Origin of the sequence: Gilliamella sp. ESL0254 (assembly GCF_013344985.1) — a bacterium.
Classification (GTDB): domain Bacteria; phylum Pseudomonadota; class Gammaproteobacteria; order Enterobacterales; family Orbaceae; genus Gilliamella; species Gilliamella bombicola.
Window position 1 is genome coordinate 519,043 of record NZ_JAAEDU010000001.1, and the last position, 55,991, is coordinate 575,033.

Annotated in this window: 72 protein-coding genes (2 of these 72 only partly in view); 55 read left to right on the forward strand and 17 right to left on the reverse strand. The window is 36.5% G+C overall.

The features are described 5' to 3' along the window. From GYX25_RS02300 to GYX25_RS02345, 10 genes are all read right to left on the reverse strand, one after another. Positions 1-171: the 5' portion of a hypothetical protein gene (locus GYX25_RS02300; protein ID WP_174786580.1), read on the reverse strand. Its footprint begins 75 nt before the window's first position; 171 of the gene's 246 nt are visible here — the first part of the coding sequence; the start codon lies at positions 169-171; its stop codon lies beyond the left edge, outside the window. Positions 172-232: 61 nt separating this feature from the next. Next, on the reverse strand, positions 233-628 hold the full coding sequence (locus tag GYX25_RS02305) for a hypothetical protein (RefSeq protein ID WP_174786581.1): 396 nt from the start codon (positions 626-628) through the stop codon (positions 233-235). Beyond that, positions 615-899: a hypothetical protein gene (locus tag GYX25_RS02310; RefSeq protein ID WP_174786582.1), complete on the reverse strand. Its 285-nt coding sequence runs from the start codon at positions 897-899 to the stop codon at positions 615-617. The genes GYX25_RS02305 and GYX25_RS02310 overlap by 14 nt, the downstream gene beginning before the upstream one ends. Beyond that, positions 899-1,102, reverse strand: coding sequence for a hypothetical protein (locus tag GYX25_RS02315; RefSeq protein WP_065590903.1), 204 nt, complete (start codon positions 1,100-1,102; stop codon positions 899-901). The genes GYX25_RS02310 and GYX25_RS02315 overlap by 1 nt, the downstream gene beginning before the upstream one ends. After that, positions 1,095-1,325, reverse strand: a complete 231-nt coding sequence (locus GYX25_RS02320) for a hypothetical protein (protein WP_174786583.1) — start codon at positions 1,323-1,325, stop codon at positions 1,095-1,097. Before GYX25_RS02320 ends, GYX25_RS02315 begins: the two co-directional genes overlap by 8 nt. A 3-nt stretch (positions 1,326-1,328) precedes the next feature. Then, positions 1,329-2,075: a KilA-N domain-containing protein gene (locus GYX25_RS02325; RefSeq protein WP_174786584.1), complete on the reverse strand. Its 747-nt coding sequence runs from the start codon at positions 2,073-2,075 to the stop codon at positions 1,329-1,331. Further along, positions 2,072-2,395: a hypothetical protein gene (locus GYX25_RS02330; RefSeq protein WP_174786585.1), complete on the reverse strand. Its 324-nt coding sequence runs from the start codon at positions 2,393-2,395 to the stop codon at positions 2,072-2,074. The genes GYX25_RS02325 and GYX25_RS02330 overlap by 4 nt, the downstream gene beginning before the upstream one ends. A gap of 2 nt (positions 2,396-2,397) precedes the next feature. Next, complete coding sequence (locus GYX25_RS02335) at positions 2,398-2,625, reverse strand: hypothetical protein (RefSeq protein ID WP_174786586.1); 228 nt, start codon at positions 2,623-2,625, stop codon at positions 2,398-2,400. A 9-nt stretch (positions 2,626-2,634) separates the two neighbouring features. Further along, positions 2,635-2,841, reverse strand: a complete 207-nt coding sequence (locus GYX25_RS02340; protein ID WP_174786587.1) for a hypothetical protein — start codon at positions 2,839-2,841, stop codon at positions 2,635-2,637. Between the two features lie 290 nt (positions 2,842-3,131). Then, complete coding sequence (locus GYX25_RS02345) at positions 3,132-3,833, reverse strand: XRE family transcriptional regulator (protein ID WP_202983804.1); 702 nt, start codon at positions 3,831-3,833, stop codon at positions 3,132-3,134. A 148-nt stretch (positions 3,834-3,981) separates the two neighbouring features. On the opposite strand from GYX25_RS02345, the gene GYX25_RS02350 reads away from it, so the two are divergent. The 9 genes from GYX25_RS02350 (at position 3,982) to GYX25_RS02385 (ending at position 9,381) form a co-directional block, all read left to right on the forward strand. Then, positions 3,982-4,203 carry a helix-turn-helix domain-containing protein gene (locus tag GYX25_RS02350; protein ID WP_091123774.1) on the forward strand — a complete coding sequence of 74 codons (222 nt, stop codon included), beginning with the start codon at positions 3,982-3,984 and terminating at the stop codon, positions 4,201-4,203. A gap of 4 nt (positions 4,204-4,207) precedes the next feature. Beyond that, positions 4,208-4,483: a hypothetical protein gene (locus GYX25_RS02355; protein WP_174786588.1), complete on the forward strand. Its 276-nt coding sequence runs from the start codon at positions 4,208-4,210 to the stop codon at positions 4,481-4,483. A 174-nt stretch (positions 4,484-4,657) separates the two neighbouring features. Beyond that, positions 4,658-5,005 carry a hypothetical protein gene (locus GYX25_RS02360; RefSeq protein WP_174786589.1) on the forward strand — a complete coding sequence of 116 codons (348 nt, stop codon included), beginning with the start codon at positions 4,658-4,660 and terminating at the stop codon, positions 5,003-5,005. A gap of 2 nt (positions 5,006-5,007) precedes the next feature. Beyond that, positions 5,008-6,573: a DEAD/DEAH box helicase gene (locus GYX25_RS02365; RefSeq protein ID WP_174786590.1), complete on the forward strand. Its 1,566-nt coding sequence runs from the start codon at positions 5,008-5,010 to the stop codon at positions 6,571-6,573. Continuing rightward, on the forward strand, positions 6,570-7,544 hold the full coding sequence (locus tag GYX25_RS02370) for a DUF7146 domain-containing protein (RefSeq protein ID WP_174786591.1): 975 nt from the start codon (positions 6,570-6,572) through the stop codon (positions 7,542-7,544). Before GYX25_RS02365 ends, GYX25_RS02370 begins: the two co-directional genes overlap by 4 nt. A gap of 2 nt (positions 7,545-7,546) precedes the next feature. After that, positions 7,547-7,672 carry a hypothetical protein gene (locus GYX25_RS11235; protein ID WP_255457015.1) on the forward strand — a complete coding sequence of 42 codons (126 nt, stop codon included), beginning with the start codon at positions 7,547-7,549 and terminating at the stop codon, positions 7,670-7,672. Then, complete coding sequence (locus GYX25_RS02375) at positions 7,669-7,905, forward strand: hypothetical protein (RefSeq protein ID WP_174786592.1); 237 nt, start codon at positions 7,669-7,671, stop codon at positions 7,903-7,905. Before GYX25_RS11235 ends, GYX25_RS02375 begins: the two co-directional genes overlap by 4 nt. Next, positions 7,898-8,320: a DUF3310 domain-containing protein gene (locus GYX25_RS02380; protein ID WP_174786593.1), complete on the forward strand. Its 423-nt coding sequence runs from the start codon at positions 7,898-7,900 to the stop codon at positions 8,318-8,320. The genes GYX25_RS02375 and GYX25_RS02380 overlap by 8 nt, the downstream gene beginning before the upstream one ends. A gap of 8 nt (positions 8,321-8,328) precedes the next feature. Next, entirely contained in the window at positions 8,329-9,381 is a 1,053-nt protein-coding gene (locus GYX25_RS02385) for a DUF1133 family protein (protein WP_174786594.1), read from the forward strand. A 121-nt stretch (positions 9,382-9,502) separates the two neighbouring features. Here the strand turns inward: GYX25_RS02385 and GYX25_RS02390 are convergent, their stop codons facing one another. Beyond that, a complete protein-coding gene (locus GYX25_RS02390) occupies positions 9,503-9,691 on the reverse strand; it encodes a ribbon-helix-helix protein, CopG family (protein WP_174786595.1) in 189 nt (62 codons plus the stop codon). A gap of 436 nt (positions 9,692-10,127) precedes the next feature. Here GYX25_RS02390 and GYX25_RS11345 point away from each other — a divergent pair, with 436 nt between their 5' ends. From GYX25_RS11345 to GYX25_RS02410, 5 genes are all read left to right on the forward strand, one after another. Further along, positions 10,128-10,352: a phage holin family protein gene (locus tag GYX25_RS11345; protein WP_080702289.1), complete on the forward strand. Its 225-nt coding sequence runs from the start codon at positions 10,128-10,130 to the stop codon at positions 10,350-10,352. Continuing rightward, a complete protein-coding gene (locus GYX25_RS02400; protein WP_174786596.1) occupies positions 10,312-10,845 on the forward strand; it encodes a lysozyme in 534 nt (177 codons plus the stop codon). Before GYX25_RS11345 ends, GYX25_RS02400 begins: the two co-directional genes overlap by 41 nt. A gap of 67 nt (positions 10,846-10,912) precedes the next feature. Then, on the forward strand, positions 10,913-11,242 hold the full coding sequence (locus GYX25_RS02405) for a hypothetical protein (RefSeq protein ID WP_174786597.1): 330 nt from the start codon (positions 10,913-10,915) through the stop codon (positions 11,240-11,242). Further along, positions 11,190-11,417 (forward strand): Rz1-like lysis system protein LysC, encoded by a 228-nt coding sequence (lysC, locus tag GYX25_RS11350; protein WP_446718908.1) that lies wholly within the window; start codon positions 11,190-11,192, stop codon positions 11,415-11,417. Before GYX25_RS02405 ends, lysC begins: the two co-directional genes overlap by 53 nt. A gap of 1 nt (position 11,418) precedes the next feature. Beyond that, positions 11,419-11,811 (forward strand): hypothetical protein, encoded by a 393-nt coding sequence (locus GYX25_RS02410; protein WP_174786598.1) that lies wholly within the window; start codon positions 11,419-11,421, stop codon positions 11,809-11,811. A gap of 71 nt (positions 11,812-11,882) precedes the next feature. Here the strand turns inward: GYX25_RS02410 and GYX25_RS02415 are convergent, their stop codons facing one another. Then, the gene (locus GYX25_RS02415) at positions 11,883-12,131 is read right to left on the reverse strand and encodes a hypothetical protein (protein ID WP_174786599.1); all 249 of its coding nucleotides are present in this window, start codon (positions 12,129-12,131) and stop codon (positions 11,883-11,885) included. Positions 12,132-12,332: 201 nt separating this feature from the next. On the opposite strand from GYX25_RS02415, the gene GYX25_RS02420 reads away from it, so the two are divergent. The 18 genes from GYX25_RS02420 to GYX25_RS02505 all read left to right on the forward strand — a co-directional run bounded on the left by GYX25_RS02420 (position 12,333) and on the right by GYX25_RS02505 (position 27,435). Continuing rightward, a complete protein-coding gene (locus tag GYX25_RS02420) occupies positions 12,333-12,671 on the forward strand; it encodes an HNH endonuclease signature motif containing protein (protein WP_174786600.1) in 339 nt (112 codons plus the stop codon). 141 nt (positions 12,672-12,812) lie between these two features. After that, positions 12,813-13,277 (forward strand): phage terminase small subunit P27 family, encoded by a 465-nt coding sequence (locus GYX25_RS02425; protein ID WP_085248042.1) that lies wholly within the window; start codon positions 12,813-12,815, stop codon positions 13,275-13,277. Continuing rightward, positions 13,234-14,973 carry a terminase large subunit gene (locus GYX25_RS02430; protein ID WP_174786601.1) on the forward strand — a complete coding sequence of 580 codons (1,740 nt, stop codon included), beginning with the start codon at positions 13,234-13,236 and terminating at the stop codon, positions 14,971-14,973. Before GYX25_RS02425 ends, GYX25_RS02430 begins: the two co-directional genes overlap by 44 nt. After that, positions 14,973-16,187, forward strand: a complete 1,215-nt coding sequence (locus tag GYX25_RS02435) for a phage portal protein (protein ID WP_174786602.1) — start codon at positions 14,973-14,975, stop codon at positions 16,185-16,187. Before GYX25_RS02430 ends, GYX25_RS02435 begins: the two co-directional genes overlap by 1 nt. Next, the gene (locus tag GYX25_RS02440; RefSeq protein ID WP_174786603.1) at positions 16,165-16,818 is read left to right on the forward strand and encodes an HK97 family phage prohead protease; all 654 of its coding nucleotides are present in this window, start codon (positions 16,165-16,167) and stop codon (positions 16,816-16,818) included. Before GYX25_RS02435 ends, GYX25_RS02440 begins: the two co-directional genes overlap by 23 nt. A gap of 13 nt (positions 16,819-16,831) precedes the next feature. Further along, positions 16,832-18,055 carry a phage major capsid protein gene (locus tag GYX25_RS02445; protein WP_174786604.1) on the forward strand — a complete coding sequence of 408 codons (1,224 nt, stop codon included), beginning with the start codon at positions 16,832-16,834 and terminating at the stop codon, positions 18,053-18,055. A gap of 46 nt (positions 18,056-18,101) precedes the next feature. Next, positions 18,102-18,434, forward strand: a complete 333-nt coding sequence (locus tag GYX25_RS02450) for a head-tail connector protein (RefSeq protein ID WP_065590930.1) — start codon at positions 18,102-18,104, stop codon at positions 18,432-18,434. Beyond that, entirely contained in the window at positions 18,431-18,769 is a 339-nt protein-coding gene (locus GYX25_RS02455) for a phage head completion protein (RefSeq protein WP_174786605.1), read from the forward strand. The genes GYX25_RS02450 and GYX25_RS02455 overlap by 4 nt, the downstream gene beginning before the upstream one ends. Continuing rightward, a complete protein-coding gene (locus GYX25_RS02460) occupies positions 18,762-19,262 on the forward strand; it encodes a hypothetical protein (RefSeq protein ID WP_174786606.1) in 501 nt (166 codons plus the stop codon). The genes GYX25_RS02455 and GYX25_RS02460 overlap by 8 nt, the downstream gene beginning before the upstream one ends. Next, on the forward strand, positions 19,259-19,903 hold the full coding sequence (locus GYX25_RS02465) for a phage tail terminator protein (protein ID WP_174786607.1): 645 nt from the start codon (positions 19,259-19,261) through the stop codon (positions 19,901-19,903). The genes GYX25_RS02460 and GYX25_RS02465 overlap by 4 nt, the downstream gene beginning before the upstream one ends. Next, a complete protein-coding gene (locus GYX25_RS02470) occupies positions 19,893-20,078 on the forward strand; it encodes a DUF2635 domain-containing protein (protein ID WP_174786608.1) in 186 nt (61 codons plus the stop codon). Before GYX25_RS02465 ends, GYX25_RS02470 begins: the two co-directional genes overlap by 11 nt. Then, complete coding sequence (locus GYX25_RS02475) at positions 20,068-21,567, forward strand: phage tail sheath subtilisin-like domain-containing protein (RefSeq protein WP_174786609.1); 1,500 nt, start codon at positions 20,068-20,070, stop codon at positions 21,565-21,567. The genes GYX25_RS02470 and GYX25_RS02475 overlap by 11 nt, the downstream gene beginning before the upstream one ends. Further along, a complete protein-coding gene (locus GYX25_RS02480) occupies positions 21,567-21,929 on the forward strand; it encodes a phage tail tube protein (protein ID WP_174786610.1) in 363 nt (120 codons plus the stop codon). Before GYX25_RS02475 ends, GYX25_RS02480 begins: the two co-directional genes overlap by 1 nt. Further along, positions 21,929-22,228 carry a phage tail assembly protein gene (locus GYX25_RS02485; RefSeq protein ID WP_174786611.1) on the forward strand — a complete coding sequence of 100 codons (300 nt, stop codon included), beginning with the start codon at positions 21,929-21,931 and terminating at the stop codon, positions 22,226-22,228. The genes GYX25_RS02480 and GYX25_RS02485 overlap by 1 nt, the downstream gene beginning before the upstream one ends. 149 nt (positions 22,229-22,377) lie before the next feature. Next, on the forward strand, positions 22,378-24,435 hold the full coding sequence (locus GYX25_RS02490) for a phage tail tape measure protein (protein WP_174786612.1): 2,058 nt from the start codon (positions 22,378-22,380) through the stop codon (positions 24,433-24,435). An 8-nt stretch (positions 24,436-24,443) separates the two neighbouring features. After that, entirely contained in the window at positions 24,444-25,802 is a 1,359-nt protein-coding gene (locus GYX25_RS02495) for a DNA circularization protein (protein WP_238785951.1), read from the forward strand. Continuing rightward, on the forward strand, positions 25,799-26,872 hold the full coding sequence (locus GYX25_RS02500; RefSeq protein WP_174786614.1) for a phage baseplate assembly protein: 1,074 nt from the start codon (positions 25,799-25,801) through the stop codon (positions 26,870-26,872). Before GYX25_RS02495 ends, GYX25_RS02500 begins: the two co-directional genes overlap by 4 nt. Continuing rightward, complete coding sequence (locus GYX25_RS02505; protein WP_174786615.1) at positions 26,872-27,435, forward strand: phage baseplate assembly protein V; 564 nt, start codon at positions 26,872-26,874, stop codon at positions 27,433-27,435. The genes GYX25_RS02500 and GYX25_RS02505 overlap by 1 nt, the downstream gene beginning before the upstream one ends. Here GYX25_RS02505 and GYX25_RS02510 read toward each other — a convergent pair. Then, entirely contained in the window at positions 27,432-27,926 is a 495-nt protein-coding gene (locus GYX25_RS02510) for a hypothetical protein (protein ID WP_174786616.1), read from the reverse strand. The two genes, GYX25_RS02505 and GYX25_RS02510, sit on opposite strands and share 4 nt — an antisense overlap. A 63-nt stretch (positions 27,927-27,989) precedes the next feature. Between GYX25_RS02510 and GYX25_RS02515 the strand changes: the two genes are divergently transcribed. From GYX25_RS02515 to GYX25_RS02535, 5 genes are read left to right on the forward strand one after another with little or no spacing between them, the layout of a single operon-like run. Further along, positions 27,990-28,370 (forward strand): phage GP46 family protein, encoded by a 381-nt coding sequence (locus tag GYX25_RS02515; protein WP_202983805.1) that lies wholly within the window; start codon positions 27,990-27,992, stop codon positions 28,368-28,370. Then, positions 28,363-29,430 (forward strand): baseplate J/gp47 family protein, encoded by a 1,068-nt coding sequence (locus tag GYX25_RS02520; protein WP_202983806.1) that lies wholly within the window; start codon positions 28,363-28,365, stop codon positions 29,428-29,430. The genes GYX25_RS02515 and GYX25_RS02520 overlap by 8 nt, the downstream gene beginning before the upstream one ends. Continuing rightward, positions 29,421-30,011: a YmfQ family protein gene (locus tag GYX25_RS02525; RefSeq protein WP_174786619.1), complete on the forward strand. Its 591-nt coding sequence runs from the start codon at positions 29,421-29,423 to the stop codon at positions 30,009-30,011. The genes GYX25_RS02520 and GYX25_RS02525 overlap by 10 nt, the downstream gene beginning before the upstream one ends. Next, positions 30,004-30,897: a phage tail protein gene (locus GYX25_RS02530; protein ID WP_174786620.1), complete on the forward strand. Its 894-nt coding sequence runs from the start codon at positions 30,004-30,006 to the stop codon at positions 30,895-30,897. The genes GYX25_RS02525 and GYX25_RS02530 overlap by 8 nt, the downstream gene beginning before the upstream one ends. A gap of 2 nt (positions 30,898-30,899) precedes the next feature. Beyond that, positions 30,900-31,340, forward strand: coding sequence for a tail fiber assembly protein (locus GYX25_RS02535; protein ID WP_174786621.1), 441 nt, complete (start codon positions 30,900-30,902; stop codon positions 31,338-31,340). A gap of 11 nt (positions 31,341-31,351) precedes the next feature. Here GYX25_RS02535 and GYX25_RS02540 read toward each other — a convergent pair whose 3' ends face one another. Beyond that, entirely contained in the window at positions 31,352-31,966 is a 615-nt protein-coding gene (locus GYX25_RS02540) for a CatB-related O-acetyltransferase (RefSeq protein WP_174786622.1), read from the reverse strand. A 431-nt stretch (positions 31,967-32,397) separates the two neighbouring features. Between GYX25_RS02540 and GYX25_RS02545 the strand changes: the two genes are divergently transcribed. From GYX25_RS02545 to GYX25_RS02600, 12 genes are all read left to right on the forward strand, one after another. After that, positions 32,398-32,907 (forward strand): hypothetical protein, encoded by a 510-nt coding sequence (locus GYX25_RS02545; RefSeq protein ID WP_174786623.1) that lies wholly within the window; start codon positions 32,398-32,400, stop codon positions 32,905-32,907. 668 nt (positions 32,908-33,575) lie between these two features. Further along, a complete protein-coding gene (locus GYX25_RS02550; protein ID WP_085248100.1) occupies positions 33,576-33,818 on the forward strand; it encodes a FeoA family protein in 243 nt (80 codons plus the stop codon). After that, entirely contained in the window at positions 33,815-36,139 is a 2,325-nt protein-coding gene (feoB, locus tag GYX25_RS02555) for a Fe(2+) transporter permease subunit FeoB (protein ID WP_174786624.1), read from the forward strand. The genes GYX25_RS02550 and feoB overlap by 4 nt, the downstream gene beginning before the upstream one ends. A gap of 77 nt (positions 36,140-36,216) precedes the next feature. Then, complete coding sequence (locus GYX25_RS02560; protein ID WP_160403885.1) at positions 36,217-36,453, forward strand: FeoC-like transcriptional regulator; 237 nt, start codon at positions 36,217-36,219, stop codon at positions 36,451-36,453. Between the two features lie 340 nt (positions 36,454-36,793). Continuing rightward, positions 36,794-37,744, forward strand: a complete 951-nt coding sequence (tal, locus tag GYX25_RS02565; protein WP_160432374.1) for a transaldolase — start codon at positions 36,794-36,796, stop codon at positions 37,742-37,744. A 139-nt stretch (positions 37,745-37,883) separates the two neighbouring features. Then, the gene (gene tkt, locus GYX25_RS02570; RefSeq protein ID WP_174786625.1) at positions 37,884-39,890 is read left to right on the forward strand and encodes a transketolase; all 2,007 of its coding nucleotides are present in this window, start codon (positions 37,884-37,886) and stop codon (positions 39,888-39,890) included. A gap of 297 nt (positions 39,891-40,187) precedes the next feature. Next, positions 40,188-41,135 (forward strand): sugar-binding transcriptional regulator, encoded by a 948-nt coding sequence (locus GYX25_RS02575; protein ID WP_174786626.1) that lies wholly within the window; start codon positions 40,188-40,190, stop codon positions 41,133-41,135. Positions 41,136-41,362: 227 nt separating this feature from the next. Next, positions 41,363-42,610, forward strand: coding sequence for an NAD(P)H-dependent oxidoreductase (locus tag GYX25_RS02580; protein WP_174786627.1), 1,248 nt, complete (start codon positions 41,363-41,365; stop codon positions 42,608-42,610). Positions 42,611-42,702: 92 nt separating this feature from the next. Continuing rightward, on the forward strand, positions 42,703-43,089 hold the full coding sequence (locus tag GYX25_RS02585) for a transcriptional regulator GutM (protein ID WP_174786628.1): 387 nt from the start codon (positions 42,703-42,705) through the stop codon (positions 43,087-43,089). Positions 43,090-43,148: 59 nt separating this feature from the next. Next, complete coding sequence (gene srlA / locus GYX25_RS02590; RefSeq protein WP_174786629.1) at positions 43,149-43,670, forward strand: PTS glucitol/sorbitol transporter subunit IIC; 522 nt, start codon at positions 43,149-43,151, stop codon at positions 43,668-43,670. Between the two features lie 10 nt (positions 43,671-43,680). Next, positions 43,681-44,709, forward strand: a complete 1,029-nt coding sequence (srlE, locus tag GYX25_RS02595) for a PTS glucitol/sorbitol transporter subunit IIB (RefSeq protein WP_174786630.1) — start codon at positions 43,681-43,683, stop codon at positions 44,707-44,709. 19 nt (positions 44,710-44,728) lie between these two features. Further along, positions 44,729-45,091 carry a PTS glucitol/sorbitol transporter subunit IIA gene (locus GYX25_RS02600; RefSeq protein ID WP_174786631.1) on the forward strand — a complete coding sequence of 121 codons (363 nt, stop codon included), beginning with the start codon at positions 44,729-44,731 and terminating at the stop codon, positions 45,089-45,091. A gap of 216 nt (positions 45,092-45,307) precedes the next feature. Here GYX25_RS02600 and GYX25_RS02605 read toward each other — a convergent pair whose 3' ends face one another. The 3 genes from GYX25_RS02605 to GYX25_RS02615 all read right to left on the reverse strand — a co-directional run bounded on the left by GYX25_RS02605 (position 45,308) and on the right by GYX25_RS02615 (position 49,283). Next, positions 45,308-46,696: an MATE family efflux transporter gene (locus GYX25_RS02605; protein WP_174786632.1), complete on the reverse strand. Its 1,389-nt coding sequence runs from the start codon at positions 46,694-46,696 to the stop codon at positions 45,308-45,310. Positions 46,697-46,704: 8 nt separating this feature from the next. Beyond that, a complete protein-coding gene (gene rimO / locus GYX25_RS02610; protein WP_174787025.1) occupies positions 46,705-48,021 on the reverse strand; it encodes a 30S ribosomal protein S12 methylthiotransferase RimO in 1,317 nt (438 codons plus the stop codon). 335 nt (positions 48,022-48,356) lie between these two features. Continuing rightward, positions 48,357-49,283: a siderophore ABC transporter substrate-binding protein gene (locus GYX25_RS02615; RefSeq protein ID WP_174786633.1), complete on the reverse strand. Its 927-nt coding sequence runs from the start codon at positions 49,281-49,283 to the stop codon at positions 48,357-48,359. Between the two features lie 170 nt (positions 49,284-49,453). On the opposite strand from GYX25_RS02615, the gene GYX25_RS02620 reads away from it, so the two are divergent. The 6 genes from GYX25_RS02620 to GYX25_RS02645 form a co-directional block, all read left to right on the forward strand. After that, positions 49,454-51,433 carry a TonB-dependent receptor domain-containing protein gene (locus GYX25_RS02620; RefSeq protein WP_091346679.1) on the forward strand — a complete coding sequence of 660 codons (1,980 nt, stop codon included), beginning with the start codon at positions 49,454-49,456 and terminating at the stop codon, positions 51,431-51,433. Positions 51,434-52,006: 573 nt separating this feature from the next. After that, entirely contained in the window at positions 52,007-53,452 is a 1,446-nt protein-coding gene (locus tag GYX25_RS02625; protein ID WP_174786634.1) for a hypothetical protein, read from the forward strand. 653 nt (positions 53,453-54,105) lie between these two features. Beyond that, positions 54,106-54,798 carry an endonuclease gene (locus tag GYX25_RS02630; protein WP_174786635.1) on the forward strand — a complete coding sequence of 231 codons (693 nt, stop codon included), beginning with the start codon at positions 54,106-54,108 and terminating at the stop codon, positions 54,796-54,798. After that, complete coding sequence (locus GYX25_RS02635) at positions 54,795-55,070, forward strand: hypothetical protein (protein ID WP_174786636.1); 276 nt, start codon at positions 54,795-54,797, stop codon at positions 55,068-55,070. The genes GYX25_RS02630 and GYX25_RS02635 overlap by 4 nt, the downstream gene beginning before the upstream one ends. A gap of 339 nt (positions 55,071-55,409) precedes the next feature. After that, on the forward strand, positions 55,410-55,664 hold the full coding sequence (locus GYX25_RS02640; protein ID WP_174786637.1) for a hypothetical protein: 255 nt from the start codon (positions 55,410-55,412) through the stop codon (positions 55,662-55,664). Positions 55,665-55,666: 2 nt separating this feature from the next. After that, a protein-coding gene (locus GYX25_RS02645) for a hypothetical protein (protein ID WP_174786638.1) crosses the window boundary here: on the forward strand, positions 55,667-55,991 show its 5' portion. The gene runs 8 nt beyond the window's last position; 325 of the gene's 333 nt are visible here — the first part of the coding sequence; its start codon is at positions 55,667-55,669; its stop codon lies beyond the right edge, outside the window.

A 55,991-nucleotide genomic window follows, 5' to 3' on the forward strand; every position in this document is an offset into this window, starting at 1 on the left:
TTTATATTTTGCTTGAAACGTTTTAAAATTATTTCCGTCCAGATTAGCGTCTTCAACAAAAACATCATCATCAGCGCCTTCGCATTTATTAAAATACTCTCCGAACGCGGTACAGATAGAATCATATTCAGCCGGAGTTACGCTGATTGTTACCGCTCTACGGTTTTTCATTTGATTTCCTTAGAATTTTGGCGTTAATTCATTAGAATTATCCCCCAATGGGGGATATTGTTTATTTGTTTAACTCTGATGGTTTCTTTTCAACAATCTTCATAAATCCAACACCGAAATACTTAATATAAAGATCATTAATAAAAAAGAGCATTTCGTTAGCTATCCCAAGCCTTTCTTCATCCCAGCTATCAAGTGCGGTATGCACCTCATCTGCAATAATGCCGAATGCGGTAGCAGCTAAAGCTGACTGATTTAAAAGCGCACCAGCTATAAATGAGCTGAATTGATTACGTATATCTTCATTAGAAAAGTTATTAAGTAAATTAGAATCGCTTGTAACTGAAAAATCTGCATTTGGGTTATGCTTTTTTGCTAACAATATAAATTGCTGTCTTACCGCATTTGCTGCAACTTCATTTAATTCGCTGTTAATAATCATTTTAGTTAAGCTCATCTTTGTGTCTCCTATTTAACATGTACGCATCAATTAAATTTAATATATAAACTTTTACATTTTTATTAGAACAGCCTCCACTCAAAATGTAATCTCTGAAATCTTGAATACTGAATGTTGGGTTCTTTTTGCTTAATCTAGCTTCAAGGTTCAATATTTTTTTATTGAGCTTGAGTAATTCACGATCAACATGGAAGCAACGGTAAAATTCACCGTAAAACTTTTTTCCTGCTTTATCCGCATCAACTTTTGTTAGTTTGTATTTTTCCATTAGTCACTTTTACCTTGGGTTAGTTGATACTCAATAGCAGAACGGAATCCTTGCGCAAACACATCAAAGATTTGTGCTGTATCGTTTTCAACATAGTTGTTTAACGCCTTGATATTTGGGTCTCGAACCAATGAAAAATCTAGTTTATTTTTAACAACAAATTTTTCAAAACAAGTGTGAACAGTAAACATAAGATTATTCATTGGTTGATTCCTCCATTTTTATAAAAGCATTTTCTATAACACCTTTTAATATCAGTAACGCAGAACCGAATTGATTCATGGTTTCATCATCCACAGTAGTTAAATCGGCACAACAAAGCGTGTCAGCAATAGCGCCGATACCGTCATTTGCGATACTAAGCACTTCTCTTAATTCTTCTTTAGAGGCAGATTTTGATAATAAATAATTAACTGGGTTATACATGGGTTATACCTCCATATGTGATTTAATGGCTTTTATTCCATTTTCGTTGTAACGAAAGTTAGTGACTTGCTTATCTGAATGCTCGGCTTTATCTAGCACAAAGATGCCGTTTTCCTCCGTCTTCAAATTGTACTTATTAGCAATTAGTCCCACCTTGTGACCTGATATTCCCAGTTGTGCACCGACTTCTTTTGCTGAATAAGTTTGTCCATCTAGAATAGGATAGGGGACAACAGAACCTGCGATTGGATTAATTAACTTAGCATAGATAGCTTGTTTTGATGGCGAACTCAAATTAGATAGGTGTCCACATAATTTTTCAGCAACGTTATAAACTTCTTTTATCGCTCTTGCTTTTCTTAATTCTGGTAACCCTGAGTTATCAATTTTTGGTGTAGGTGTAAGCTCGCCTTTTTTGTAATCCAAAAATACTTGGTTAACCGTCAACTGGAATTTTGGACTAATCCAACCGGCATAAGAAATGGCCAAAAGTTCATGGGCGAAAGTACCTTGATTAATACCGCCTTTTGTGACAGTGATTATTTCTTGACCGAAGGCAGAATTCTGCCTTAGCTCTTCAATAAGTTCTTGAGTAGACTTTGTGGCTAACCACGCTTTAGGTCTTTTAGCATCTTTGCCCCCACTAGCTTTATGTAGCGCATTAAGATTATATCGACCTTGCTCATCGGCTGTAATTGAGATTCCAGCTATTACTGGACAAGATAAATCGTTTTTGATACTATTTTTCATGCTTTCATTCCTAAGTTGTTGGTTTGATTTTCCCCTTTGATGGTGGTCTTAGGGGATCCACTTTTTGCCTTTTTCCTGATTTCCATAAGTATTTGTGGAAATACTTCATATATGCAATTGAGATCATCCGTTTCTAAAAATCGATTATGAATCTTGGTTAAAGGTTCGATAGCATTTATGCATCGATTATTTAACTGCTTTAGTACATTAGGGATTTCTTTTGCTGAAAAAAGAGCACCAAATAATGGCTTTTCCCCTTCACGAACAAAAAAGGATATAAGTGGTTCATCTAAAAAATATCCTAAGCTGAAATTACTCATTTTTACTCCCATCCAACTGGTTTTGATAATTTTTCTAATTTACTTCTTATGTTTTCAATAACATCAGCAACCAACCACGCCGAGCTATTAATTTGGTTATTAGCATAATCTCCGTCTGGTTTTGTTACTGTTAAAATTAACCCGACAACGCCTTTTAACTGCAATAATTGACAATCAATTTCTTCATGTTCATCAGCGGTTAATTGAGTGCATACATTTTTACCGTCCATTCTTCTACCTCATTTTTGTTTTGGTAAGTTATCTAAAGCTTCTAATGTCTCTTCTAATCGTTCAGCTATCATCCAAGCGCACGTGTTAACGTGATCGTTTCTATTGTCAGAATCTGGGGATGTTGTTTCATTGATTAACATTGCCACCGCTTTCATTTGAATTAGCGTTTCTTCTATTTTTTCCCGTGAGTCGTGATTTAATAGATAAATATTCATTATTAGCTCCTATTGATGTTAAATTTTGTTATCTCACTGATAACTTACTAAAGGATCTAAAAAGATCTCTTAAAACCAATAATAACTATAGTTATAAATTTAGTCAACAGTTAAGTTATAAATAGTTATATTTTTTTATAGACAGTTAAAACTATTTGATTAAAAGGTTTTAATTTTGGGTCTAATATTGTGTTTATAATGAAATAGCTTGTATTAAGCTTATTTGATTTGGATATAAATAGGACACAAAAAAACCGCCGAAGCGGTTTTTTGTTGTTGTGAATTACTTATTAATCAATAATAGATGACTGCCACCAAACACGTCCCAAGATAGTTATTTCATCTTGAGATACTATTTCATCATCATAGCCAGCGTTGTAACTTTTAATTTTAATCTGATTGCCGGGTAATTTTTCCAAAATTTTTATTCTTAATAAACCATCATGGTTGATTGCATATATTTTCCCATCTCTGATATTCCTATCAGCCCGATCAATTGCAACTGTTGCTCCATCTCTAAAAACTGGCTCCATACTGTCTCCATAAACGGTTAAGCAAACAGTACAATTTTTATCAATTCCATATCTTCTCATTGTTGATTTGGATAATCTAAGCTTGCAACCATTGTAGTCTTCAATATCATCAGCAAATCCATTACCAGCAGCTAAACGTACATCCTTGTAAAATGGCACTTCTACCTCATCTTCATCAAGTGGTGTATCATTATCCCAATCATCTATAGCTCCAAGTATTGTTGCATTAGAATTTATGTTATTTTTTTTCATTTCTCCCGATCCGGTGGTTAACCAAAACAGATCTACGTTTAGAGCATTAGCGATTTCAACTAATTTCCTAGATGAATTAGATCTCCCTGATAGTATCTTTTGAATTGCCGGTTGGCTAACTCCCACTTTTTCAGCCAATTGGTGTTGCGATAACCCTGACATCTTAAACGCCAATTTAACACGCTCGTTAAAGTTATTTTGCTCCATTTCAGACCCTATTTAATGAATATGATTTATTAAATACATCATATAACTATAGTTATTTAAAGACAACACAAAAGTTATTGATTTGAGTTATTATTTAAGTTATATTTGGTTATCATTTGATGTTAACTATATAACTTTAGGAATATTGATGAATAAAAACAGAAGTATTCAGTTAGCAATTGAAATTCTTGGTGGGCAAAAAAAATTAGGAGAAATCACAGGAACAACTCAGCCAAATGTTTGGAAATGGTTGCATAACAAGCAAAAAGTTAAAGCTGACTATGTACCGTTAATTGTTAAAGCAACAAATGGTGTAGTTAAAGCGTGTGAGTTGCGCCCTGATTTGCCTGAGCTATTTCCACCGGAATGATTGAATGAATACATCAATCTATTGTTTACCCGAAACTTATTGCAAGGATGATGAAAAGTGGATCGCTGAAATGCTATCTAAGTTACCGCAGCGAGTTAGGAAAAGGGTATCTGCGTTATATGCAGATGTATTTATAGCCGAATATGACAAAGAGCCAATAGCACACAAAAAGGAGAATAAAGCTCGTAGAGAAGCCAATACAAGGCTTCGTAAATATGTAAAACGTTATTCAAGTGTAATGAGTTGTCAGGTCTGTGAGCCGCCAATAGTTACGCTGTAACGAAAATCCTCAACATGTTTTTTGAGGTACTTATCAAGAGAGAGAAGCGGCTTTTGATGGGTAAGGGCGGGGGTGCTTGGTAGTTTAATAATACTACTGAGTATATATATTTTATTACTATTCCAAAGAAAGAATTATTTATATAGATCTTAATTATTATATATAGGGGCATGAATGAAAGCTGAGATTATAGCAATACTATCCAAGCAGTTTGACAAGACGACGGTATCGGATAAGCGGTTTTTTATGTCGGCATTGATTGCTAAGTTGAACCTAAATGGTTATGTGGTTGAGAAGGAGGCGAAGCATCCTTTCTTGGAAAATGCAAAGATCAACCTCAAGGTAAGTAAGAGTGGTAAGTCTTGCTGGATTGAACTTGATAACAAAAACCCTCGTATTCGCTCACTGGAGCGTATTCAGTCACTAGGTGAACATGGTGAGCAAGGTTTTATTTTGTTGAGAAATAGTTTTTTATCTCAGCACAAAACGTTAGGCATTGATGTGGTTTCAGCGAGAAGGTAATCATGCTTAATATCACTCCAAATCACGCTCAAAAAAAGGGACTTGTTGAACTTCGTCAAAACTGGAAGGAACACCGCACATTCATGGTTAGTAGCCCCACAGGGAGCGGTAAAACTGGGCTTGCCGCATTCATTACTGATGGTTTTATTAATAACAATATGCGCGTGTTATTTATTGCTCCGTACACGGTTTTGATTGAACAAACAATGGCTCGTTTTGTTCAATATGGGATTGATGAAAATCTTATTTCTGTGATTTGGCAAAAGCACGAACTATATGACCCAAGAAAGCCGATTCAGATAGCCAGTGCCGATACTTTGATTCGCCGTGAACTCCCTGCTGATGTCGATCTGATTATCATTGATGAAGCTCATTTAAAACGTAAAAAGTTACTGGCATACATCAAAGAAACATCAGCAAAGGTTATCGGGTTATCAGGAACACCTTTTGCAACATTCCTAGGGCAATATTACGAAAAACTCATAAAGCCAACCAGTATGAAAGAGTTAATACAACTTGGCGAGTTAAGCCCTTATGAATTCTATGCACCAACTAAACCCAACTTAAAAGGTGTTAAATCTCATAACACAGCAATGGGAAATGATTACAACGAAGATGAACTAGGCGAAATTATGTGCGGCGCTGATTTGGTGGGTGATTTAGTACAAAACTGGCTAGAAAACGGCAATGACTTACCAACAGTTTGCTTTTGCGTCAATGTTAAGCACGCAAATTATGTCACTATCCAGTTTAAAAAATCGGGGATCAACGCGGAGGTTATGACGGCTAGCACTCCACAAGATGAGCGTAAATTAATTATTGAACGGTTTGAGTTGGGCATTACTAAAATCCTTGTCAATGTTGGTGTACTTGTTGCTGGTTTTGATAGTGATGTTCGATGTGTTATTTATGCCCGTCCAACGAAGTCAGAAATCAGATGGGTTCAGTGTATTGGTAGGGGACTTAGGACAGCGGAGGGAAAAGACAAGTGCGTTATTTTTGACCACAGCGGAACGGTTCACCGTTTAGGTTTTCCTGATGATATTGAGTATGACAAATTACCGTCAAAGGATGATGGTATGAAGGAAAATAAAATCCAAGAACGCCAAACTACCGAGAAAAAGCCAAAGGAATGCCCGTCTTGTAAATTTATGAAGCTGATTGGTGTTTATACATGCCCTAAATGCGGTTATGAGCCATTAGCTAATGAAGATGTTGAAACAGACGAAACCCGTAACATTCAAAAAATCAACAAAGGTAAGCGTACTGAGTATAGCCAATCAGAAAAGCAATCTTGGTGGTCTCAAATTTTGTTTTATCAGCATCAAGTAGCACAAACTAAAAATAAATCATTAAGCGATGGATGGTGCGCTCATGTTTACCGAAGCAAGTTTGGTGTGTGGCCAAGAAAGTTGAATTATTGCTTAAAAGAAATTGGTCCTGAGGTGAGAAATTTTATTTTAAGTAAACAAATTGCATACGCTAAAAGCCGTGGAGTATCAACACAAAAAATACAGCAAGACTTATCGTTAGCAACTGATGAAGTATTATTAGGCGGTCAAGTATGAGAACTGTGGACGCAATCAAGTATCACATTCCTGCTGTTTTAGCGCATTATAATTTGCCTCCAATCACTGGAGGTAAGCATTATCGTGGTGAATGCCCTATGTGCGGTAAGAAAAATCATTACCGCATGGATAACAGAGATAATAAGGGGACTTGGATTTGTAGTTGTGGCAATGGTGATATTTGGAAGCTATTGCAAACAACACAGCGAAAAGATTTTAGAACGTTAGCGAAAGAAATCGATCTGCTGATCGGCAATTCATACACTAATAATAATCAACCTAAACAGTTAAAAAGCAATATAAATGAGCTTAGGAACAGGGTTATTAAGAAATTTAATAATCTTGAATCACTAAAAGGAACTCAGGCAGAAAAATACCTCAATAATCGCCATATTACGCTACCTGCTAATGTATGCAATATAAAGTATTCACCAAGCGAGGGAAAGGGAAATACTGCATTAAGTGCTATTTATGCATTAGCAACGGATCTTAACGGAAACCTGTGTTATCTGCATCGTACGTTATTAAATGGAGACAGTAAAGCAAATATTACCACACCTAAGAAGCTAAATAGCTTACAAGATGAAAATTATCTGACTTATGCAAAGTCGGTAGCGATTCGATTATTTCCCGTTTCGTCAACGCTTGGCATTGCTGAGGGGATAGAAACAGCTTTGTCATGCTATCAAATTTATAAATGTAATACATGGTCTACTATCAATGCGGCATTTTTAGAAAAATTTATGGCGCCACTTGGCGTTAAGCATCTGATGATTTTTGCTGATACTGATTGGAATTTAACAGGACAATCAGCCGCATTTAAGTGCGCTAAGAATAACCTTTTATCAATACATAACGATGTTGAAAAGGTAACGATTAGATGGCCAGAAAAAGGTGATTTTAATAATGTGCTGATCCAGGGGCTAAAAGTTTATGAATGGGCGAGTTTAAAAGAGAAAAAAGGGGAGTAGGCGTGACTTATAAAATAACAAATGCAAAGCATAAAAAATATATCAAAGAATTCTATTCAGTCACCAAGTTTTTAGTTGCTGTCATTGTGATTGCGTTATTTTTGGGGCGAGGTAGTGAAACGTGGTGACTAAAGCAGAATTAAAAATATTAGAAAAAGCATTTATGGCAGGATTAAAAGGAACCTATTTTCAAAGCGAATCAAAGCTAGCCAAAAAATTAGTTGAAGACGGTCTGTTACAAGAGGTTACATCAGAGGAAATAACTTGTTTTGGGATGATGACAGTTAGGCATTTAACCTTAACTTTATTAGGTCATTTTATATATTGTGATAGTTGCGCAGAGGAATCAACAAATGACTAAATTAACACGGCAAGAGTTAGAAAAAGAAGTAGAAAGATTTAAAAAACATGTAATTACTCCAATTCCAACGGGGATCGAAGATTACAAGAAAAATGAGTTTGTTCAAAAAATTTTAACGCAAGATGTTGATTTTATTAGTTCTGCATTAATTGCATGGCTAGCACGGGCTGAATTAGAAAAAAATAGTAAGGATTTTGTTGTAAATAACAATATAAAAAGCTCTCGCGATAATAAAATTATCGAATTTATTGCAAGTACTATGACTACTGAACAATTCAAAGGGTTTTGCTTCGGTAATGCCATGAAATATTGCCTTCGCTTGAGCAGCGGAGAAGATAGTGTGAAAGAAGATATTGCGAAAGTTAATCAATTTAAGTTGATTTTTGAGAATAAAAAACATTTATGCGCAGATTGAGGCAAGTAATGATTAGAGAACTTCAATTGAATAGAAGTATTGGAGCTAATAAGCGACATCAAATTTTAAAAGATGCTGTGCATTATGACCAGAACACAGGTATTTTTACGTCTGCTTATAAAGAGGGTATCCATGTTAAAGGTATACATGACAAGCAAGGGCGGTTATTTATTGTTGTAAATAGCCGTAAATACTCTGCAGAACGTCTTGCGTGGTTTTTAGTTACTGGCGAATGGCCAAAACGTAAAATCCAGCATAAAAATGATAATATTGCAGATAATCGCTTTGATAATCTTGAAGAAGTTCGTTCAATTGAAAGGAAGATACCTAAGATAACATTATCAGAGGGCGTGCATTATTCAGCATCAGATAATAAATGGGTTGCTATTGTTTATCGTAATCGGCAACACTACAATTTGGGACGTTATACCAGTGAACGAGCGGCAATAAAAGCGGTTGCAAGGTTTATCAAAAATCTGAATGAAGATGCGTTAAAAAACGAGAGTGCATACCATGTATTGGCACAATTGAAGAATAAAAAGCAACTTGGTACTAGTATGTCACTGACAGCTTACCAACGATTGTTTATTGAAAATATTCTTACAGGTTGGGGAGTGTGGGCATATCAAGATATAAAAGAAAGTAATGATAATGTGATTGCTAAAATGATGCTATCATCATCCGATATTAGCAATACTGCGTTAGTTGATATTATTGATAGTTTATATAGCCAAGGATATAAGGGGCAAGAGTTATTCGAAAAAGCTAGTGATATTATTGCTTCATTAAGACACCGCAACGCCGAACAATTGGCTGATGATGAAGCCTTAAAAGTGGAAAAGCTTTTAGTTGAAACATTCGGCAGAAACAACCCTATTATCAAAATTGCGGTTAGCTATTATGTTTATGGTCACGCTATGTCAGATATAGCTAATTATCTCGAGAAAATAACAGATTATAGACTAACTAACTATCAAGCAAGAAATAGAGTTAATTGGTGTTTAGATTACCTTAAAACAAGATTTTATCGAGCTTATTACTTTTTGGAAGAAAAATCGTAAAAAATGCTTGAAATTATATGTGGCGCATGATATAAATGTGTTATATTCGACGCGAATAGTTGGATATAAGCCTTGTTAGAGATAACAGGGCTTTTTTATTACCTATTATGAATAGCCTCAATTAAGAGGCTTTTTTGTTATCAAGATAGAATTTAACAGCATCAACAATAAGTTGAGCTTGTGGTACATCTAAGCTTTTACTTGCCTGTTCAATTAATGCTATATCATCAATGTGTAGTTTGAAGCCTTTTACTTTAACACCTCGTTTTTGGTCACTTTTTGCTTGAATTTCTGTTATTGATTTTGCCATAAAATCACCTTGATTTATTAAGTGTCAATTGATATATTTAAGGTCATCGGAGAGGTTTCCCTCTCCTTTGAACTACTTTAGAATGCTGGGGAGCTTATCAAAAGTAGCAGAATTAAAATGAGTATTTTGAACTTCATTTTTCTTCTCCTTAAGCCCTCGTCTTAGGTCGGGGGTTTACCTTATCAAGTTCCTTACTTGATGGTTATTATTATAGGTTAACCTATAATGAAAGTCAACACTATTTATATAAAAATACTAAATTTTTATATATTTATTACCGAATAAAATTATTAAATGAAGCCGCTTAATTGCGGTTTTTTTATGTCCAAATTTTGAGTAATTCACTCAACATCGAATCGACAGCAAAGCTAGACACACGCATAACTAACATTTAGCTAGTACGCTGTCACATCATTAACTAACAAGAATATTCATCATGGAAAAATACACTTCACCGATTTCGTATTTCTGGGGAGCTATATGCACTCTATTTGGTGCGCTCAGCTTGAACGATATTGCTATTGTGGTTGGTATTATTTTATCAATAGCGACGTTTATTATTAACTGGGTATATAAACGCCGAGATTTCTATCACAAAAAGAACTTGAGAGAGCAATACTATGAAAAACACAACAAGAATAGCGACGAGTGCGATTTGTAGTGTTTCAGTAATCATCGGTATTGTTATTGCTAATTACTCAGATGAAATCAGAACGAGCAAAGCAGGGCTTGAAATAATCGGTAACGCTGAATCATGCGTACGAGAGCCATACTATTGTCCTGCTAATGTATTAACAGTAGGTATCGGCTCAACGGGTAACATTCAACAAAAGGTCTATTCAGACGAGGTAATAGCTCAGCGTTGGGTTGGTGATATCAAAACAGCAGAAATGTGCGTTAATCGCTACGCTAATGGTTTTCATTTGCCTCAACCCGTTTTTGATGCTGTAACGTCAATTACTTTTAATGTTGGATGTTCAAAAATGAGAACATCAACAATGTATAAACATCTGAACAATGGCGATTATAAAGCGGCTTGTAATGAGTTTCCAAGATGGAATAAAGCAGGCGGTAAGGTTTTGAATGGCTTAGTAATCAGACGAGAAAAGGAGAAGGCGTTATGTCTATCTTATGCTTCGTTATCGCATCAATAATGGCAGTCAAGAGTATTGATGGCTGGGGTTGGTTTTTATTTGTATCGTTATTGTTGAGTGATTCATCATGTTCAAATTGTCTAAAGTAAACATAGCAAGCATAGCATTAATCATTATCGGCTTTGCCTTTACTGTCTATTTCGGTTACAACAATTATCAAGAGAAGAAACAGCTACAAAAAGATAAAGCTGAACTATCTAAAGAAATCGAACAGTTAGAGCAGAACATCGCTAAAAACAATCAAATCATAGCGCAACGAGAGCAAGAAAAAGCTCAAGACGCTATGTCAATTAAACAACTTCAAGAGCAAATAAAAGATGCGCTTAAAAATAATCAATGTGCTAATGATTTTATGCCCAGCAATATTTCTGACTGGATGCGGAGCGGTAAAAACTGAGTACGTTTATCAATGCAATATTCCTGCATCACTAACACAGCCAAATAACGAGCCTTATATTGATAAGCGAATCACTTGGGGACAATGTCCAGTTCTGTACACTGAATTATTGAACGAGTTGAGGCAGTGTAATAGCGATAAAAGGGCGATAAATCTAATCGACAACGGGAAATAAAATGCTTGAATTAAATCTCATAACAGTAACTGGCAGAAAAGTAGCTTTTGCCGGTTATTCATCGTACGGCCCACCAAGCGAGAGAGTGCAAGAAAATGGCGTATACGAAATATATAAATCATTGTTCTTGTCTCGTGAGTTTTACAAAATTATTTGCTATACAGAGAGCGCAAGACAATGCGACGATCCAAAAGTGCCGGCTGGCAAGAAATTGTATGATGTGTATATTTATTCAATCTTGGATAAAGAAAAAACAAAATACACACTCATGTATAACAATGATGATGATTTAAAAGAAAAGCTAAAGTTAAGCATTGAGCAAAAAAATCTCTCAATGATTGAATTGCGAAAACAATTGAGGTTGCGTCGAAATAGGTATTATCAAGAAGCGTAATGGTGATAAAAGGGCGATAAGAGAGATTAATAATGTGCGCTTAACTGGTGGCTAAACACACATTAATGATTTTACAGTTTGTTAATTTTATTATATGGGCTAGCTTTATCGTAAACATATTGAGCTTTTTCAAAGAATTTGTAAAAATCATCCCTTTTAATGTTTGCGCCTTTGAACTCTCTAAAGCGCTCAAGATCTTTTTCTAGTTTCTTTTTATTCTCTGCTGATGTGCTAAGGCTAAAATGTTTTAGTATTGTTTCCAATTCATGATCTCTATTATTGGATGTTGAATCAATAAATATCCTATCGGATTTACTCATAATTTTCTCCTTTATGTTAATTTTATTAATGAACCGTCTACTTGTGAAACGTTTCATAATATTAAATGTTATCTGTGGTGATAATTTAAACTAGGATTATAAAAAATAAATTTTATTTGTGATTCGCTTCACAAATAACAATTGTAGATGTTGACATGAGAATATGTATTCAAGCAAAAAAATAAATATTAGATTTAACACATGATAAACGTATACAACAACACTAGATGGCGGAAAGCCCGATTAACATATCTACAGCGTAACCCGTTTTGCGTTATGTGCTTAAAGCAAGGTAGATATGAACCAGCAACAGCAGTAGACCACATTATTCCTCACAAACTCGAACAAGCATTAATATCTAAAGACCCAATCAAGATAAAGAAAGCCCAGAAACTGTTTTGGGATTCATCAAACTATCAGGGTTTATGTAGCACTCATCACTCAAGCACTAAACAACGTATTGAGAATAATGGTACAGAGATAGGATGCGATGTGAACGGTATGCCGTATGGTGGGCATTGGGTTGATAATAAAAAGTAAATTATTAATTTATAATAATTTGATGGAAACCCATAAATAAGTGGGAGGGGGTGGTAAATTTCTACAACTTTTGGTCTTCCAAACCGCCCACCCTCCTTTTTATGCAAAACCGCGAATTGAAACCTTTTTTTTGGAGTAATTATGGCAGGTCGCAGACCAACACCAACGCCTTTTAAATTGGTGACAGGCAATCCCGGTAAACGACCGTTAAATAGTAAAGAGCCTAAACCCAAAGAAGGCTATCCCGATATTCCTCAGCACTTCAACGAACAAGCTAAAGATATCTACCTTTGGTTATGTGACATGCTCAATGACATGGGTTTATTGACTGTTGTTGACGGGATCGCAATTGAACGTTTAACAAAATGTTATATAGAAATTTTAGAATGTGACAAGGTAATCGAAGAGCACGGTCAAGTACAGCAAGTAGTTAACACTCAAGGGGAGTTAGTTTTAAAATCTAATCCTGCGGTAGCTCAACGCGCAGATGCTGATAGGCGATTACGTGCTTGGATGATTGAATACGGTTTGACACAAGCATCTAGATCAAAGGTGAAAGTAAATGGTAAAGAGGAAGCAAACGAACTCGACCAATTCTTTGGTTGATAAAGCGACTCAATACGCCATTGATGTGACATCAGGAAAAATCTTAGCCGGTCCTGATATTCGAAACTCATGTAAAAGGCATTTAGATGATTTAAAAAATGCAAAAGAAAAAGGGTTAATATGGGATATCGAATCTGCTGATCGTGCTACTGCATTCTTTGAGAAAGTACTTAAGCTAAATGGTGGTGAGCACGAAGGGAAGCCTTTCACACTACTACCGTGGCAATGTTTTATTGTCGGCTCAATATTTGGTTGGAAAACATTAGACGGTTATCGCCGCTTTCGCATGGTCTATATTGAATCAGGTAAAGGTTCGGGTAAATCGCCGTTAGCCGCAGGGATAGGGCTTTATTGTTTAATGGCAGATAACGAGCCGAGAGCAGAAGTCTACGCAGCGGCAACAAAGAAAGACCAAGCAATGATATTATTTCGTGATGCTGTTGCTATGGTTGATCAGTCCCCAGCGTTATCCGAGCGAATAAGAAAATCAGGCACGGGGCAAAATGTTTGGAATTTAGCTTACTTACAAAAAGGTGCTTTTTTCCGCCCAATATCATCAGATAACGGACAATCGGGTCCACGACCTCATTGCGTATTAATTGACGAAATACATGAACACAAATCGAATGAAGTTGTTGAGATGATGAGAGCGGGTACAAAAGGGCGTACCCAAGCCATTATATTAATGATAACTAACTCGGGACATAACAAAACAAGCGTTTGCTATGAGTATCATGAGTACGGTCGAAAAGTAGCGGAACAAACATTAACTGATGACGCCTTTTTTTCTTTTATTTGCTCATTGGATGAAGGGGACGATCCGCTTACTGATGAATCTTGCTGGCCAAAAGCCAATCCGTCACTAGGTCACACATTTACACATAAGTATTTATGCGAACAAGTCACACAAGCAAAAGGGATGCCGGCCAAAGAATCCATTGTCAGACGCCTTAACTTTTGTCAATGGGTAGAGGCGGATAACCCGTGGCTTGCAGCTGACATTTGGATGGCTAACGAGCAAGATTTTAATATAGAAGAATTTGTTGGAGAGGAGTGTTACGGCGGGTTGGATTTATCTGGTACTCGCGATTTAACGGCTCTCTCCCTTTACTTCCCTAAATATAAAACAGCATTTACCGAGTTTTGGACACCGCAAGAAACGTTATTAGACAGGTCAAAGTCCGACCACGTTCCTTATGATGTATGGGTAAAGCAAGGTCATTTATTTGCGACTCCCGGACGTGTTGTTGACTACGATTATGTTGCAAAGCGCCTCGGTGAGCTAAAAGCAAAGTTTAACATTATTAGATTGGCGTTCGATCCATACAGAATTAAATACTTTCAAAAGTCGCTTGATAATGAATCCATTGATATTGAAATGACTCCGCACGGACAAGGTTTTTTTAAGTCTCAAGAAAGCGGTTTATGGATGCCTCACTCCATTGAACTATTAGAAAAAGATATCACGGAAAACAATATCACGATTAAATTTAATCCATGCTTGCGATGGAATGCGGCTAGCGCTGTGCTTGAATCTGATAACAAGGAAAATAAAGTCTTTGCGAAAAAGAAAAGCTCAGGACGAATTGATGGCGTTGTATCCCTAGCTATGGCTAGGGGGTGCGCTGATGCAACGTATGAACAAACAAATAACCTATCTGACCACATATTAAACGTAGGAATACGGTCCTTATAATGAATATTTTTAATTTATTTAAACGTAAATCGCATGGCGTTACCACCTCTCAAGAGGTATCCGATTACATCGGCTTTTCACTAGATACTTACGCGGGTCGCAGAGTTAGCCCAGCCCTAGCTATGCAGCTAACAGCGGTGTTCGGTTGCGTGAGGGTATTAACAGAATCAGTTGGAATGTTACCTTGTTTTTTATATCAAGCGACCGATAAAGGGCGAAAGAAAGCACCTAAAGAAAAACTGTACTCGCTTTTGTACGTTGCGCCAAATAACTATATGACACCGCAGGAGTTTTGGGAGTATCTAATCGGTTGCCTTTGTTTGCGAGGTAACTTTTACGCTTACAAAGTTAAGGTATTCGGTGAGGTCGTTGAGTTACTCCCTCTCTTGCCCGGTAGCGTACAGCCCAAGCTTAATGAGAAATGGGAGCCTGTTTATCAAGTCACATTCCCCGACGGATCTTGTGATGTTTTATCCCAAGAGGAAATTTGGCATGTACGCACATTCTCAATGGATTCTTTAATCGGGCTTAGCCCAATTAGTTATGCACGGCACGCTATCGGGCTAGGTTTAGCAACGGAAGAACACGGCTCTAGACTGTTTAGTAATGGCGCGGTATCAAGCGGCGTATTACAAACTGACCAAGTATTAACGGATGAAGCGTACAAACGCTTAAAAGACAATTTTCAAGAGCGTCATCAAGGTTTATCAAATGCACATAAGCCGATGATCTTAGAAATGGGGCTTAAGTGGAATAACATTAGTATGTCTGCCGAAGATGCCCAATTTCTAGAAACACGTAAATTTCAATTAGAGGAAATATGCCGAATATTTCGAGTGCCGATGCACATGGTGCAAAACACCGATAGGGCTACATTTAATAATATTGAAAATCTAGGTATGGGATTTGTTAACTACTCATTAGTACCGTATCTAACACGTATTGAACAGCGCATAAATGTTGGTCTGGTTAATAAAGAAAAGCGAGGGCAGTTTTATGCCAAATTCAATGTAGGAGCTTTATTGCGTGGCGATATGAAATCACGTTATGAATCGTACGCCACAGGTATTAACTGGGGCATTTTGTCACCGAATGAGTGCCGAGATTTGGAAGAGCGTAACCCAAGAGAGGGTGGTGACATCTATCTAACCCCAATGAATATGACTACTAAACCACAGGATAATAACAAAAATGCTAAACAAAAAGAGACTTGATATACCCTTTGAAATTAAGTCAATCAGTGATACAGGTGCGTTTACGGGCTACGGCTCGGTGTTCGGCGTAAAAGATAGCTATTCCGATATTGTGATTAAAGGCGCTTTTGCGAATTCGCTTAATAAGTGGAAAGAAAAAGGACGTTTACCTGCACTCCTTTGGCAACACAAGATGGACGAACCTATCGGCTATTACACAAAAATGGTTGAGGACGATAACGGATTATACCTTGAGGGGCAGTTGTTAATTGATGATGACCCACTCGCAAAACGAGCACATGCTCATATGAAGGCAAAATCATTATCTGGGTTATCAATTGGCTACATATTAAACGATTATGATTATGACAAGGAAAAATCCGCATTCATTTTAAAGGATATTGACCTTTGGGAGGTTTCCGTTGTCACGTTCCCTGCCAACGATGAAGCAAGGATTGATAACGTAAAAAGTATTTTCGAAAGTGGGGATATACCGCCGCCGAAAGAAATAGAAAGAGTACTGCGTGACGTTGGACTCTCCAGAACTCAGGCAAAGGCGTTTATGTCTGAGGGATACTCTTCACTAAAACAGCGAGACGTTAGTAATAGCGAAGAAAACGCATTAAACATTTTAAAATCCATTTTTAATTAGGAGATTATATATTATGGCAGCAGATCAAAAAGATGTTGAACTTGTCGCGCAAGAAATTAAAGATCAATTTGAACAATTCAAAGCAACTAATGACAAACGACTAGATGCAATTGAACAAGAAAAAGCAGCATTGGCAGGGAAAGTAGAATCTCAGAACGCAAAATTATCAGAATTAGATAATATAAAAACTGCGCTAGAAAACGAATTAAAAGAAGTTAAACGCCCTGCAGGCGGTAACCAACAAGCCTCAGCACATAAAGAAGCGTTTGCCATGTTCATCCGCAAAGGTGACGAACAAGGATTAGCCGAACTGGAACGAAAAGCAATGCAAACGGGTACGGATGCTGACGGTGGCTTTGCAGTACCAGAAGAACTAAATACTGATATTTTAGCCGCATTGCGTGATGAAGTTGTGATGCGCCAAGAATGTACGGTAATGACAGTAGGTACACCAGACTGGAAAAAACTAACCAATAAAGGTGGTATTGCTAGTGGTTGGGTCGGTGAAACCGATGAGCGAACAGAAACCGGTACGCCAAAGCTCGGTGTTATTTCTCCTGTCTGGGGTGAAATTTACGGTAATCCGTACGCTACGCAAACCATGCTTGATGATGCCTTTTTTAATGTTGAATCTTTTATTGTGAATGAGCTTTCTCAAGAGTTTGCAGAAAAAGAAGAAGAGGCATTTACACTCGGTGACGGAAATAAAAAACCGAAAGGCTTTTTAGCTTACGAAACTACAGCGCAAGCAGATAAAGATCGTGACTGGGGTAAATTACAAAACGTTGTAGCAGGTGCGGCGAATTTAACAACTGATGATATCGTGAAGTTAACTTACACACTGCGTAAGGTCTATCGTTCAGGTGCTAAATTTATGATGAACAATCAATCATTGTTAGCGGTTCGTTTACTAAAAGATTCTAATGGTAATTACATCTGGCAACCAGGCTTACAAGTTGGCCAACCATCATTATTATCGGGTTTTGCTGTCGCTGAAAATGAGCAAATGCCTGATATCGGCGACAGCTCAGGCAAAGCACCAATCGCATTTGGTAACTTCAAACGTGGCTTTTATATCTTTGATCGCATTGGTATTCGTATGTTACGAGACCCATACACTAAGAAGCCATTTGTTGGATTCTATACAACCAAACGTGTTGGCTCTATGTTGAATGATAGCAATGCTATTAAAGTGTTAACTATGCCAGCAGTTCAATCACGTTCAGCAAAATCTTAACTGAAATGACAAGGCCCTTTATTAAATAAAGGGCTTAGAGGTTTTTATGTCTACCATAACTTATAAATTTCCAACGCTAGATGAAATCAAAAACCAATGTCGAATTGATAATGATGATGAAGACAATTTATTAAATATATATTTAAAGGCCGCAATTAGTAGAGCACAGAATTACACCAACCGTATATTTTATGAGGATGAAATACCGGCTGACGCATGTCCATCAGCCATGTTAGTTGAACCAGATGTAAAAATTGCAATTTTGTTGGCTGTGGGGTATTGGTATCAACAACGTGAAGATGTTGCTAACGAACAGTTATATTCTATTCCTCTTGGCTTCAATGCCTTATTAAACTCTTACAGGTATATACCAATATGATTAGAGCGGCAGGCAAACGAAATCAAAAAATATTGATTCGCCGAAGGTTTGATATTCCTGTTGGTTTTAGTGATGTAGATCCTGAATACTCAAAAGGTTTTTACAAATGGGCTAAAGTCAAACAACCGAACTCTGCAACCTATTTTAATTCAATTCAGACCGAGAATGTAATCACTCATTATTTCGAAATAATTGCCAACGACGGGATGCCAATATCTGTTGATTATGAAATTGTTTGGAACGGTTCAGTTTATCGAATTAAACGATGTCGTTGGTTAGATCAGTTAAAAAAATATCTTTTACTTGAATGTGAGGAGTTTGCACTAAATGAATGATTACAACGTTCATGTTGATTTTAAATTAACCGAAGTGGCTGAACTTGACCGAAAAAAATTGCGTAAAACCTTCGTCAAAATCGGTAGAAAAATTCAAGCAACATCACGCGCATTAGTCAGTAAAAAACAGGTTTCCAAAAGTGGTGAATATCCGGGATATCGAAGTGGTAAGTTGAGTCGTTCTATCGGTTATAAAGTGCCTCGTCCTACATCACGGCGACCAGGACTCATGGTTATTGTGATGCCGAATGTTAAAGGCGGAAACAATATGGAAAAGCTAATGGGTCCGTATTATCCAGCATTTTTATTTTATGGCGTTAGGCGTAATGCCAAACGAGGGAAAAGACATAAGAAAGGAGCTTCAGGCGGAACGCCTTGGCGTATTGCTCCTCGAGCAAACTTTATGATTGATGCGTTAAATAAAGAATCGTCTTGGAGTAAATACACGTTAGCTAAAGAGCTAGTCAACTCAATGAAGAAGGTTAAACAATGAAATTATCACATATCGTCCACACATTGCGCCATTTTAGTCCTAGCTTTGAAGGTCGCGTTGGGGGTGCTGCTGAATTTTCAGCTATCAAAGATACGACATTCTTGAAATTGCCAGCAGCCTATGTGGTTCCTCTTGATGATAGAGCAGAAGATAACAAGTCACAAACGGATTATTGGCAAAATGTGACAGAGGGATTTGGGGTTATTGTTGTATTAAAGCCTCTTGATGAGCGAGGACAACACGAAGCATACGACATTGTCGAAAATATAAAAACCGAACTTTGGCGAGCATTGCTCGGCTATGAACCTTCACCTGCGCATTATCCCATTCAATATGATGGTGGTGATTTACTCGATTTAGATCGAGGGAGAATTTTTTATCAATTTAATTTTAGCGCAGTGCGTGAAGTAGGGTTTGAAGATACTCGACAATATTTTGATTTAAACGCTATTGATAACCCAATTCCTGATCCTGACTGGCAACCCGATCCAAACAAACCAGATATTACCGAACCTCCGCAGTACAACCCGTTAAACATCGGCGACTTTGATACTTTAGCAGGGACTGTTAATGAACAGGATTCGCATGTAACCGTTAATTTTGAACACAATAATATCTATGAGGGCAATAATGATAATTAGACCAGTGAGTGGCAAGCAGGTATATGACCCCAATAGCGGGGATTATTTACCACCAGACGGTCGTAATGTTGAGTTTAACCAATACTGGGCTAGACGACTAACAAATAATGATGTTGAAGAAGTCACAAACATCAAAGTAAAACAAGAAAAAAAGGTAGCTAAAAATGACAATTAGTTTTAACAACATTCCTAGCAATATAAAAGTGCCGCTATTCTATGCGGAAGTGGATTCATCAGCGGCCAATACAATTCAAGATAGTGGTGCTTCATTAATCATTGCGTATCCATTGGCTGAAAGTCCAATTGAGCGTAATAAGCTCATTATTATACCAACAGCAGATCACGCTAAAAAACTCGCAGGACGAGGCAGTCAATTATCTAGAATGGTTGAAGCCTATCGCAATATTGATAATTTTGGTGAGCTTTTTGTCATCGCTGTAGATGAACCCACAGCAGGCTCGAATGCGTCGGGTACTATCCAAATATCAGGTATAGCAGAAGAAACAGGCACATTAAGTCTCTATATCGGCAACAGTAAAATTCAATCACGAGTAACCGTCTCTGATACTGCAGAAACCATAGCAAACGGATTACATAATGCGATTAATACTCATCTTGATTTACCTGTTACCGCAACCGTGACGAATAGCACAATAACGCTAACAGCTAAAAACAAAGGGTTGAGTGGCAATGACATTCCTTTGTGCTTTAACTACTATGGCACAATCGGTGGAGAAGAAACCCCAGACGGTTTAAATATTGTTATCACTCAAATGCATGGTGGAACTGGAACTCCAGATTTAACGCCGGTTATTGCTGCCATGGGTGACAAACTCCTTGATTTTATCGCATTCCCATTTAATGACTTATCATCTTTGGCAACATTTAATCATGAAATGGATGATACTACGGGTAGATGGAGCTATGCGCGCCAATTATATGGACATGCTTATACGGCTAAAAGAGGTGATTTATCTGAGCTTGTCGAATTTGGTGATAAATTAAATTATCAACATATTACCGTAGCAGGCTATGAAAAAAATATCCAAACGGGTATTGATGAATTAGTTGCGATGCGAACTGCTCGTAATGCTGTATTTATTCGTAATGATCCGGCTCGCCCAACACAAACTGGGTTGTTAAATGGCGCATTGCCTGCATCTGATAGCAATCAGTTTACACTAACAGAACAACAATCATTATTAAGCCATGGCATTGCGACAGCATATGTTTCTAGCGGTAATTTATTAATTCAGCGAGATATCACCACATATCAACGTAACAGTTATGGTGTAGTCGATAATAGTTATTTAGATAGTGAAACACTTCATACGCTAGCTTATGTACTACGTAAATTACGTAGTGTTATCACCTCGAAATACCCACGGCATAAACTGGCAAATGATGGCACTCGGTTTGGTGCTGGACAGGCAATTATCACACCAGCAGTTGCAAAAGCCGAAATCAACGCCACTTATCGTCAATTAGAGTTATTAGGCTTAGTTGAAAACTTTGATTTATTTAAAAAGAACTTAATTGTTGAAAGAAATGTCAACGATCCAAATCGATTGGATGTGCTATTCCCACCCGATCTCGTTAATCAACTACGCGTTTTTGCTGTGTTAGCACAGTTTAGATTGCAATATCAAGAGGAGAAAAATTAATGACACAACGACGTATTGCTGGAACAACTTATATTAAAGTTGATTCTAACCAATTATCATTAACGGGCGGTATTGAAGTCCCGATGAATACTAACGTTAAAGAAAGTATTTTGGGGTTAGATAATAGCGTTCATTATAAAGAAACATTTCGTGCTCCCTATATTAAAGGAACATTTAAAGTACCGGGCGATTTTCCAATCGACAAATTGGTGTCGAGTAACTCAATGACAGTTACCGTAGAACTTGCCAACGGTAAAGTTTACGTTTTGTCTAACGCCTGGGTTGAAGGTGAAGTCAATCACAATGCCGAAGAAGGTACAGCAGAAATCGAATTTCACGGTGAAGAAGGATTTTATCAATAATGAAAGAAATTAAATTATCACAGCCGATTATGGCGCACGGCAATGAGTTACATGTGCTGGAATTAAAAGAGCCTACAGTCAAAGATATCAAAAAATTAGGCTTCCCATTTGATAGCCAAATGATTGGTGATCCTAAAAAAGTGGCCGATTACATTGTTGCGTTAGGTAACGTTACACCAAGCTCCGTTGAACAGCTCACTCCGTATGATTTTTTAATGATTACAGGTGAAATCATGATGTGCTTTGGCCCAAAGGAGAAGGAGGAGAATACAGTGGAGGAACAAGCAACAGTGAAATAATTACAATCGAATATCTTGTAAACCTTTGTTTTGACCTCGCCAAATACTGGCAACTATCCCCCTTTTATATCATAGAAGAACGTTCACTATCCGAAGTTTTTGAATTATGTGAACAAGCAAATCGCATAGAAAATAGCAAGGAATCATAAATGGCAGGCTTTAACTTAAAAGCAGTGGTGACATGTGTTGATAAGCTGTCACCTCAATTAAATACAATGAAAGGCAAACTTGAAAAGTTCCAAAAAAAAATGAACAAATCAGGCTTTGGCAAACTTGGTTTAAAAGATGCTGTAACAGGTTTGGCTATCTCTGCGCCGTTTGTTAAAGGGGTGAAAGATGCGATGGCGTATGAAGAAGTGATGGCTGACATTAGGAAAGTCGTTGACTTTGATACGCCTGAACAATTTAAACAAATGGGCCAAGATATTCGTGAAATGTCATTATCATTACCGATGGCTGCGAAAGATATTGGAGCCATTGTTGCCGCAGGTGGGCAAGCAGGTATACCCAAAGAGGATTTAAAGCAGTTTGCCGAAGATGCCGTGAAAATGGGGATCGCGTTCGATACCACAGCTGAAGAAGCAGGCAGTACAATGGCTACTTGGCGAACCGCTTTAAAACTCACTCAAAGTGAAGTTGTTGGCTTATCGGATAAGATCAATTTATTGAGTAACACACAAAATGCAAAAGCAAAAGACATTTCAGATGTAGTCACGAGAATGGGGACGCTAGCGGCAACATCTGGGGTTAGTGCAGATAAATTAGCGGCATTAAGTTCAACAATTATTGCAACGGGTACAAATACCGATCAAGCGGCTACAGGTATTAAAAACTTTATGTTGACGCTGACATCAGGAAAATCAGCGACAGCGAAACAACAAAAAGCCTTGCAACAGTTAGGCTTCACATCAAATGAAATAGCGAAAGGGATGCAGAAAGATGCCGAAGGGACAATTATGTCGGTGCTCAAATCCCTGGGTAAAGTGTCTAAAGATCGGCAGTCTGCTGCATTAACGGTTTTATTTGGAAAAGAAAGTGTTGCCGCAATATCGCCATTACTCAACAATATGGAATTACTAAAGGAAAACTTTAGTCGGGTAGGTGATGCGTCTCAATATGCTGGTTCAATGCAGAAAGAATATGAATCACGCTCAAATACGACAGCAAATAAACTACAGCTTTTTAACAATGCGCTAACCAATATTAGCTTATCAATAGGTGATGCGCTGTTACCTGCATTTACTGAGCTATTAAATCAAATGCAGCCGCTAGTTGTTTCATTCGGTCATTTCATCCAAGAAAATCCTGAACTAGTGAAGATGGTTGCAATGGCGGTTGCGGGGTTAATTGGTCTTCGTGTTGCGTGTGCAGGTGTGAATGTTATTGTTGGTGCGATATCAACAGGGATTACTATTTTCAACGGGATATTGAAAGGCGTTACTGTTGCAACAAAACTATTTACATTTGCACAAATAGCATTGTCAAATGCTTTTAAAATTGTGCGTATAGCGTCAATAGCGTTGAGTATTGCGATGTCTATGAACCCAATTGGGCTTATCATGACAGGGATTGCTATTGCTGCAGTATTAATTATCACATACTGGGATGATATTGTTAAATTTTTTAAGTGGTTGTGGGCAGTAATTAAGCCTTATGTAATGCCTATTTTTGATTTATTTATTGACCGCTTCAAAACCGCGGCGTCTTTCATTGTTAATGCTTGGGATGCTGTCAGTAATTTTTTTATTGGGCTATGGGAATTTATCAAACCATTTGTAATGCCTATTTTTGATTTATTTGTTGATCGATTCAAAGCCGCTGGTGAAGCTATACCAAAAATGTGGGAAAGTGTCCAGAATTTCTTTAAAGGTCTATGGGATAACGTTAAGTCTGGCATCCAGCCGTTACTAGATGCATGGAACTATCTCTTCAGTGAAAAAGAAAAGCAAGTAAAAGTGACAGTTGATACAGCTAGTTTACCTAAAGAAATGACTAAACCAATGGTTATATATCCTTATTATCAAACACCACAAATGCCGTTAAATAACTTTTCAAATAGTAACACGAATCGAAATAGCAATGGTGAATTGGTTGTGAAGTTTGAAAATGCACCACAAGGAACCGTTGTAAAACAAACTAAACAAGCATCTGGTTTTAACACTAAAGCTGATGTTGGCTGGAATCCATATGCTATAGGGGCAAACTGATGAACTTCATGAATTGGTTAAATAATTTATTGCCGGCCAGTTTTCGCGGTGTACCGTTTCAAGTTAGCGGTACATCATCAGAGTTTGGACGGCGCAATCAAACGCACGAATACCCTTTTAGAGATGTACCATATACCGAAGATATTGGACGTTCAGCACGTAAAAATAAAATTGAGGCCTTTGTGGTTGGTGACGATCACAAAGAACAAGCTGAAAAACTGGTAGAAGCAATCGAGGAAGAAGGCGCAGGAATACTCATCCATCCAATACTTGGTGAACTTAATGTCAATATTGTGGGTACTGCAACAGTGAGCAATTCCGTTGAAAACGGTCGAATGAGTGTTATTTCATTTTCATTTGTCGAAGCTGGTGAGTTAATATTCCCTGATGCGTCTGTAGCTACTGATGATGTAGTTGATGAAAATGCAGATAATGTAGATCAGGCTCTATTAGATGCGTTTGAAGATTTTGACTTAATCGATGCGCCCGATTTTGTACAGCACAGTATTCTTGATGACACCATGTCAATTTTAAATGACATCGCTGATGCTTATAATGCGATAACTCCATATGTTAATGATGCGGTTAAAATCCTAAATGGTGACCTGTCGCCAATTCTCGGTGCGGGTGGTTCATCCATTATTAATTCAATCAAAAATGTTTGGAAGAGTGCGACAAAATTTTCCAATTCTATAAATGGGTTGATAGCAAGGGTAAAGGTGTTTAACGGTATATCGTTTATAAAAAGCATTTTACCCGGTGCTATTTGGTCAACGGATAGCAAATCAACTAAAAAAAGAAAGAAAAATCAAAACTTAATTAATACTGCTATTCGAGTAACCGCTCTAACAGAAGCATCACGAATAATCGCATCACTACCAAAACAAGTTGAAGATAAAAGAAAACAAGCTTTTGCTCCCGTAGCATTAGAATCAACAAAAGGTAAAAAAGAGCATTCTTTTGACCGAGAGCATACGTTACCAACTGGTCATTCAACTAATAACATAACAAGCACCTCCGTATCAACATCATCAGTTGAAAAAAGTAATACAATTTCATTTGATGATTTACTGGATATCAAAGGATCCATTAATGAATCCTTTGATAAAGAATTGTCACGAACCGAGCACGATGGTTTATACGTTGCGCTAGTAAAATTAAAGGCCGCGGTTAACCAAGATATCAATGAACGCTTACTTAAAATAGAGAAAACAATCGTTTATATTCCTAATGAAGTATTGCCCGATTTAGTTTTAGCTCACTATCTCTATAACAATGCTATGCGTTGTGAGGATATATCGATTCGCAACAACATTCTTCATCCTGGTTTTATTCCTGTTAAAGAGCTGCGAGTACCAAAACCATGAATCAAAATAAAGTTTTTTTAAAAGTTAATCGTAAGTACTTCGGTGGTTGGACTGATGTGAGTATTTCGGCCGGTATTGAACGGCTAGCCCGTGATTTTAATGTCACCATTACTCGACAATGGCCATCATCAGGCGATAATTCAGAAACAAAAATCGATGTTAAAAATGGTGATTTAGTCGAATTGTTTATCGATGATGATGTGGTTTTAACAGGTTACGTTGAAGCGTTGCCAATTCGGTATGACGCCGGTTCGCTATCAATGGGCATTGTCGGCAGAAGTAAAACGGCTGATTGTGTTGATTGTAGTGCGGTGCCTAAACAATATAGCGGTAGTTCAACTATTCAAGTTATTCAAGATTTGGTTAAGCCATTCAAACTGAATGTTATTAATCAAGGCAGTGATGCAGGTTCCGTTAGTATTCAAGCGGACCAAGGGGATACTGTTTTTGATGTCATTAGTAAAATAATGGGTATGCAACAAATAGTTGTATTCGATGATGAGCAAGGGCAAGTAATAATTGGCGATATTGGTTCAGATGAGGCAAAAACAGCATTGGTTTTAGGGGCTAATATTTTGTCTGCGGATACTGAAAAGAGTATCAAAGATCGGTATTCAGATTACTTTGTCTCTGGGCAAGGCGTCGGTGATGATGAAAACTTTGGTGAAGCAACACTAGCATCAGTTAGATCCACATCTAAAGATGAAGGGATCTTAAGATATCGCCCTCTAATCATTAAACAGTCTGGCGATTCGAATAACGGTACTTGCCAAGAACGCTGTGAAATGGAAAAAGTGCTGAGAGCAAGCAAAACCAGAGAAGTTACATACACGGTTCAAGGTTGGCGGCAAGGTGATGGAACGTTATGGAAACCGAATCAAATGGTTGTCGTTGATGATCCGCTACTGGGTTATGATAATGAAAAACTGGTTATTGCCGAAGTTAAATACAGCTTAAGCAGCCGCGGAACGTTATGTGAATTAAAAGTCGGACCCGTTGAAGCATATTTGCCAGATAGGAAGAAAACCAAGAAGAAAAAAGGTAAGAAAGCCGATGGCGAGGTATTTTAATGCGTAAAGTTTTAAATAAAATAATGAACCTTGTATCTCGTGGCTATATCACATTCAGTAATAGCGCAAGCAAATGCCAGACGTTGCAAATCAAAATGTCGGGAGGTGAACAAAAAAGTGATGTCGAGCATATCGAGCCATACGGGTTCACATCAAGACCATTGGATGGCGCAGAAGCAGTGGCGCTATTCTTAGACGGCGATAAGTCGCATGGAGTTGTTCTGGTAGCGGGGGATCGTCGTTACCGTATTAAGTCGCTTAAAAAAGGTGAAGTTGCTATTTACACAGACGAAGGAGATTACATTATTTTTAATCGCAATAATGAAATCAATGTAAAAACTAAGCGATTTATTGTGAATGCTGATGATGCAATAGAGTTAAATACTAAAAACTTTTTAGTTAACGCATCATCAGCAACACAATTTAATACACCATTATTAAAAGTGTCTGGGGAAATAGAGGATAAAACTAGCACTATTTCAGATATCAGAACCGTTTATAATGGTCATACACATAACGAAACAAACACGGTAACACGCAATCCAAATCAAAAAATGGGTTAGTTTGTATAGACGTTTAGTTCAAAGGGGACAAATTGCGCCTTTATTCTGTCAAAATAATACGTCATTTCAAAAGGCGCATCTTTTGCTAATACCCACAGATGTCCCGCTTGTTTTAAAGCATCGTCTTTGGATGCCAGTTTAGGCTGTAACATCCTCATTACAGAATATGTTGAACACAACATACCTTGTCGTGCTTGTTCATTTTTTGCATTGCCAGTAGATGTTATTTGTATGTTGGTTAATTTATCTTTTTCGTTAATTTTTAATATGACAGTAAACGTAACATTACCTAGTTTAAATTCTTGATAACCGTTTGCGCCATCATTTATTAAACGCAACTCATCCACTTTCATTTCTGCACATTGTGGAATTGTGTTGAAGTATTTTTTTACCCCTTTATCAAACTGTTTAGCGGTCAATGGTAGTTCTTTTTGCTCTGCGCTTGCTGAGGCTGTTAATAAAACTAAAGCTAACAAAAATAATTTTTTCATTTTTTATTCCTTATTCTGTGAGTTAGTAACATGTTTATAAACGTTAATGACAAACTGATGTCAATGTCATCACACACAAAACCACTGTATCGAGCTTTAACAATTTCTTTATTCACATGGCGACGAAAAAACGCCAGTGATGATTCAGATCATCCCTATGGTTGGTGGGGCGATTCTTACCCTAGTATAGCAAATGACAAAATTGGATCACGGCTTTATTTATTATCTCGATCTAAATTGACTAATCAAACAGCGAACTTTGCAAAAATTTATATAAAAGAGGCTGTTCAATGGATGATTGATGATGGGCTGGCATCACGTATTGATGTTTCAGTAACGCGAACCGATTTAACCGTTTTAGTTGCTATTATCAATATTTACAAAAAAGATGGTAGCAATGAAGAATTTAGGTTTGACAACTTATGGAGTGATATTAATGTCTAGTGGATTTTCAAGACCAACATTGCCAGATTTAATCACAACTATACGCAATGATTTATATGCGCGCATAGCTGGCGATGATGAGTTAATTTCATTACGCCGTAATGACCCAGAGGTATACGGACGAGTTATCGCGGGGGCAACACATGTGTTATTGGGCTATATTGAAAATATGGCCAAAAATATTTTACCTGATCAAGCAGACGAAACTTGGTTGATCCGACATGGGAATATGAAGCGTTGCTATAGAAAACAACCAACACCAGCAGTTGGTTATATTCGATTTGATGAAGTGGATGATGGCATTGTTATCAATAAAGACCAAAAAGTGAGGCGTCAAGTTGATCAGCGTATGTATACAGTTACCCAAACGACAACATCAGCAAATAATGTTTTAAGGGTGCCTGTAGTGTGTGATGAGGTAGGCAAAAAAGGAAACTGCGATGACGGTACCAGTATGTCACTGATTACCCCTGTTACTGGTCTATCATCAACTTGTTTTGCTGATTCTATTGAGTCAGGTGCTGATATTGAGGATTTAGAATCTTTTAGGAAACGAGTTATCGATAGATGGTATTACACACCTCAAAGCGGCGCAGATCAAGATTATGTACAGTGGGCAAAAGAGGTTCACGGTGTTACACGGGCTTGGTGTTATCGTCATTGGGCGGGAGCGGGTAGCGTTGGCGTGATGGTTGCAAATAGTGATCCCGTTAATCCCATTTTAGACAATACCACAATTCAAAATGTCAAAAAACATATTGAGCCATTAGCGCCTGTTGCTGGCTCTATGCTAATCGTTTTTTCGCCGATACCTAAGCCCATTAATTTTAAAATTATGGTCACACCTGATAACCCAGAAATTCGTTATCAAATAGAAGCCGAGTTAAAAGAATTTTTGCTACGGGAGGGGAAACCACAATCAACACTATTTAGATCACGTATTAGCGAAGTGATTAGTTCATCATTTGGCGAGTATGCCCATGAATTAGTTTACCCTGATAAAGATATATTTGTAGAAAAAAATCAGGTAGCCGTCTTCGGAGGGGTTGAATGGATTTAGAAAAACAATACCGAAGAATGGTAGGGCACTTATTGCCGTACGGTCCTGCGTGGGATAAATCAGAGCCAATCCTTTTATCGTTAGCATTAACACTATCCAAAACTCACGTTCGATTAGATGATTTAATGCAAGAAATCAATCCCAAAACGACGACAGAGCTGATAGATAGGTATGAGCAAATTTGCGGATTACCGGATAGCTGTTATCCATCGGATGTTCAAACGCTAACTACTCGGCGCAACCGTTTAGATTCTAAGATAAATTTGGTCGGCGGCATAAGTAAAGAATTTTTTCTACAAGTTTTAAAAGCCAACGGCTATTTAGACGCCACGATCACAAACTATAACAATGATGTTTTTACATGTGAATCAACATGCCAAGACTATTTATATGATGAAGAGTGGCGTTTTTATTGGATTGTAAACATACCTCACAATTATCAAATAACAGAAATGACCTGTAACGACGGGTGCGATTCGCATTTGAGAGCGTGGGGGGATAAACAAATTGAATGCATAATTGAAAAATTATGCCCATCACATACCTATGTAATTTTTAAATACGGAGCAATCAATGCATAGAATTGACACATCTACTGCCCAAAGAGATAAATTCGGGCAAGGTAAAAATGGTTTTACAAGAGGCAACCCTCAAACAGGCACACCGGCAACACAACTAGATTATTTGTATTGTGATGCCATTCAAGAAGAAATTGCTAATGCTATTGAATCAGCAGGCTTTACACTTGATAAATCAAAGCATGACCAACTCGCCATGGCCATTAAAGAATTTGTCAATAAAGGTAGCGTAAAGCTTAACTCATCAACTGATAGCACATCAGAAACAGAAGCTGCGACACCGTTGGCTGTGAAAAAAGTGAATGATAATGCCGTCATAGCAAACGCAAATGCAATTTCAGCTAACAGTAATGCTAATAATGCGCATAATAGAATCAATGCGATAGTTGATAAATTTGAGCCTTGTGTAAATGAATCACGAGTGTATTCAAATAATAAAAAAACATATTTGTTTGTGCGCGATGACGGTATTGTCGCCGCGTATAATACAGAAAAAAATAAAATGGTCTGGGGGTTTGACGCAAAAGGAGAGCTAGGAGTTGGAACCATTCATTCAAGTCATGTTGTCGGTTTGTCTGAGCATGTAACAAACATGTTTACTCAATCTTTTGGTCAGAACGGATACACGAGGTTGCCGAATGGTTTAATAATTCAGTGGGGGATAGTTAATAGTCTAGGAACGGATGGGAGAAATGGTACATTACAATCGTTTTTCATTGCATTTCCGAATGCGTGTTTTTCAATCAGTACTAACGATACGGGCGATGGTACAAATACTACAGCAGCAATACCAATTTCGACTTCACAATTTAAGTGCTGGGGAAAAACAACAATTAATGATTCACCGTTTAGAAATACAACAATGTTTTACATGGCAATAGGATTTTAAATATGAAACATTTTTATAACAAAAAAACACAATCATTTTATATAGATGAAATTAACAACGAAATACCTGCCGATTCTGTCGAGATTACGGCAGAACAGCATGATGAATTATATAACGCAATAAATAATGGTTGTATTATATTTGATGATTTAACGTACTCCGAACCGAAGCCGTCGAGTTTTCATAAATGGAATAGCAAAACAAAAAAATGGGTTGAAGATATTAATGAGCGTAATCAGTATTTTTGTGAACAAAACACAATTACAAAAAACTCATTAATCAGTGAAGCTAACGAAAAAATAGCTATTTTGCAAGATATTATCGATTTAGATATGCAAGAAGCTGATGAAGAAGCGCAGTTAAAAGCGTGGAAAAAATATCGAATCTTGTTAATGCGTGTTGATGTATCAGGCATTAATGCAGTATTTCCAGACAAGCCGTAAAGAAGTGGCAATTATGCCACTTTATCTTTATTTTTTATTGTTTCAACTTGTTCGATGGCTTTTTCTATGTTGTTAAAGTCAATGACATCTTTGTTTAATAAATGATGTTCTAAATCCCACCATTTTAATTCCAGTAATTTCTCTATGATATCATTTGAAAAACGATATCGTATAATTCTTGCTGGAATACCTGCTACAATAGCATATGGAGGGACATCTTTCGTGACAACTGCTGATGAACCAATAATTGCTCCATCGCCTATTTTAACCCCTGTTTGTATAACAACATTTGCTCCGATCCAGACATCATTACCAATTGTTGTTATTTCGGATATATTAAAATTGTGGGTTTTATACTGAAATGGGTGCGTTGATAACCAGTGAATTGGATGTCGATCTGCGCCTATAATGACATTTGTAGCAATTGAACAATATTTACCAATTTGTGTGTTTTTAATTGATCCACTCATAATATATGAATAATCACCAACTAAAGAATCATCAATTGTAACTTGCGCATAAACAGTTGCTGTCTCAGCGATTGTTTCAGATTTTTTAACACTATAGTCTAAATTTTTTCGCAGTTTAAATCCTGTTTTTTTATAAAACCAATATCTAAATCCCATATAATTAAATCGGTTACTCCAAGCATAATAAAATTATAGCAAAATATTAATAACAAAACACACTATCAATCTTCAACCTACAATATTCAACAGCGTCATGTAACATCACAAAATCGGCGATATCGTATAGTGTTTTTGCTGTTTGATAGAACACATAATTGTGCTCGTCGTCGCTGTTGATAATGTAGCACTCGCCAGATATTTCATTTTCGAAGTCCTCGGGCGTTTGACGTATGTAAATTGGTAGTGTGTAGTTTATTGTTATCATGTTATGTAAGATTAGTTAGTTTTATTCATCATAAACTAATATTTTTTGGAGTGTGGATTTGAATTGGAAAGTTGGGAAGTGGGTCGAAATGTTTATTTTTTTATATACATGCCTAATAATTTGATTAAAATATACTCACCAATACCTTTTAAAGAAGAATTTTATGTCTATTTTTAAAAATTACTTTTCCAAGAAGACTAATGAACCACATGAAAAAAATGGTTTTTATTATCAAAAAAGTTACGATAAGGTTATATTTTCAGAACCTAGTCAATATTTCATTGACAATTTTGATTTTTACCAAAATGATACTCGCGTTAGTTATTTTGAGGAGATACTAATTGATGAAGAAAGGACTATTATAACTTTAAAACACTTTGCAGTTGATACTGATTATTTATTTGGACAAAACAAGCGGGACGGAGGTTTTCTTTCTTTAAAAGAATTTGCTAAAGAAATAAAAAAACAACTTCCATCTGTAAATCAAATAAAGTTTGAATTGTACAGAAATGGTACATCTGACAAAATTTGCAATTTTTGTTTATCAAAGAAAAGATGTGACCTATTCCGTAGAATTGGTGCAACTGATATTAAACTGGAAAACAATGGTCGATGGGGTGATGGTTCCTTTCATTACATTGCTAAGGCTACATGGCCGAAAAGTAGCTGGTAATAATTTTTTAAATTAACAACAAATATATTTCATAGTAAATTTTTATATTTTTCATCTTAATTGATGCCGTTTGAAGTGAAAGGTTGGGAAGTGGATCGCGAAAGTGTTAGAATAATCGACATATATAAAATCTATCTTCAAATATTATTTTAACGGTATTTTAAACGGTATGTTGTTTTGTGTTATTTTAAAATTTTTATAAATCAAAATGGTATGATTTTATTTAGATTCCTGCTGGGGTCGAAATTCTACTCAACTATTTCTTAGCGGTTAAATTTACGCACTACCCAAAAATCGGTCAGAAAAGGTATTGATTTTATTAAAGTTTTTTCTTGCCATTTTTCACAAGAAAACACAGTTAACCAATTAATTTTATTAAAAAATAAATACGATACCTGAGCAATTTTTATAAAAACAATAGCGCTTTTAGAACATCTGAAAGCTATTGTTAAGATTTATTTGACAGGTATAAAAGCGCAAAACCGAATGAGTTTTAATTTGAGTTTTCTATGGTTTAGCTATTTTTTCGTTTTTTTTACTTGTTATTTATTGTTATTGAGAATAATTCGCATTTTTACACTAAAAATAACTCTGATTTTTTTTAAAATATGCATCTTTAATTTAAACGATTACTTTTATTAATACTATCGTTATTTTTAGGAAGCATAATGTCATCTTTTACCCTTAACCAGTTACCTTTAGGGCGCGAGGCGGTAATTACTCGATTATTACCTGAATCGTTACCCTTTCGTCGAAAGTTGCTTGCAATGGGCATTACGCCGGGTTGTAAGGTTTTGGCTGTGCGCGTTGCGCCACTTGGTGATCCAATTGAAATTAAAATGCGTGGATTTGCACTTTGTTTACGTCGTAAAGAAGCGCAAGCCATTGAAGTGATGGAGGTAAGTGCGTGAAGTTAGCATTAATTGGTAACCCTAATTGCGGTAAGACAACGTTATTTAATGTACTAACGGGCTCAAAACAGCGAGTAGGGAATTGGCCTGGTGTAACCGTTGAGCGTAAAACTGGTATGTTCACTTATCATCATACGCAATATGAAGTTATCGATTTGCCCGGTACGTATTCGATTGAGCCAGATCCGCTTAGTGTTTCGCAAGATGAACTTATTGCGCGCCAATTCGTGCTGTCCGAAAGTGACAGCCTGATTATTAATATTATTGATGCAACTAATTTGCAACGCAGTTTGTATTTAACTTGCCAGTTGATTGATTTGCAAGTGCCAATGATTGTTGTGTTAAATATGATCGATGCTGTTAAAGCCATGGGTGAACAGATTAATGTTGATTTGTTGTCAACTTTGCTCGGTTGTCCTGTGGTGGCAATATCATCTCGCCAAAAAATGGGTTTGCAGGGCTTTTATCAACAAATCGAAAACATGATAATGCGTCCATATACTGCACAGCCATCGATTGATCTGCTTGGCAATGATCAGCAAGCGGTGATTCATCGTTATCTTTGCGATCTGCCTGAAGATAGCGTTGTGCGCCAATTTAATCGCTGGCAATTGATAGATGCCTTATTAGATGATTCGCGCTATCGCTTATCACAATGTGAAACCAAAATGTTAGCGGACTGCCGATTGTCGCTTGCAAAATGGTGTGATAATGAAATCGATGTGGCACTTGCTAGCGCTCGTTATGACACGATTGATGTAATTTGTAAAAAAGTCATTGAGAAACCGCGTGAGCTTAGCCGTCATTTTTCTGATAGGTTAGATAATATTACGTTAGGGCGTATTACTGGGATTCCGTTCTTTTTGCTAGCTATGTATGCCATGTTTATGATGGCAATTAATTTTGGAGCGGTGTTTATTGATTTTTTTGATGTGCTTTGTGGTACTATTTTTGTTAATGGCACAACCGAGCTACTTCACGCTATCAATGCTCCAAATTGGATTACAGCTATTTTAGCCAATGGTATTGGTCGTGGCATTCAAACTGTTTCAACGTTTATTCCTGTTATTGGGGCGATGTTTTTTTGTTTGTCGTTTTTAGAAGATTCTGGCTATTTGGCGCGTGCAGCAATGGTAATCGATCGGTTAATGCGCAGTATTGGTTTGCCGGGTAAAGCATTTGTGCCAATGCTTGTGGGGTTTGGCTGTGGTGTGCCTGCCATTATGGGCACGCGAACGCTAGAAAGCACACGTGATCGCATTATGTCGATTTGTATGATCCCTTTTATGTCATGTGGGGCAAGGTTGCCGGTCTATGCATTATTTGCGGTAATATTCTTTCCTAAAAATTCCTCTATAGTGGTGTTTGCTTTATATTTGCTAGGCATAGTGGTGGCAATGGTGACGGGATTTGTGCTCAAATTCACTTTATTAAAAGGTTCACTCACACCATTTATTATGGAAATGCCTGTGTATCGTATTCCGACTTTAAGTAGTCTAATTAGTTTGACTTGGCAGCGCTTAACGTCGTTTATTTTTAGAGCAGGTAAAGCTATTGTGTTGATGGTAACTGTGTTAAGTGTGCTTAATTCATGGGGAAGTGATGGTTTGTTTAGGCAAGAAAGTTCGCAAAACTCTATGCTTTCTGTTGTTAGCCAAAAAATCACGCCTGCATTTGCACCGATGGGAATTAACCATGATAACTGGCCAGCAACAGTAGGCATTTTTACTGGTATTTTTGCTAAAGAATCGGTAATTGCAACACTCAATTCGCTTTATGCTATCGATGATGATAACGAGCAAGCCGAGCCATTTAGTTTGTCGCAAGGAATTTTAGAGGCGCTAGCAACCATTCCGAAAAATTTGGCGAGTTTGTCGAATGCAGTTTTAGAACCGTTAGGATTTAACACTGCTTCACAAGATATGGATTCACTACAGGTTGATTTAGCGGTGGATTCGACAACAATTTCACAAATTAAAAATGGGTTTGGTACCTCTTCAGCTGCGATGAGTTATTTAATTTTTATTTTACTTTATACTCCTTGTGCTGCAGCGTTGGGCGCAGTTTATCGCGAAGCTGGTTTTAAGTGGATGATGTTTGTGGCAATTTGGACTTTTACCGTTGCGTGGCTTACGGCAACTATTTATTATCAATGTACGTTACTTGGGCATTCGCCTGTCGCCGTTTGGTGGCTAATGGGGTGCAGTGCATTTATTGTGGTAATGGTACTGTTTATGCGTATTTTTGGGCAATATTTGCCTTTTAATCAATCAGCAGCGCCAAATATATCCCATTGTAAAAAATCATCATGCTGTCAGTAAATAAATGCCTGGCTAATTTGTAAAATATAAATAGAGGAAAAGTATGCAGGGATCGCCCTGCAACTTTGGTTATGACTATGTTAATAACATCAATTCGTGATTATGTACAATTAAAAGGTCGTGCACCATTGCAAGATATTGCCAGACACTTTCACTTACCCGAAAGCGCAACTGAGCAGATGTTACGTTTTTGGATCAAAAAAGGCGTGATAAAATTGATAGCGCAAGATCAGCCACTGCCTTGCCAAGCTAATCAGTGCCGTTCTTGTATAAGTTGTGGTTTAACCAGTCAACTTGAATATGTTTGGGCTTAAGCAATTAAATTATAATTTAGCGAATTTTTAAATCTGCAAATTTTTTTGTTAAGCATTTTGTCGATTTAAAGATCGATTAATGCAAATTAATCCTAATTTGATTTTGTGATTTAATTCACATAATTGAATTTATTTGTACGCTAAAAATAGCAAACATAACTAATATTAATGAGTGATAATGTTACGGTAAAGCCTGATTTCGCCTTCTTTGTTTACTTTTCACTGTGTTTTTTTGAACACAACCAAAATGAATCATCATCTAATGACAAAGTCGTTTTATTATGGAATAAATGTTATTATACTTTACATTATAATAACACGCTGTATGAGGATAAAAAGTATGAGTCAATTAGATGAATTTAAAAAATTAACTGTGGTGGTAGCTGATACGGGTGATATCGATTCGATTAAGCAGTTTTCCCCCGAAGATGCAACAACAAATCCCTCTCTTGTTTTGAAAGCAGCACAACTTCCTCAATATCGCAATTTAATTGATTCTGCAGTGCAAACCGCTAAAAAATTAGGTGGCAGTAAAGAACAGCAGTTAGTTAATGCGTGTGATCAAGTTGCGGTGAATATTGGTGCCGAGATTTTAAAAATCGTTCCAGGACGAATTTCTACCGAAGTGGATGCGCGTTTGTCTTTCGATAAACAAGGTTGTATTGAAAAAGCGCGTAAAATCATTGCACTTTATCAAGAAAAGGGCATTGATAAGTCTCGTATTTTAATTAAGATTGCGTCAACGTGGGAAGGTATTAAAGCGGCTGAAGTACTTGAAAAAGAAGGTATTAACTGTAATTTAACGTTATTATTTTCGTTCGCGCAAGCGCGTGCGTGTGCTGAAGTCAATGCCTTTTTAATTTCGCCATTTGTAGGGCGTATTTATGATTGGTATCAAGCTAAAAAACCAATCGATCCTTATGTGGCTGATGAAGATCCGGGCGTTGTTTCTGTGCGTAATATTTTTAATTATTATAAACAACATGGTTATAAAACAGTTGTGATGGGTGCAAGCTTCCGTAAAGTCGATCAGATTTTGGCATTAGCCGGTTGTGATAGGTTAACAATTTCGCCTAATTTACTTGCCGAAATGCAACAATCAAATGCGCCTGTTGTGCAAAAACTTAATCCAAATCAATCTTTGGTTGAGCGCCCTACGCCAATGACCGAAGCCGAATTTAGATGGCAACATAATAGTGATGCCATGGCAGTTGAAAAATTAGCCGAAGGCATTCGCGCATTTGCCGTTGATCAAGGAAAATTAGAAGATATGATTGGCGCACTGCTATAATCATTTGCACATGATAGGGGAGTTAGCTCCCCATTTTTATACTAATTTTTGTTGATTTAACTAGCTATTTTGCAAGTGATATCCACCTTGCAGGTATTAACAAATTTTTACTCAAAAAATTTTTTTGGAGATTATAAATATGAATGCAACCACACTATCCCACCGCGAACTGGCGAATGCGATAAGAGCATTGAGCATGGATGGCGTACAGAAAGCAAAATCAGGGCATCCTGGTGCGCCTATGGGTATGGCAGATATGGCTGAAGTGCTTTGGCGTGGCTTTTTAAAACATAGTCCAAACAACCCAAAATGGGCTGATCGCGACCGTTTTATTTTATCAAATGGTCATGCTTCTATGTTGATCTATAGTTTATTGCATTTAACCGGTTATGACGTAACCATTGATGATCTAAAAAATTTTCGTCAGTTGCATTCAAAAACTGCAGGACACCCTGAATATGGTTATGTACCGGGTGTTGAAACAACAACCGGACCTCTAGGTCAAGGTATTGCTAATGCCGTAGGTATGGCTATTGCCGAAAGAACCTTAGCTGCACAATTTAATAAACCTGATCATACTATTGTTGATCACCATACTTATGTGTTTATGGGTGATGGTTGTATGATGGAAGGTATTTCGCACGAAGTGTGTTCGTTAGCAGGTACTCTTAAATTAGGTAAACTTATTGCGTTTTACGATGATAATGGCATTTCAATCGATGGTGAAGTCGAAGGTTGGTTTACTGATGATACCGCAAAACGTTTTGAAGCTTACGGCTGGCATGTTATCCGTAGTATTGATGGTCATGACGCTAAAGCGTTAAAAGAAGCTATCGAGCAAGCGCAAGCGGTAACCGATAAACCATCATTATTAATGTGTAAAACGGTGATTGGTTTTGGTTCACCAAATAAAGCCGGCAGCCATGAAAGCCATGGTGCACCATTAGGCGATGCCGAAATTGAAGCAACACGCAAAGCACTTGGCTGGAATTATCCTGCTTTTGAAATTCCTAAAAACTACTATGATGCTTGGGATGCTAAAGCTAAAGGTCAGCAGATCGAAGATGAATGGAATGTTCGTTTTGATGCTTATGCTAAGGCTTATCCTGAATTAGCCAAAGAATTTAAACGTCGTGTTAATGGTGATTTGCCGGTAAATTGGTCACAAATTGCTAACGATGTGGTGAATAAACTCCAAGCAAATCCAGCAACAATTGCTACCCGTAAAGCATCACAAAATGCTATTGAAGCGTTTGCCCCTGCTTTACCTGAGTTTTTAGGTGGTTCGGCTGATTTAGCACCAAGTAATTTAACCATGTGGTCAGGCTCTAAAGAGATCTTAGCTAATGCGGATGGTAATTATATCCATTATGGTGTGCGTGAATTTGGTATGTCTGCTATTATGAATGGTATTGCATTACATGGTGGATTTATTCCTTATGGTGCAACATTCTTAATGTTTATGGAATATGCACGTAATGCCATTCGAATGGCGGCATTAATGAAGATTCGAGCTTTATTTGTCTATACTCATGATTCAATTGGCTTGGGTGAAGATGGACCAACGCATCAACCTGTTGAGCAAATGGCAAGCTTACGTATGACGCCTAATGTGAGTACTTGGCGACCATGCGATCAAGTCGAGTCAGCTATTGCGTGGCAATATGCAATAGAACGTAAAGACGGTCCAACAGCGCTGATTTTTTCACGACAAAATCTTAAACAACAAGATCGCACTGCTCATCAATTAGCTGATGTATATCGCGGTGGTTATATCTTAAATGATTGCATAGGTACACCTGATTTAATTATTATTGCGACGGGTTCAGAAGTTGAGCTTGCCGTTGAAGCTTATCAACAATTGACACAAGCAGGTAAAAAAGTGCGGGTGGTATCAATGCCATCAACTGATGCGTTTGATAAACAAGATCAGGCTTATAAAGAGTCAGTATTGCCATCGTCAGTCACAGCCCGCCTTGCTATTGAAGCGGGTATTAGCGATTATTGGTATAAATATGTTGGTCTTAACGGCAAAGTAATTGGCATGACAAGCTTTGGTGAATCAGGTCCAGCGGATCAACTGTTTAAAGAGTTTGGCTTTACTGTTGAGAATATTATTGCTCAGGCAAATAGTTTATTAAAATAGGCTGATCGCTAATAATTTAAACGCTATTTCTATTGTTATGGTAATAGCGTTTTTATCAAATTTAAGTATCAATTTACAGTTCAGTATTTAAAATAAACTAATTAATTTTATTAGTTTATTTATTCTCTCATTATTAATATTCCTATTTTGTATTGCAATCCTTCATTTTCATCAAGTTTTAGGATACGGTTTTAACAGTAATCTAATATTTGTCTTAGATTTATGTTACTATGATGAAAACATTTGTTATATTGATTGACTATTGTCAATTTTTAGAAATAAAAGTAGGAGCCACCTATGAAATGGGAAGAAAAGAGAGATTTAGTTAAAATTGCAACTTGGTATTACCAATATGGTTGGACTCAAGCGCAAATAGCACAAAAAATAGGAATATCTAGATCTATCATCTCTAAAAAATTGCAAGAAGCAAAAGATCTAAGAATTGTTGAAGTTTTTATTAAAGATGAAACTGCATATACAGTCGAACTTGAGAAGCAGTTAGAAGAAAAATTCAAGCTGGAAGAAGCAATTGTTGTCGCAACTTATAACTTATCTGTTGAAGAGTCTGCAAATTGGTTGGCAAAGAAAGCTGCATATGCGCTTAATAAACGGATCACAAAAATTAACAAATTGGGGATTTCATGGGGTAAAACAATTCGTAAATTTGTTAATGAGTTTCCTTATATTACACATAAAGAATTGGTTATTGTTCCTTTAATTGGTGGAATGGGTGCCGAAGAAGTTGACTTGCATTCTAATCAGATCTGTTATGATTTGAAAAAGAAAATGCAATGTACCTGCAAATATTTATATGCTCCGGCATTGGTTGAAGATCAAACAATGAAAACAGATCTATGCAAAAATAAATATATAAATGAGGTGCTTAATGAAGGAAAATCTGTAGATATGGCAATTGTAGGCATTGCTAATCCTTATCATCTTAGCACTATGGAGGAAATTGGTTATATTACCAATAGAGATCTTGAAGAATTTCGCTACTATGATGTAGTTGGTGATTGTAATTCCCGTTTTTATACTTCTGATGGAAGTGAGGCAAAAAGTCCTATTAATAATAGGGTTATTGGTTTGGGGTTAGATGATTTACGTAAAATTCCAACTGTTGTTGCTATTGTTTCGGGCGAAAATAAAGAAAAAGCAGTTGTTGCAGCATTAAATAGTAGAATAATCGATATTGTAGTGATGACTGACAAAATAGCGGAATACGTACTTAACTCTAATCCTTAATTGATTTCTAAATTCAATCTTTAATTTACCTCTTTATTACTATTAATAAAGAGGTTTTTTTATGTGTAAAATCTAGCACAATTTTAATTTTGTAACAAATGACATTTAATGTGACAAAAGTCACATAACGTTATTTTGCTAATTGTAGTTATGTTTTCATGTGTTATCTTTATGATAAATAGATTGTTAAATCTATTCTTAAATATAATTATGAGAGGAATCCAAATATGACTATATATAGACAATTGTTACAAAGAGAGGCAAATGATAATCCAATTCAAGTCGGTGTAATTGGTGCTGGTCAAATGGGTGCGGGTATGATTGCTCAAATAGCTACAATTCCGGGTATGTGTGTGACTGGTATTAGTGATATTAATATAGAAGCAGCCCAAAAAGCAGCCAAAGATTATTTAGCCAGTTCCAGTAAAAAACATGATGTATTGGTGTCAAAAAGCTTTAAAGAAGTTATTCAATCTAAAAATGTTGAAATTATTGTTGATGCAACAGGAGTACCGGAAGTAGGAGCTAAAATTGCATTAGAAACATTATTGTCTAAAAAACATTTAGTCCTGCTTAATGTCGAAATTGACATCACTATTGGCCCATTAATGCATAAATTATTTAATGCAGCTGATCTTATTTACACTGGATCAGATGGTGATGAACCGGCTGCTACTCTTGAAATGTATGAGTTTGCTAAATCAATGGGGATGGAAGTCTTAGTTGTTGGTAAAGGTAAAAATAACAAATTAAAGATAGAGGCTAATCCTGATACAGCACAAGCTGAAGCAGATTCTAAATGTATGTCATCACATATGTTAGCAGCATTTCAAGATGGCACTAAAACAATGGCAGAAATGAATTTACTCTCAAATGCTATGGGATTTGTTCCAGATATTGTTGGTATGCATGGCATTAAAGGAGATTTAGATTCTGTATTAAAAGATCTTAATACTAAAGAACAGGGTGGCATACTGAATAAATTTGGTGTGGTTGAGTATGTTGATGGATTAGCTCCAGGAATTTTTGCAATCGTTAAAGGACAAAATACGAATGTTTGTCAGGAATTGAATTATTTAATGAAAAAAGGTGACCGTGATCATCATATTTTATATCGCCCTTTCCATTTAGCAAGCCTTGAAACACCTATGACAATTGCAAAAGCAATTCTCAATCACGACACAGCCATTGTTCCTTATGGTGCACCAGTTTCTGAAACGGTTGCTGTTGCTAAAAAAGATATTAAGTGTGGTGAAAAACTCGACGGTATTGGTGGTTTTTGTGTACGTGGTGTAATTGAAACTCATCAAGATATGAAAACCAATAAAAATATTCCAATAGGATTAATTAGCGGTAATGTCATTGCTAAACGTAATATAGCAAAAGGTAAGTTTTTAACTGAAGATGATGTGGTATTGGATGAAACAACAACAGTATGGAAATTAAGAAAATTACAAGATGAAATTTTTAGTTAATCAATTAAAAACTCGCTGAGTTGTGTTACTCAGCGTTTTTTATAATCTACTTTATCTATTTTATCGATTAATTGTAATTGGAGGCAGTAAAGATGAATATTGTATTAATTGCCTGTGTTATTTTAGTACTGCAATCATATTTTAGTTTGATGCAAATTTTTTATTATAAAAAACACATATCAAAAATCACACAGCAATATGCCAATTCAAATAATTATTATCTTTTCTCGTCAGTACAACGCCTGCATTTCAATACAAGAGCAATTGTTATCATTGTTGTTAATGATAACAATACGATAAAAGAATGCCAAATATTACAAGGTAAAACTATTTTTGCTCGATTTAAAGCTTTACCACAATTTTATGAACAAAATTTATCGCATATTTTAACTCAACTAAAAAATGAGAGTGTAATTAGAAAACTTTCATTACCAGAGCAAACAATTGTTAAAACATTAGAGAGTAAACTGTTGAGTTAATTTTTATTGACTCAATCAAAGATCAAAGTCGTTCTGTCGAAACTAAATAGGAGATAATAATGAAATTTATTGAGTGGTTTGGAACTCATTTTATTGGGTTATTTCAGGCGGGTGGAAAAGTTTTTAGTGGGTTTATGATAAGTATTGTCCCACTTTTGATTGTTTTGCTAACTTTTACTTATTCGTTAATTGCATTTATTGGTGAACAACGTGTAACAAAAGCAATTCAATTTTCAGCAAAAAATATGCTTTTGCGTTATAGCATTATGCCAATATTATCGGTTTTGATGTTGACAAATCCCATGGCATATACTTTTGGTCGCTTTGTTAAAGAAGAACAAAAACCTGCATTTTATGATTCAGTGGTTTCTTTTTTACACCCTGTGACGGGGTTATTTCCTTACGCCAATGCGGGTGAATTATTTGTATTTTTAGGCATAGCCAATGGAGTAATGGAAGCCGGTTTTAATATTTCTAGTCTTTCTGTTCGATACTTTTTTGCCGGCATTATGGTTGTTTTGATGCGTGGAATGATTACTGAAATGATCACTAAATTTTTAATGCGTAAAGAAAATCTTTAGGAGTTAAGCTATGTATAAAACAATTTTTATTGGAAAAGGTTCAGGTGGATGGGGGACTGGATTTTCATTAACACCGACGAAAGAAAAGTATAAAGTCCTTTCTGTAACAGGTGGAGGAATTCATCCAGTTGCAATTAAAATTGCTGAGTTATCAGGTGGTGAGGCGGTTGACGGATTTAAAAATGCGATTCCAGAAAACGAAATTATGTGTGCAATTATTGATTGTGGTGGAACAGCTCGTATTGGTGTTTATCCGATGAAAAAAGTCCCCACAATTGACGTTATACCATCAGCACCAAGTGGACCTTTAGCCAAATATATCACAGAGGATATATTTGTATCAGGCGTTACACCCCAAAATATAGTTATAGTTGAAAATAATTATGAAGAATCAATATTACATGCACAAAACCACCAAGAACCAACGCAAGAGATGGCAGATTCGGTTTTGGATCGTGAAAAATTTAAACAAAAATATGCACAGATAAAAGAACAACATAAAATAAATCAAAAGGACAGCATTTTGATTAAAATGTCTCGTGGAATAGGTAAAGCAATGGGTATTTTTTATCAAGCTGGGCGAGATTCAACGGATATGTTGATAAAAAACATTATTCCTTTTATGGCATTTATAAGTATGCTGATAGGTATTATTAATTACACAGGAATTGGTAATGTCATCGCTACAACTTTATCTCCATTAGCTGGTTCAATTTGGGGAATGATGCTCATTGCTTTTATTTGCAGTTTACCCATTCTATCACCCATTTTAGGTCCAGGAGCAGTTATAGCGCAAGTTATTGGTGTATTAATTGGTTCGCAGATTGCAATTGGTGCAATACCTGTTGCTTATGCATTACCTGCTTTATTTGCAATAAATGCACAAGCCGGATGTGATTTTATTCCTGTTGGACTATCTTTAGGTGAAGCCAAACCAAAGACAGTTCAATATGGTGTAACTGCAGTGTTATATAGCCGAATGATTACAGGAATACTTGCGGTAGTTATCGCATGGGCATTTAGTATTGGCATATACTAATTAATTGAAGGAGTAGTCTATGGCAAAAAGTATTATTACTGAAATTGGTTCGATTGTTCCAGAATTCAAAGAAGAAAAAGTGATTATCTTGTTTGGGCCGATGGCAACGCCTGATTTGCGTGATATTTGTGTGATTCATGAATTTCATCAAAAACCAGTTCATGCATTAACGGTAGGAACTCAATTTAGTCTTGGTAAACATAAATATACCATTACTCAAGTTGGTTGTGATGCAAATAAAAACTTTGAAGAACTAGGTCATATTTCTATTTATTTTAAAGATGATTATAATGAAATTTTACCAGGAGCGATAACTGTTCAACCGGATATTTTCCCAGATTTAAATGTTGGTGATGATATTAACTTTGAACTTGAACTATAGTCTTGTTTACTTAGCATTTTAAATATAAACTTTTTAAATTATAAAAAAGCAAATAACTTAGATAGTATTTGGTTTAACAAATTATTTTGATAATTACAGTCAATTACTTCAAATCAACTTATCATAAAATGATATTTACTATAATGTTAGAAGTTTATTTTTAAACTTCTAACACAATGTTTTAAATAATTAAACTGAAATTATCTTGATCCTTTTCTATCTAGAGGCACGCTCTAAAATAACATCAACGGGTTGTTTTTGGATGTAGATCATCCTAGCTATTAATAGTAATGCTGCAACAGCAAGTCCTGATATAATACCTATCCAAAAACCAGCCGCGCCAATTGGTTCAATGATTAGGTTGGTTAATCCTAAAACATAGCCAACGGGCAGTCCAACTACCCAATAAGAAAGTAGGGTGATAAAAAAGATGCTTTGGGTATCTTTGTAACCTCGTAGCACGTTACTTGCCACTACTTGTAAATAATCTGAAGCTTGATAAATAGCTAATAATATAATGAGCTGCATACAGATGGCCATGACGGCTGTTTCTTTGGTGAATAGAGCGACAATCGGTGCTTTAAAAATAACTAAAATTAACGCAACAATTATTGCCATGGCAAGCGATATAGCTAAACTAATATAGGCGGTTTGTTTGGCTAATGCAGGTTTTTTATTACCTAGTAAATAACCAACACGAATACTGGTTGCAACACCAAGAGATAATGGAATAGCGAAGGTTAAACTGCTGATGGTGAATATAATTTGATGTGCAGCAACGGTTATTTGACCTAATGGGGCAATTAATAATGCAATCACAGCAAATAAGCTCATTTCAAAAAAGTAAGCTAATGCAAGAGGAGTGCCAAGCACAATAATTTTTTTGATTATGCCAAAATCAACTAGTTTGGTGATCGGTGTTTGACGAATATCGCGTTGGCTTGCGCTAGTGAGTGTATATAAACGTATTAATATAAACATGAGCCAAAAGATGATTGTTGCTGTAATGCCACAGCCGACTCCACCAAAAGCAGGTAAGCCTAATTTTCCATAGATTAAAACATAGTTAATTGGAATGTTGGCAAGAAGGGCAATGAATATGATCACCATCGCTGGTTTGGTATTTGATAGTCCTTCACATTGATTTCGGTAGACCAAAAAAAGCAAGAATGCTGGCACACCCCACATTATGGCGCGTAAAAATGAGACGGCAACGTCAACCATTTCGGGATCGATAGGGTGATCAGCTGAGCTTCTTAAGTTAATGACTTTGTCAGAATGGTATAGAAACAACATCATTAATATTGATAATATGAGCGCTATTACTACACCTTGACGGGTTTGATCAGCAACTTGCTCACGTTTAGCTGCACCATTTAAGTTTGAAATAATTGGTGTTAATACCGTTAACAAACCTTGTCCAAATAAAATCGTGGGCAACCAAATTGACACTGCAATAGCCACACCAGATAGGGCAGTTTTGCTATAATTTCCTGCCATAATGGTATCGACAAATGTGATTGCTGTTTGTGATATTTGTGCAATAAGAACAGGAACCGCTAATTTAACGAGATTTTTTATTTCGTGTTTATAATGTTGTTTCATGGTTTTTATTACCTTTTAACTGTTCCCCATAGGTCGTATTCATCGGAATGTTCAATGTTAACTTGAACAATATCACCTACATTGACTTGGTTTTCTTCGTTTAAATAAACAACGCCGTCGATTTCAGGGGCATCAGCCATGCTGCGACCTATTGCGCCTTCCTCATCAACTTCGTCAATAATGACAGCTAGTGTTTTGCCTATTTTGGCTTGTAATTTTTGTGTTGAGATTCTTTGCTGTAATTGCATAAAACGATCAAAACGTTCTTGTTTGATTGTTTCTGGAATTTGGTTTGCCAGTTCATTCGCAACAGCACCCTCTACTGGGCTGTATGGGAAACAGCCAACTCGATCTAATTGTGCTTGTGACAAAAAATCAAGCAGTAGTTCAAAATCCTGATCGGTTTCGCCAGGATATCCAACTATAAACGTTGAACGTAATGTAATATCTGGGCAGATTTCGCGCCACTTATGAATACGTTCTAAGGTTCTTTCAATCGATCCGGGGCGTTTCATTGATTTTAAAATAGTTGGGCTTGCGTGTTGTAATGGCACATCTAAATAAGGCAAAATTTTACCATCCGCCATTAATGGAATTAGATTATCAACACTTGGGTAAGGATACATATAATGCAATCTGACCCAAATTCCTAAATTTGACAGTTGTTCACACAGGGTTTGAATATCAGTTTTTAATGGCATTCCATTCCAGAAATTGGTGCGATTTTTGATGTCGATACCGTAAGCTGAAGTATCTTGAGCAATGACCAATAACTCTTTAACGCCACTATCTGCTAAACGTTTTGCTTCATCCAAGACATTTCCAATTGGTCGGCTAACCATATCTCCACGCAAAGATGGAATAATACAGAATGTGCAACGGTGATTGCAGCCTTCAGAAATTTTAAGATAAGCGTAATGTTTTGGCGTTAATTTAACGCCTTGACTCGGGATTAAACTGGTAAAAGGGTTGTACTCGGGTTTAGGGGCATATTTATTCACATGATTTAAAACCGCTTCATAGCTATGTGGGCCAGATATTTCAAGAACTTTTGGATGTACTGTTCGAATTTGATCTTCTTTGGCTCCAAGGCATCCAGTTACAATGACTTTTCCATTTTCGTTTAGTGCTTCGCCAATTGCTTCAAGCGATTCTTGTACTGCACTGTCAATAAATCCACAAGTGTTAACAATGACTAGATCTGCATTGTCATAGCTAGGTACCACTTGATAACCTTGCGTGCGTAGCTCGGTTAAAATTCGCTCAGAGTCAACTAAGTTTTTAGGACAGCCAAGGCTTACAAATCCAATTGTAGGGGGTGACATATTCATAGTATTTATAATAATAGTGTTTTATGTTTAAAGAGGTATTGTTTGAGAATTAATAAACTATATTTGTTAATTATCATTTGCAAATTAAAATGAAGCCGGCATTTTATCATATTTCATCATAGTTGATACACTGATTTTCTAATTTGAATGCTATGTTAACGACGCTTTGATTTATTCATTAGATACTAGTAGTTATGGCTTGGAACGTTACTAGTTTGTTTGAATAAAAGGATTATTGGTTAAGTGCTATCGAACAATATAAAATAAAGCCTTTATTTGCAATAAAGGCTTTTAGAAATAGGAAGATAAACTTACCAATTAAACTGTTACTATTTTAATGCATTAATGACTTCGTCTATTTGACGATTTATGCTTTCTGCGCCACCACCAGACAAATACCATAGATCTGGTGTTAAATAAACCACATGTGTTTTACTTTTGTTTAGTACTTGCTGAGAAAAATAGTGTTCAGCCATACCTTGGTTGCCAATTGCTTTACTACGATCAACTACAAAAACAATATCAGGTTTTACCGATTTAATGTATTTATCATCAACAAAAGTTGGTTTTGGTTTGCCTATTGCGTTATTTGTAGGCATAACGGTGAGTGGTACTGCTCGTTTAACATTTAGTACGTCATGAATCAGTGCCGCACTTGAGCTTAAATTGATAAGAATCATTTTCCCATCATTATGAATAGCAACAATAGCTTTTTTAGCACTGGCTTGAGCTAAAGCTTGTGTGCTTTGAATTTTTTTATCTAATGATTGGATGATACTATCTGCTTTGCTTTCTGTTCCTGTAATTTTTGCTAGCACTTGGATATGATCTTTGGTTGATTCAACGTAATTTTTAGCATCAACACTTAAATTAATAACTGGGGCAATTTTAGATAAATCTTCGGCCTTACTTGCTTGACGACCATCAATAACAATCAAATCAGGCTTAACTTGCTTGATAGTTTCAATATTGGGTTCTTTCATATTGCCCGTATCGGTAATCGAGGCGTTATTATATTGTTGCAAGTAAGATGGGATAACTGACCGTGGGGTGGCTGCAACTATTGAGCCTTTACCTAACGCATCTAACGTATCTAATGCGCCATAGTTCATCACTACCACTTTTTTAGGCGCTTTAGGGACGACCACTGTTTGATTATCAGTAGTGACATTCATTGTTGTCGATGATTGGCAGCCAGTTAAACTTAACATCATCACTGCAATACTACTCAAAAGTAACTTTTTTTTCTTGTTCATATCAATTTTCTCACGTCATTGTAAATGATAATAATTATTATTTAATAAAAGTGAATTGTCTAGAACTAAATAATTTTTTATAAAGATATTGATAATCATTCTCATATAGTGTAGTGTGCCTAGGGCAAATTAAACGGTAATTATCATTATAAATAATGGGGTTATAAGAAATGAAAGCAAAAAAGAAGTTTAAATTGGCAACTCATGCCATTAATACGGGCATTTTGTTGTCATTATCAAGCGCCGCTATAGCGGCTAGCAATACAGATACTGACACCATGGTTGTTACTGCATCGGGGTTTTCTCAGCAAGTGAAAGAAGCGCCAGCAACCATTTCGGTTATTACACCTAAAGAAATCGAAAATAAACCTTATCGCGATGTTACTGACGCGCTAAAAGATATCCCTGGCGTTACAGTTACAGGCGGAGGGGACTCAACAGATATCAGTATTCGTGGTATGGATGCCAAATATACTATGATTCTCATTGACGGTAAAAAAGTAAGTACACGTGAAACAAGACCAAATAGCGATAACTCAGGTTTTGAACAAGGATGGTTACCACCACTAACTGCTATTGAACGTATCGAAGTTGTACGTGGACCAATGTCATCTTTATATGGTTCTGATGCAATGGGTGGTGTTATCAATATTATTACCAAAAAAGTTTCTGACAAATGGCATGGTGGTGTGCGTTTAGAATCCGTTATTCCATACCGATCAGCAGAAAAAAATACCTATACAGGTAGCTTTTCAACTTTAGGACCATTGATTGATGATATCTTAGGTATCCAACTTTATGGTCAATATTCTAAACGTAATGAAGATAAATTCTTAAATGGTCATGCAGAGCAAAAATTACGCAGTATAAATGGTAAAGTATCGCTAAATGCAACCGATACACAAAAATTTGATCTTGATTTTGGACGTGCATTACAAAATAGTAAATCTACAGGAGGTAAAACAAGGCCTCTGTCTAGAGGTGATTTTCTTCGTGATAACCGTCGCAATTCCTTTGCGGTAACACATAACGGTTTATTTGACGATATATCGACAACCTCATTTGTTGCGTATGAAGGCAACAATAACCCAGAAAGAAAGATGAAAATTCGTAATACCGATGTCGATACCCGTGCAACTCTTCCTTTTAGCATCAACATGCTTACTATTGGTGGAAAGTATAATTACCAAGAGCTACACGATAAAGGAAATCAGCTAAATAAATCGATCACTAAAATTGATCGTTGGAATTATGCGCTGTTTGCTGAAGATGAATTAAGATTGCTGGAAAGTTGGAGCTTAACATTAGGATTACGCTACAATAAAGATGAAAATTATGGTAGTAACTGGAATCCAAGAGTGTACAGCGTTTGGAATATTGATGATAATTTTACCTTAAAAGGTGGTTATTCAACAGGTTTTGCAACGCCACAATTACGTCAAGTTGTTTCTGATTGGGGACAAGTGACAGGCGGAGCTGGTACGGGTAATAAAGGTATGATCATGGGTAACCCAGATTTAAAACCTGAAAAATCAAATAACTTCGAAATTGGCGTTGGTTACACCAATGACTATGGTGTTGATGCATCGGCTACGGCGTTTTATACCAAATATAAAGACAAAATCCAAAGCTACTATATATGCCAAGGTCCAGCAAGAAGAGGCTTATGTAAAATAGATGGATATCAAGAAAGATTCGATTTTGTCCAAGGTCGTGAAAATGTGGGTAAAGCCGATCTTAAAGGTCTTGAGCTTTCATTTAAAACACCTTTATTTACTGATTTCTTATTAAGTTCTAACTATTCTTGGACAAAAACAGAACAAAAAAGTGGTCAATATAAAGGACGAGCTTTAAACCGAACGCCTAAACAAAAATTCAATACCCAACTCGATTGGTATGCTACCCAGCAATGGGATTTATGGGCTAAAATGGCTTATTATGGCATGGAATCATCAAACAACCGTAATGGCACAAAAATTGAATACCCTGGCTACACTTTCTGGGACGTCGGTGCATCTTATCAAGTACATAAACAAGCTAAGATCTATGCTGGTGTTTATAACTTATTTGATAAAGATGTCTCTAACGAAGATTTTGGTAAAACCTTAGAAGGTAGACGTTATTTTGTCGGTACTGAAATTAATTTTTAGGTTTTGTTGATTATTATAAGGCAGCTTTAATATAGCTGCCTTTTTTATAAATAATCCATTAATTTATGCGAAAAATCGGTCAGAAAAGGTATTGATTTTATTGAAGTTTTTATTATTTGGTTTTTAGCCAAAAACCACCACCCAAAACCAGCTTCTAGCAGTATACCAACGTAGGCTGACGCAGTCTTTAACAAAACTTTACAAATTTTTAACAAAAAAACTAGCGCGTTATTAATCAACCGACTATAATTTAATCGCTTTTAAAGCAAGGGAGTGCTCATTAGTTGAGCGGTCAATTATAAAAAAATTCAAATAAAACAAAAATTTACTTGACAGGATAATCGAAATGCGCTATCATAATCGGCATCTGGCATCTGGCATCTGGCCTGCCAAACCTACGCCCTAAATCTTTTTCAATATCATCGTAGTCAAAATCAGACTCCATTCTTATTTTTATCACCGAAATCATCTAGCTTAGTGAACTCGCCGAGTTTATCGGTAGGGTTGTTGTCGAAGCAGAGTTTCAATCTTTTATCGTTCTTATCAAGGTCTTCGTTATGCATTGCGGCGTTATTGTTTTGGTTGTGTTCATTTGGTGCACAGGCCTTAACAGCGCAAACCTCAAAGGTCATTGAGGGTAGTGGGCCGTATTTAACATCTGATGGAGGCCAAACCAAGGTAACAGACCTTGAATCGTTGTTCACCATTACTTTGCCTAATGGTAGAAAGGTCACGCCGTCAACGAATACATCAAGTAGGATAAATCCAATAATGTTTCCAGATGGGAGTACTTTGGGTGATATAAAGACTATTTTTCCACCATCGACTACTTTTTTGCGTTTAAATGATTTAATCAATCGTTATCATTCTTGGGGAGATGATGATGGAGATGGACAGGGTACTGATGGTGTAACGGCAACAGGGACTTTATGGCTTTCATTAGATGATAAATATGGAAATACTGTACGTCTTAATGATACATTAGATGCATGTAAGGCTCCTTATAGGGTAACAATAGGCTTAAACCCCGATGGTGCTAGTTTAACTACACAGTATGGAGTGCCAAATCGTCGTGTATTTTCAACCACTAATGACAGGGAGTATTATTACTTAAGTCCATATCCTCGTTGTTTGTTTGCACAGTCGGCAAGGCCGAATTTGTTGTTGGGTGGTACTACTGGCATTGATCGTAGTGATAAACCTCAATATGCCGGTCCATCTAACATATGGAGTCCTACGAAGGGTTTTTTAACAAAGTCAACGAGCTCATCATCTTACGACCGAAATTTCCCTACAACGGGTGCTGATGGATTGTACTTTGACTTAGAGATGCCTGTTGGAGTAGATGGAAGTGAGTTGAGTTGGACAGTTAACACAACTGGTAGTATAAGTGCAACGGTGAGTTGGACAAGGCCGCGTTCTGATACATTCACAGACCCAGCAGGAATAACCAGACAAGCTGATCAATGGATTACTGATAAATCTAGTTATTTAACACGGGTAACGTTAAGAGGTCCAAGGGCTGATAGTACTCAGATAAATTCAAATAATCCTAGTCCTTTAAGTGTACCATCTTTGCCGCAGACATTTGAATTGGTGGGTAGGGATAGTGGCGATAATGTAGAGGTTAAATATGGATTTGTGTTAAAACAGTGGTTCGTAAATCGGGGGGGGAAAGCGAGTAGTTGGCCTAACCAAACATCTTGGTGTAGAAGTTTGGGGTATCATTTGCCACGGGTCAAGGATTTGACTAACGCGGTGCTTATAGGTGGTGCTCATCCTATTTCAGGCGCCACACCTAATTCATCTGGTAATTATTACATGCGTCACATAGGTGCAGGTTTTTTCACGGAGTGGGGTTTCATGACCTTCTACGCTGGTGCGGGCTTCACCGATCAAAGCTACCGCTACTGGACGAATGAAGCGCTAGGTAGCAATGCCTTCGGTGTTTTCCCAAGAAGAATTTCTATTGGCGGCAGCGTTAACCATGCCCGCTACGCTGTTTGTACTACACCTTAGCTTTTATATTTTAGTCCTTAATACTTGGGTCGCGGGGCAGTTATGGTGTAGATAGAGGGTAATATAGCAAAGAACATCGTCCCCGCGTGGTTGGAGGTGGACCAGTGAAATTAGGCTTGTGCTGTTGTGGTTAATTACTACAACAACATAAGCTCCAAACAACCAAAGCAATAACTATTTTTTATTCTCAAAAAACGATTCAATTCTTTATTAAAAATCATTCTACATCAACAATGAGTTAAACTTGTGGTATATCCTAACTTTTACTTACTTGTTCAATTAATGCAATATTGTCCACGCGTTGCTTTAAATCTTCTACTTTGCTTCTCGTTTAGTTGTTTTTGGTTTGAATTTCAGTTATTGATTTTGCTATAATATCATCTTGATATTATTTAATATCTGTTGATATATTTAAAGCCACAGTCGGGGGTGCCCGACCTTTGATTGGTTAATAGACTGGAAACAATACCAATATTATAAACAAGAGAATTAAGCGTTTGCTCGTTCTTTTCCTTTTTTAAGCCCTAATCAAAAAACGAGGGTTTGTTTTATTAAGTCTTTTACTTGATAGTTGTTATTGCAGGATGCTTTACTATAAAAGTTGATGTTTTATATAACATATTAAATTTTTATAGTTTTTGGATTTATTTTAAATGGATTTTATGGAAAAAATAGCTATCTTACTTTTATTTACTCCGTTATTTGTTTATTCAGCACAGAACTTTAATTCAGCTAAAACACATTTAACTAAATTATATAAATTAAACCCTAATCAAACGACATTTTATTGCGGATGCGAATTTTCGTGGGTAGGTAAAAAAAGCGTTGTTGATTTTAGCAAGTGTGGGTATCAGCCAAGAAAAAATCAAACTAGAGCTGAACGCATTGAGTGGGAACATGTTATGCCTGCCGAGAATTTTGGTAGACACCTAACATGCTGGCAAGAAGGCGGGCGTAAAGCGTGCAAAAAAGATGCTACCTTCAATCAAATAGAAGGGGATATGCATAACTTGCAACCGGCTATTGGTGAAGTGAATGGCGATAGGTCTAATTATCGTTATTCGCAATTCACTAAAGAATTTAATCAGTATGGGCAGTGTAAAAGTGCTGTGGATTTTAAAGCTCGCGTATTCCAGCCACGTAACGAAATCCGTGGAATGATAGCACGCACCTATCTTTATATGTCTGATAAATATAAAATCAATTTATCAAATCAAGAAAAGAAGCTGATGATGGCGTGGAATAAAATGTATGCACCTGAAAATTGGGAATGCAAACGTAATGCGCATATAGCAAAAGTGCAGGGTAATGATAATAAGTTTGTTACTGGGCGGTGTACACAATGAAAAAGTTAATCCTATTATTTTTAATTGTTTTTTGGTCGCAAATTGTAGATGCGGTAGTAGTATCTCACAACAATTCGTATCGAGGTTCAAATCCTTACATAATTAAGTTAATTGATATTACATATTTTCTGGGTGGGAGTTTTATCCTTTTAAGTATAGCTAATGATAAATTAAAAGAGAATAAAAAATCAAAACGTAAAAAGAAATTAAGTCAAAATAAAACTAATTTGGACAAAAACACTAAATCCGCAGATGAAGAAAATAAAAAATGAAGCCGACGAAAGTCGGTTTTTTTTATGTTCAAATTTTGAGTAATTCACTCATGCCAATTCAAGAATAATATACAAAATATAAAGTGATTAACAATTTCAATAATCTTCATTAATAAAAATTGTTTATGGGAAAGTTATTAAAAATAAAGTTCAAAAAGCTAGTCTAGTAACTAGTCTAGAAAAATTAAATTTCATTTAACACGTCAGATTTAAATGTTGCAGAATACCAAAAGTAATTATGCGATGATTTATAAAACACTATACTTTTTAAAGTGTTAATAATATCATGAATAACATTTCGCCTAATTTCAAACAAAATATATTCAAAATGCAAGTGCGATGAAGCAGAGCATTGGTCTTGAAGATAGCTATAATAAAATGAGTGATAAAGTTAGTCAAAATAGGCTGGAAAGGAATAAACTCATTACAGAAGGTCAATCTAATCATGATGTTAAAGGAAAACACCATACAAAAGAAACACAAAAAATAAGAAAAATCTATAAAGAGGAAAATGATGATCAGTTATTTATTGATCCGAATCCTGTTCAACAAGAAATGAAGGATACAAAAAATAAAACGTTTACGAGGGATTAGAAATGACGATATCTTTTATTCTTTGGCGAGTCGTTCCAATTGTTGTAGCTGTAGTTGTTTTAGTCATATATTTCAAATGTGATGAAGACTATTTTGTAAATAAAGGGAAAGTTGTTATTACTTTCCTATCCAAACATTTTAGACCACTCACGCCAGAAGAGATGGCTAAGATGGCTAAAATAAATGATCAATTATCTAAAAATGAAGACCCAATGGCTCCAGACGGAATAATTTTTCAAGAAATCTTGAGACAAACGAATCAGTCTAGCGTAAGAGAAATGGATGATTTTAACGCAATGAATAATTCAAACTCAGATTATGGAAGAT

Coding starts and splice junctions, on each gene's coding strand:
- GYX25_RS02525 (WP_174786619.1), top strand. CDS start 29,421: ATGGATTTAGAAAAACAATACCGAAGAATGGTAGGGCACTTATTGCCG.
- GYX25_RS02430 (WP_174786601.1), top strand. CDS start 13,234: ATGGTAAAGAGGAAGCAAACGAACTCGACCAATTCTTTGGTTGATAAA.
- GYX25_RS02575 (WP_174786626.1), top strand. CDS start 40,188: ATGAAATGGGAAGAAAAGAGAGATTTAGTTAAAATTGCAACTTGGTAT.
- GYX25_RS02530 (WP_174786620.1), top strand. CDS start 30,004: ATGCATAGAATTGACACATCTACTGCCCAAAGAGATAAATTCGGGCAA.
- GYX25_RS02505 (WP_174786615.1), top strand. CDS start 26,872: ATGCGTAAAGTTTTAAATAAAATAATGAACCTTGTATCTCGTGGCTAT.
- GYX25_RS02410 (WP_174786598.1), top strand. CDS start 11,419: ATGCTTGAATTAAATCTCATAACAGTAACTGGCAGAAAAGTAGCTTTT.
- GYX25_RS02435 (WP_174786602.1), top strand. CDS start 14,973: ATGAATATTTTTAATTTATTTAAACGTAAATCGCATGGCGTTACCACC.
- GYX25_RS02620 (WP_091346679.1), top strand. CDS start 49,454: ATGAAAGCAAAAAAGAAGTTTAAATTGGCAACTCATGCCATTAATACG.
- GYX25_RS02305 (WP_174786581.1), bottom strand. CDS start 628: ATGAGCTTAACTAAAATGATTATTAACAGCGAATTAAATGAAGTTGCA.
- GYX25_RS02460 (WP_174786606.1), top strand. CDS start 18,762: ATGAATGATTACAACGTTCATGTTGATTTTAAATTAACCGAAGTGGCT.
- GYX25_RS02515 (WP_202983805.1), top strand. CDS start 27,990: ATGTCATCACACACAAAACCACTGTATCGAGCTTTAACAATTTCTTTA.
- GYX25_RS02475 (WP_174786609.1), top strand. CDS start 20,068: ATGACAATTAGTTTTAACAACATTCCTAGCAATATAAAAGTGCCGCTA.
- srlE (WP_174786630.1), top strand. CDS start 43,681: ATGTATAAAACAATTTTTATTGGAAAAGGTTCAGGTGGATGGGGGACT.
- GYX25_RS02320 (WP_174786583.1), bottom strand. CDS start 1,325: ATGTATAACCCAGTTAATTATTTATTATCAAAATCTGCCTCTAAAGAA.
- GYX25_RS02510 (WP_174786616.1), bottom strand. CDS start 27,926: ATGAAAAAATTATTTTTGTTAGCTTTAGTTTTATTAACAGCCTCAGCA.
- srlA (WP_174786629.1), top strand. CDS start 43,149: ATGAAATTTATTGAGTGGTTTGGAACTCATTTTATTGGGTTATTTCAG.
- GYX25_RS02365 (WP_174786590.1), top strand. CDS start 5,008: ATGCTTAATATCACTCCAAATCACGCTCAAAAAAAGGGACTTGTTGAA.
- GYX25_RS02390 (WP_174786595.1), bottom strand. CDS start 9,691: ATGGCAAAATCAATAACAGAAATTCAAGCAAAAAGTGACCAAAAACGA.
- GYX25_RS02470 (WP_174786608.1), top strand. CDS start 19,893: ATGATAATTAGACCAGTGAGTGGCAAGCAGGTATATGACCCCAATAGC.
- GYX25_RS02615 (WP_174786633.1), bottom strand. CDS start 49,283: ATGAACAAGAAAAAAAAGTTACTTTTGAGTAGTATTGCAGTGATGATG.
- GYX25_RS11345 (WP_080702289.1), top strand. CDS start 10,128: ATGGAAAAATACACTTCACCGATTTCGTATTTCTGGGGAGCTATATGC.
- GYX25_RS02455 (WP_174786605.1), top strand. CDS start 18,431: ATGATTAGAGCGGCAGGCAAACGAAATCAAAAAATATTGATTCGCCGA.
- GYX25_RS02415 (WP_174786599.1), bottom strand. CDS start 12,131: ATGAGTAAATCCGATAGGATATTTATTGATTCAACATCCAATAATAGA.
- GYX25_RS02420 (WP_174786600.1), top strand. CDS start 12,333: ATGATAAACGTATACAACAACACTAGATGGCGGAAAGCCCGATTAACA.
- GYX25_RS02330 (WP_174786585.1), bottom strand. CDS start 2,395: ATGAGTAATTTCAGCTTAGGATATTTTTTAGATGAACCACTTATATCC.
- GYX25_RS02640 (WP_174786637.1), top strand. CDS start 55,410: ATGAAGCAGAGCATTGGTCTTGAAGATAGCTATAATAAAATGAGTGAT.
- GYX25_RS02400 (WP_174786596.1), top strand. CDS start 10,312: ATGAAAAACACAACAAGAATAGCGACGAGTGCGATTTGTAGTGTTTCA.
- rimO (WP_174787025.1), bottom strand. CDS start 48,021: ATGTCACCCCCTACAATTGGATTTGTAAGCCTTGGCTGTCCTAAAAAC.
- tal (WP_160432374.1), top strand. CDS start 36,794: ATGAGTCAATTAGATGAATTTAAAAAATTAACTGTGGTGGTAGCTGAT.
- GYX25_RS02605 (WP_174786632.1), bottom strand. CDS start 46,696: ATGAAACAACATTATAAACACGAAATAAAAAATCTCGTTAAATTAGCG.
- GYX25_RS02445 (WP_174786604.1), top strand. CDS start 16,832: ATGGCAGCAGATCAAAAAGATGTTGAACTTGTCGCGCAAGAAATTAAA.
- GYX25_RS02360 (WP_174786589.1), top strand. CDS start 4,658: ATGAAAGCTGAGATTATAGCAATACTATCCAAGCAGTTTGACAAGACG.
- GYX25_RS02465 (WP_174786607.1), top strand. CDS start 19,259: ATGAAATTATCACATATCGTCCACACATTGCGCCATTTTAGTCCTAGC.
- GYX25_RS02490 (WP_174786612.1), top strand. CDS start 22,378: ATGGCAGGCTTTAACTTAAAAGCAGTGGTGACATGTGTTGATAAGCTG.
- GYX25_RS02450 (WP_065590930.1), top strand. CDS start 18,102: ATGTCTACCATAACTTATAAATTTCCAACGCTAGATGAAATCAAAAAC.
- GYX25_RS02340 (WP_174786587.1), bottom strand. CDS start 2,841: ATGAATATTTATCTATTAAATCACGACTCACGGGAAAAAATAGAAGAA.
- GYX25_RS02550 (WP_085248100.1), top strand. CDS start 33,576: ATGTCATCTTTTACCCTTAACCAGTTACCTTTAGGGCGCGAGGCGGTA.
- GYX25_RS02485 (WP_174786611.1), top strand. CDS start 21,929: ATGAAAGAAATTAAATTATCACAGCCGATTATGGCGCACGGCAATGAG.
- GYX25_RS02635 (WP_174786636.1), top strand. CDS start 54,795: ATGAAAAAGTTAATCCTATTATTTTTAATTGTTTTTTGGTCGCAAATT.
- lysC (WP_446718908.1), top strand. CDS start 11,190: ATGATTTTATGCCCAGCAATATTTCTGACTGGATGCGGAGCGGTAAAA.
- GYX25_RS02520 (WP_202983806.1), top strand. CDS start 28,363: ATGTCTAGTGGATTTTCAAGACCAACATTGCCAGATTTAATCACAACT.
- GYX25_RS02350 (WP_091123774.1), top strand. CDS start 3,982: ATGAATAAAAACAGAAGTATTCAGTTAGCAATTGAAATTCTTGGTGGG.
- GYX25_RS02545 (WP_174786623.1), top strand. CDS start 32,398: ATGTCTATTTTTAAAAATTACTTTTCCAAGAAGACTAATGAACCACAT.
- GYX25_RS02600 (WP_174786631.1), top strand. CDS start 44,729: ATGGCAAAAAGTATTATTACTGAAATTGGTTCGATTGTTCCAGAATTC.
- GYX25_RS02380 (WP_174786593.1), top strand. CDS start 7,898: ATGACTAAATTAACACGGCAAGAGTTAGAAAAAGAAGTAGAAAGATTT.
- GYX25_RS02480 (WP_174786610.1), top strand. CDS start 21,567: ATGACACAACGACGTATTGCTGGAACAACTTATATTAAAGTTGATTCT.
- GYX25_RS02405 (WP_174786597.1), top strand. CDS start 10,913: ATGTTCAAATTGTCTAAAGTAAACATAGCAAGCATAGCATTAATCATT.
- GYX25_RS02425 (WP_085248042.1), top strand. CDS start 12,813: ATGGCAGGTCGCAGACCAACACCAACGCCTTTTAAATTGGTGACAGGC.
- GYX25_RS02560 (WP_160403885.1), top strand. CDS start 36,217: ATGTTAATAACATCAATTCGTGATTATGTACAATTAAAAGGTCGTGCA.
- tkt (WP_174786625.1), top strand. CDS start 37,884: ATGAATGCAACCACACTATCCCACCGCGAACTGGCGAATGCGATAAGA.
- GYX25_RS02335 (WP_174786586.1), bottom strand. CDS start 2,625: ATGGACGGTAAAAATGTATGCACTCAATTAACCGCTGATGAACATGAA.
- GYX25_RS02630 (WP_174786635.1), top strand. CDS start 54,106: ATGGATTTTATGGAAAAAATAGCTATCTTACTTTTATTTACTCCGTTA.
- GYX25_RS02495 (WP_238785951.1), top strand. CDS start 24,444: ATGAATTGGTTAAATAATTTATTGCCGGCCAGTTTTCGCGGTGTACCG.
- GYX25_RS02585 (WP_174786628.1), top strand. CDS start 42,703: ATGAATATTGTATTAATTGCCTGTGTTATTTTAGTACTGCAATCATAT.
- GYX25_RS02500 (WP_174786614.1), top strand. CDS start 25,799: ATGAATCAAAATAAAGTTTTTTTAAAAGTTAATCGTAAGTACTTCGGT.
- GYX25_RS02580 (WP_174786627.1), top strand. CDS start 41,363: ATGACTATATATAGACAATTGTTACAAAGAGAGGCAAATGATAATCCA.
- GYX25_RS02535 (WP_174786621.1), top strand. CDS start 30,900: ATGAAACATTTTTATAACAAAAAAACACAATCATTTTATATAGATGAA.
- GYX25_RS02370 (WP_174786591.1), top strand. CDS start 6,570: ATGAGAACTGTGGACGCAATCAAGTATCACATTCCTGCTGTTTTAGCG.
- GYX25_RS02325 (WP_174786584.1), bottom strand. CDS start 2,075: ATGAAAAATAGTATCAAAAACGATTTATCTTGTCCAGTAATAGCTGGA.
- GYX25_RS02355 (WP_174786588.1), top strand. CDS start 4,208: ATGAATACATCAATCTATTGTTTACCCGAAACTTATTGCAAGGATGAT.
- GYX25_RS02440 (WP_174786603.1), top strand. CDS start 16,165: ATGCTAAACAAAAAGAGACTTGATATACCCTTTGAAATTAAGTCAATC.
- GYX25_RS02310 (WP_174786582.1), bottom strand. CDS start 899: ATGGAAAAATACAAACTAACAAAAGTTGATGCGGATAAAGCAGGAAAA.
- GYX25_RS02315 (WP_065590903.1), bottom strand. CDS start 1,102: ATGAATAATCTTATGTTTACTGTTCACACTTGTTTTGAAAAATTTGTT.
- GYX25_RS02540 (WP_174786622.1), bottom strand. CDS start 31,966: ATGGGATTTAGATATTGGTTTTATAAAAAAACAGGATTTAAACTGCGA.
- GYX25_RS02345 (WP_202983804.1), bottom strand. CDS start 3,833: ATGGAGCAAAATAACTTTAACGAGCGTGTTAAATTGGCGTTTAAGATG.
- GYX25_RS02385 (WP_174786594.1), top strand. CDS start 8,329: ATGATTAGAGAACTTCAATTGAATAGAAGTATTGGAGCTAATAAGCGA.